At 62.8% G+C, this 57,220-nt stretch carries 54 protein-coding genes (2 of these 54 cut by a window edge); 39 read left to right on the plus strand and 15 right to left on the minus strand.

The window, feature by feature from the left end; translation table 11 throughout:
* On the minus strand, window positions 1-808 hold the beginning of the coding sequence (gspD, locus tag ABIA96_RS20665; protein WP_354138883.1) for a type II secretion system secretin GspD. It extends 1,322 nt beyond the left edge of the window; the window shows 808 of its 2,130 coding nt (coding positions 1-808); its start codon is at window positions 806-808; the stop codon falls past the left edge of the window.
* On the opposite strand from gspD, the gene ABIA96_RS20670 reads away from it, so the two are divergent.
* From ABIA96_RS20670 to gspM, 10 genes are all read left to right on the plus strand, one after another.
* Complete coding sequence (locus tag ABIA96_RS20670; RefSeq protein ID WP_354138884.1) at window positions 800-988, plus strand: hypothetical protein; 189 nt, start codon at window positions 800-802, stop codon at window positions 986-988. The two genes, gspD and ABIA96_RS20670, sit on opposite strands and share 9 nt — an antisense overlap.
* 207 nt (window positions 989-1,195) lie before the next feature.
* Window positions 1,196-2,881, plus strand: a complete 1,686-nt coding sequence (locus ABIA96_RS20675; protein WP_502918842.1) for a GspE/PulE family protein — start codon at window positions 1,196-1,198, stop codon at window positions 2,879-2,881.
* A 4-nt stretch (window positions 2,882-2,885) separates the two neighbouring features.
* Complete coding sequence (locus ABIA96_RS20680; protein ID WP_354138885.1) at window positions 2,886-4,097, plus strand: type II secretion system F family protein; 1,212 nt, start codon at window positions 2,886-2,888, stop codon at window positions 4,095-4,097.
* 24 nt (window positions 4,098-4,121) lie between these two features.
* Window positions 4,122-4,577, plus strand: a complete 456-nt coding sequence (gene gspG, locus ABIA96_RS20685) for a type II secretion system major pseudopilin GspG (protein ID WP_354138886.1) — start codon at window positions 4,122-4,124, stop codon at window positions 4,575-4,577.
* Window positions 4,540-5,079, plus strand: coding sequence for a prepilin-type N-terminal cleavage/methylation domain-containing protein (locus ABIA96_RS20690; protein ID WP_502918838.1), 540 nt, complete (start codon window positions 4,540-4,542; stop codon window positions 5,077-5,079). The genes gspG and ABIA96_RS20690 overlap by 38 nt, the downstream gene beginning before the upstream one ends.
* Window positions 5,057-5,455 carry a type IV pilus modification PilV family protein gene (locus ABIA96_RS20695; protein ID WP_354138888.1) on the plus strand — a complete coding sequence of 133 codons (399 nt, stop codon included), beginning with the start codon at window positions 5,057-5,059 and terminating at the stop codon, window positions 5,453-5,455. The genes ABIA96_RS20690 and ABIA96_RS20695 overlap by 23 nt, the downstream gene beginning before the upstream one ends.
* Window positions 5,456-5,463: 8 nt before the next feature.
* Complete coding sequence (locus ABIA96_RS20700) at window positions 5,464-6,180, plus strand: hypothetical protein (protein WP_354138889.1); 717 nt, start codon at window positions 5,464-5,466, stop codon at window positions 6,178-6,180.
* Window positions 6,177-7,091, plus strand: a complete 915-nt coding sequence (locus ABIA96_RS20705; protein WP_354138890.1) for a type II secretion system minor pseudopilin — start codon at window positions 6,177-6,179, stop codon at window positions 7,089-7,091. Before ABIA96_RS20700 ends, ABIA96_RS20705 begins: the two co-directional genes overlap by 4 nt.
* Window position 7,092: 1 nt before the next feature.
* Entirely contained in the window at window positions 7,093-8,130 is a 1,038-nt protein-coding gene (locus tag ABIA96_RS20710; protein WP_354138891.1) for a PilN domain-containing protein, read from the plus strand.
* On the plus strand, window positions 8,127-8,717 hold the full coding sequence (gene gspM, locus ABIA96_RS20715) for a type II secretion system protein GspM (protein ID WP_354138892.1): 591 nt from the start codon (window positions 8,127-8,129) through the stop codon (window positions 8,715-8,717). The genes ABIA96_RS20710 and gspM overlap by 4 nt, the downstream gene beginning before the upstream one ends.
* A gap of 7 nt (window positions 8,718-8,724) precedes the next feature.
* Here gspM and ABIA96_RS20720 read toward each other — a convergent pair whose 3' ends face one another.
* Window positions 8,725-12,333 (minus strand): autotransporter domain-containing protein, encoded by a 3,609-nt coding sequence (locus ABIA96_RS20720; protein ID WP_354138893.1) that lies wholly within the window; start codon window positions 12,331-12,333, stop codon window positions 8,725-8,727.
* Window positions 12,334-12,645: 312 nt separating this feature from the next.
* Here ABIA96_RS20720 and ABIA96_RS20725 point away from each other — a divergent pair, with 312 nt between their 5' ends.
* From ABIA96_RS20725 to ABIA96_RS20745, 5 genes are all read left to right on the plus strand, one after another.
* On the plus strand, window positions 12,646-13,344 hold the full coding sequence (locus ABIA96_RS20725) for a hypothetical protein (RefSeq protein WP_354138894.1): 699 nt from the start codon (window positions 12,646-12,648) through the stop codon (window positions 13,342-13,344).
* Window positions 13,345-13,366: 22 nt separating this feature from the next.
* Complete coding sequence (locus tag ABIA96_RS20730) at window positions 13,367-14,947, plus strand: MATE family efflux transporter (protein WP_354138895.1); 1,581 nt, start codon at window positions 13,367-13,369, stop codon at window positions 14,945-14,947.
* Between the two features lie 145 nt (window positions 14,948-15,092).
* A complete protein-coding gene (locus ABIA96_RS20735; RefSeq protein WP_354138896.1) occupies window positions 15,093-16,199 on the plus strand; it encodes a DegT/DnrJ/EryC1/StrS family aminotransferase in 1,107 nt (368 codons plus the stop codon).
* 79 nt (window positions 16,200-16,278) lie between these two features.
* Window positions 16,279-16,761 (plus strand): sugar 3,4-ketoisomerase, encoded by a 483-nt coding sequence (locus ABIA96_RS20740; RefSeq protein ID WP_354138897.1) that lies wholly within the window; start codon window positions 16,279-16,281, stop codon window positions 16,759-16,761.
* An 8-nt stretch (window positions 16,762-16,769) separates the two neighbouring features.
* Entirely contained in the window at window positions 16,770-17,777 is a 1,008-nt protein-coding gene (locus tag ABIA96_RS20745; RefSeq protein ID WP_354138898.1) for a hypothetical protein, read from the plus strand.
* 45 nt (window positions 17,778-17,822) lie between these two features.
* Here ABIA96_RS20745 and ABIA96_RS20750 read toward each other — a convergent pair whose 3' ends face one another.
* Together ABIA96_RS20750 and ABIA96_RS20755 are read right to left on the minus strand one after the other, a co-directional pair.
* Entirely contained in the window at window positions 17,823-18,611 is a 789-nt protein-coding gene (locus ABIA96_RS20750; RefSeq protein WP_354138899.1) for a class I SAM-dependent methyltransferase, read from the minus strand.
* Window positions 18,608-19,801 (minus strand): CgeB family protein, encoded by a 1,194-nt coding sequence (locus ABIA96_RS20755; protein WP_354138900.1) that lies wholly within the window; start codon window positions 19,799-19,801, stop codon window positions 18,608-18,610. The genes ABIA96_RS20750 and ABIA96_RS20755 overlap by 4 nt, the downstream gene beginning before the upstream one ends.
* 332 nt (window positions 19,802-20,133) lie before the next feature.
* On the opposite strand from ABIA96_RS20755, the gene ABIA96_RS20760 reads away from it, so the two are divergent.
* Window positions 20,134-20,796, plus strand: a complete 663-nt coding sequence (locus ABIA96_RS20760) for an N-acetyltransferase (protein ID WP_354138901.1) — start codon at window positions 20,134-20,136, stop codon at window positions 20,794-20,796.
* 47 nt (window positions 20,797-20,843) lie between these two features.
* On the opposite strand, the gene ABIA96_RS20765 is transcribed toward ABIA96_RS20760, so the two are convergent.
* Window positions 20,844-22,067, minus strand: a complete 1,224-nt coding sequence (locus tag ABIA96_RS20765; RefSeq protein ID WP_354138902.1) for a phenylacetate--CoA ligase family protein — start codon at window positions 22,065-22,067, stop codon at window positions 20,844-20,846.
* Between the two features lie 86 nt (window positions 22,068-22,153).
* Here ABIA96_RS20765 and ABIA96_RS20770 point away from each other — a divergent pair, with 86 nt between their 5' ends.
* Window positions 22,154-23,305, plus strand: coding sequence for an AGE family epimerase/isomerase (locus ABIA96_RS20770; RefSeq protein WP_354138903.1), 1,152 nt, complete (start codon window positions 22,154-22,156; stop codon window positions 23,303-23,305).
* Window positions 23,306-23,365: 60 nt separating this feature from the next.
* On the opposite strand, the gene ABIA96_RS20775 is transcribed toward ABIA96_RS20770, so the two are convergent.
* The 6 genes from ABIA96_RS20775 to ABIA96_RS20800 all read right to left on the minus strand — a co-directional run bounded on the left by ABIA96_RS20775 (window position 23,366) and on the right by ABIA96_RS20800 (window position 30,515).
* On the minus strand, window positions 23,366-24,205 hold the full coding sequence (locus ABIA96_RS20775; protein ID WP_354138904.1) for an ABC transporter ATP-binding protein: 840 nt from the start codon (window positions 24,203-24,205) through the stop codon (window positions 23,366-23,368).
* A 182-nt stretch (window positions 24,206-24,387) separates the two neighbouring features.
* On the minus strand, window positions 24,388-25,671 hold the full coding sequence (locus ABIA96_RS20780; RefSeq protein ID WP_354138905.1) for an ABC transporter substrate-binding protein: 1,284 nt from the start codon (window positions 25,669-25,671) through the stop codon (window positions 24,388-24,390).
* Window positions 25,672-25,715: 44 nt separating this feature from the next.
* The gene (locus ABIA96_RS20785) at window positions 25,716-26,789 is read right to left on the minus strand and encodes a branched-chain amino acid ABC transporter permease (protein WP_354138906.1); all 1,074 of its coding nucleotides are present in this window, start codon (window positions 26,787-26,789) and stop codon (window positions 25,716-25,718) included.
* Window positions 26,790-26,792: 3 nt separating this feature from the next.
* Complete coding sequence (locus tag ABIA96_RS20790; protein WP_354138907.1) at window positions 26,793-27,686, minus strand: branched-chain amino acid ABC transporter permease; 894 nt, start codon at window positions 27,684-27,686, stop codon at window positions 26,793-26,795.
* Window positions 27,687-27,765: 79 nt separating this feature from the next.
* Window positions 27,766-29,697, minus strand: coding sequence for a long-chain fatty acid--CoA ligase (locus tag ABIA96_RS20795; RefSeq protein ID WP_354138908.1), 1,932 nt, complete (start codon window positions 29,695-29,697; stop codon window positions 27,766-27,768).
* Window positions 29,694-30,515 (minus strand): ABC transporter ATP-binding protein, encoded by an 822-nt coding sequence (locus ABIA96_RS20800; protein ID WP_354138909.1) that lies wholly within the window; start codon window positions 30,513-30,515, stop codon window positions 29,694-29,696. The genes ABIA96_RS20795 and ABIA96_RS20800 overlap by 4 nt, the downstream gene beginning before the upstream one ends.
* A 337-nt stretch (window positions 30,516-30,852) precedes the next feature.
* Between ABIA96_RS20800 and ABIA96_RS20805 the strand changes: the two genes are divergently transcribed.
* Window positions 30,853-31,527, plus strand: a complete 675-nt coding sequence (locus ABIA96_RS20805) for a Crp/Fnr family transcriptional regulator (protein ID WP_354138910.1) — start codon at window positions 30,853-30,855, stop codon at window positions 31,525-31,527.
* Window positions 31,528-31,549: 22 nt separating this feature from the next.
* Here ABIA96_RS20805 and ABIA96_RS20810 read toward each other — a convergent pair whose 3' ends face one another.
* The gene (locus tag ABIA96_RS20810; protein WP_354138911.1) at window positions 31,550-32,812 is read right to left on the minus strand and encodes an MFS transporter; all 1,263 of its coding nucleotides are present in this window, start codon (window positions 32,810-32,812) and stop codon (window positions 31,550-31,552) included.
* A gap of 123 nt (window positions 32,813-32,935) precedes the next feature.
* Entirely contained in the window at window positions 32,936-33,778 is an 843-nt protein-coding gene (locus tag ABIA96_RS20815; protein WP_354138912.1) for a uroporphyrinogen-III synthase, read from the minus strand.
* Window positions 33,779-33,924: 146 nt separating this feature from the next.
* Here ABIA96_RS20815 and purU point away from each other — a divergent pair, with 146 nt between their 5' ends.
* The 11 genes from purU (at window position 33,925) to ABIA96_RS20870 (ending at window position 44,837) form a co-directional block, all read left to right on the plus strand.
* On the plus strand, window positions 33,925-34,788 hold the full coding sequence (gene purU / locus ABIA96_RS20820) for a formyltetrahydrofolate deformylase (protein WP_354138913.1): 864 nt from the start codon (window positions 33,925-33,927) through the stop codon (window positions 34,786-34,788).
* Window positions 34,789-34,853: 65 nt separating this feature from the next.
* Complete coding sequence (locus ABIA96_RS20825) at window positions 34,854-36,125, plus strand: hypothetical protein (protein ID WP_354138914.1); 1,272 nt, start codon at window positions 34,854-34,856, stop codon at window positions 36,123-36,125.
* 495 nt (window positions 36,126-36,620) lie between these two features.
* Window positions 36,621-36,986 (plus strand): hypothetical protein, encoded by a 366-nt coding sequence (locus ABIA96_RS20830; RefSeq protein WP_354138915.1) that lies wholly within the window; start codon window positions 36,621-36,623, stop codon window positions 36,984-36,986.
* A 58-nt stretch (window positions 36,987-37,044) separates the two neighbouring features.
* Window positions 37,045-37,815 carry a glucose-1-phosphate cytidylyltransferase gene (gene rfbF, locus ABIA96_RS20835; protein WP_354138916.1) on the plus strand — a complete coding sequence of 257 codons (771 nt, stop codon included), beginning with the start codon at window positions 37,045-37,047 and terminating at the stop codon, window positions 37,813-37,815.
* Complete coding sequence (rfbG, locus tag ABIA96_RS20840) at window positions 37,816-38,904, plus strand: CDP-glucose 4,6-dehydratase (RefSeq protein WP_354138917.1); 1,089 nt, start codon at window positions 37,816-37,818, stop codon at window positions 38,902-38,904.
* A complete protein-coding gene (gene rfbC, locus ABIA96_RS20845) occupies window positions 38,901-39,458 on the plus strand; it encodes a dTDP-4-dehydrorhamnose 3,5-epimerase (RefSeq protein ID WP_354138918.1) in 558 nt (185 codons plus the stop codon). The genes rfbG and rfbC overlap by 4 nt, the downstream gene beginning before the upstream one ends.
* Window positions 39,458-40,681: a methyltransferase domain-containing protein gene (locus ABIA96_RS20850; protein WP_354138919.1), complete on the plus strand. Its 1,224-nt coding sequence runs from the start codon at window positions 39,458-39,460 to the stop codon at window positions 40,679-40,681. The genes rfbC and ABIA96_RS20850 overlap by 1 nt, the downstream gene beginning before the upstream one ends.
* Before the next feature lie 43 nt (window positions 40,682-40,724).
* Window positions 40,725-41,552, plus strand: a complete 828-nt coding sequence (locus tag ABIA96_RS20855) for an NAD-dependent epimerase/dehydratase family protein (protein ID WP_354138920.1) — start codon at window positions 40,725-40,727, stop codon at window positions 41,550-41,552.
* A gap of 234 nt (window positions 41,553-41,786) precedes the next feature.
* On the plus strand, window positions 41,787-42,797 hold the full coding sequence (locus ABIA96_RS20860; protein WP_354138921.1) for a glycosyltransferase family 2 protein: 1,011 nt from the start codon (window positions 41,787-41,789) through the stop codon (window positions 42,795-42,797).
* 44 nt (window positions 42,798-42,841) lie between these two features.
* Window positions 42,842-43,756 (plus strand): glycosyltransferase family 2 protein, encoded by a 915-nt coding sequence (locus ABIA96_RS20865; RefSeq protein ID WP_354138922.1) that lies wholly within the window; start codon window positions 42,842-42,844, stop codon window positions 43,754-43,756.
* Between the two features lie 141 nt (window positions 43,757-43,897).
* Window positions 43,898-44,837, plus strand: a protein-coding gene (locus ABIA96_RS20870; RefSeq protein WP_502918839.1) for an IS630 family transposase whose coding sequence is annotated in 2 segments (ribosomal slippage) — window positions 43,898-44,233 and window positions 44,235-44,837 — 939 coding nt in all. Because the reading frame shifts where the segments join, the coding sequence is not laid out codon by codon here.
* A gap of 12 nt (window positions 44,838-44,849) precedes the next feature.
* Here ABIA96_RS20870 and ABIA96_RS20875 read toward each other — a convergent pair.
* Together ABIA96_RS20875 and ABIA96_RS20880 are read right to left on the minus strand one after the other, a co-directional pair.
* Window positions 44,850-45,722 (minus strand): sulfotransferase, encoded by an 873-nt coding sequence (locus ABIA96_RS20875; protein WP_354138924.1) that lies wholly within the window; start codon window positions 45,720-45,722, stop codon window positions 44,850-44,852.
* Between the two features lie 45 nt (window positions 45,723-45,767).
* On the minus strand, window positions 45,768-47,096 hold the full coding sequence (locus ABIA96_RS20880; RefSeq protein ID WP_354138925.1) for an oligosaccharide flippase family protein: 1,329 nt from the start codon (window positions 47,094-47,096) through the stop codon (window positions 45,768-45,770).
* 134 nt (window positions 47,097-47,230) lie between these two features.
* On the opposite strand from ABIA96_RS20880, the gene ABIA96_RS20885 reads away from it, so the two are divergent.
* From ABIA96_RS20885 to ABIA96_RS20930, 10 genes are all read left to right on the plus strand, one after another.
* Window positions 47,231-48,016: a glycosyltransferase gene (locus ABIA96_RS20885; protein ID WP_354138926.1), complete on the plus strand. Its 786-nt coding sequence runs from the start codon at window positions 47,231-47,233 to the stop codon at window positions 48,014-48,016.
* 230 nt (window positions 48,017-48,246) lie between these two features.
* Entirely contained in the window at window positions 48,247-49,386 is a 1,140-nt protein-coding gene (locus tag ABIA96_RS20890) for an N-acetyl sugar amidotransferase (protein ID WP_354138927.1), read from the plus strand.
* Window positions 49,383-49,997, plus strand: a complete 615-nt coding sequence (gene hisH / locus ABIA96_RS20895; RefSeq protein WP_354138928.1) for an imidazole glycerol phosphate synthase subunit HisH — start codon at window positions 49,383-49,385, stop codon at window positions 49,995-49,997. Before ABIA96_RS20890 ends, hisH begins: the two co-directional genes overlap by 4 nt.
* A 3-nt stretch (window positions 49,998-50,000) precedes the next feature.
* The gene (locus tag ABIA96_RS20900; RefSeq protein WP_354138929.1) at window positions 50,001-50,783 is read left to right on the plus strand and encodes an AglZ/HisF2 family acetamidino modification protein; all 783 of its coding nucleotides are present in this window, start codon (window positions 50,001-50,003) and stop codon (window positions 50,781-50,783) included.
* Between the two features lie 25 nt (window positions 50,784-50,808).
* On the plus strand, window positions 50,809-51,687 hold the full coding sequence (locus tag ABIA96_RS20905) for a dTDP-4-dehydrorhamnose reductase family protein (RefSeq protein WP_354138930.1): 879 nt from the start codon (window positions 50,809-50,811) through the stop codon (window positions 51,685-51,687).
* On the plus strand, window positions 51,674-52,708 hold the full coding sequence (locus tag ABIA96_RS20910) for a polysaccharide biosynthesis protein (RefSeq protein ID WP_354138931.1): 1,035 nt from the start codon (window positions 51,674-51,676) through the stop codon (window positions 52,706-52,708). Before ABIA96_RS20905 ends, ABIA96_RS20910 begins: the two co-directional genes overlap by 14 nt.
* A 106-nt stretch (window positions 52,709-52,814) precedes the next feature.
* Window positions 52,815-54,083, plus strand: coding sequence for a methyltransferase domain-containing protein (locus ABIA96_RS20915; protein ID WP_354138932.1), 1,269 nt, complete (start codon window positions 52,815-52,817; stop codon window positions 54,081-54,083).
* 49 nt (window positions 54,084-54,132) lie between these two features.
* The gene (wecB, locus tag ABIA96_RS20920; RefSeq protein ID WP_354138933.1) at window positions 54,133-55,215 is read left to right on the plus strand and encodes a non-hydrolyzing UDP-N-acetylglucosamine 2-epimerase; all 1,083 of its coding nucleotides are present in this window, start codon (window positions 54,133-54,135) and stop codon (window positions 55,213-55,215) included.
* A gap of 45 nt (window positions 55,216-55,260) precedes the next feature.
* Window positions 55,261-56,487 (plus strand): glycosyltransferase family 4 protein, encoded by a 1,227-nt coding sequence (locus ABIA96_RS20925; RefSeq protein WP_354138934.1) that lies wholly within the window; start codon window positions 55,261-55,263, stop codon window positions 56,485-56,487.
* Window positions 56,488-56,591: 104 nt separating this feature from the next.
* Window positions 56,592-57,220: the 5' portion of an NAD-dependent epimerase/dehydratase family protein gene (locus ABIA96_RS20930; RefSeq protein WP_354138935.1), read on the plus strand. It continues 319 nt past the right edge of the window; only the first 629 of its 948 coding nucleotides appear in the window; it begins with the start codon at window positions 56,592-56,594; its stop codon lies beyond the right edge, outside the window.

The raw sequence follows: 57,220 nt of genomic DNA on the forward strand, positions 1-57,220 counted from the left end.
TCAGATTCACGCCATCGGTGTCGGAACGGTCGAGCCGTGCAATCCAGGTCTGGGCGCGCTTCAGATATTCCGGCTTCTGGCTCACCACGAGGATCGAGTTGAGCCGCGCGATCGGCTGGAGCTTGATGACGTTCTGGCCCATGCCGCCTTCGCCGGAATCCATGATCTTCTCGATCTCGGCGATGACAGGCTCGGGGGAGGAATTGCGCACCGGGAAAACGCCGACCGATTGTCCGCGCATCCAGTCGGCGTCGAATGACAGAATTGTGTCGACCGCGGTCGCCCGATCCGTTCCGCTGCCGCTGACGATCAGCGTGTTGCGGGAGTTGTCGGGGCGCATGGTCGATGCTTTCACGCCGAAAGCATCGAGCAGCTTGAAGATGTTTTGCGCCGAGGTGTAGCGGAGCGGCACGACGGTGATGCCCTGGCCGGCTTCGGTGCTCGCCGAGCGGTCGATGCCGCCGGGGCCGGCCTCCGGCGCCGGCAGCAGGCGATAGCCGGTACGGTCGCGCACCAGCGCCACGCCGGACATGCGCAGCGCATTCTCCAGAACGTAGATCGCGTCCGCCTTCGGAACCGGACGCACCGAGGCGAGCGTCACGGTCCCCTGCACGCGGGGGTCGATGGTGTAGCCGACGTTGAGTACGTCACCAAGGATGACCTTTGCGACGGTCGCCACTGGGGCGTTCTCGAAGTTGAGATCGTAGCCGCTGCCGCCGCCATCGTCGCGTTCGGCAAGCGCGCCGCCTTGTGGCGTCGCACCATCGCTGAGATAGATCGCGGGTTTGGACGATTTCGCTTGACCCATGCCACTTGCCCCTGCATCCGCAGGTTGCCGCGGCTGAAGATCGAGGGCGCGGATCTTGTCAACGAGATCCTGGGCGCGCGGATCCTTGGGGTCCGCTTCGACCGATTGGTCGGCCGTAACGATGCAGGCGGTGAGCAGAAAAGCGGACGACAAAAGAACGAGCGTTCCAGTCAACGCTGAGCGCAGGCGCAAAAGCGGCTGGACCACTTCAAACAAGATACGCCTACCAACGCTACGAGAAAAAAGCATCCGATCCCCCTTGGCTCGGACGCGCAATAATTTGCCGCACGATTATGTTTTTGCTAAGTAATAAGTCAAGGGCAAAGGGCCTTCCGTGCTCCATAGAAGCTGTTGTATTCAAGTAACAAGGTCAACGCCGTGAATGCGATGCGCGACCGCTCCGCCGATAGCTTCAGGCAGCATCTCCTGGAAAAATATTCACTGCCGCAGCGAGCGCATGCCCGTGTCGAACGGTCAGCCAATCCGGCGCTGACGCGACCACTGCGCGAATTTTGGGAGGCCACTGATCTGTCGGCGGCGGAATTCGCCGACGAGCTGTCCGATTATTTTGCTCTGCCGCGGATGAGCTTTCCGCAACTGCTCACGACCACGCCCCGTCTCGAAGGTTTTTCGCGGCGATTTCTACGAGAATCCACCATCTTTCCCTTTGGCGCGCCGGATGGTGGATTTCGACTGGCCGTTGCCGATCCCTCCGACACAGCGGCCATTCGTGCCGCCGAAATCGTGTTCGGAACGCCGGTCGATGTCGTCGTAGCGTCATATGAGGACATTACGACGGTCCTGGATCAGCGAACCGATGCCGACGATGCGAATGCAGACCAAAGCGCCGGCCGCGCGGGGCAGTCCGACGACGACATCGAGAGTCTGCGCGATCTCGCCAGTGGTGCGCCTGTGGTACGCGCGCTCAACGATCTGCTGGAGCGCGCGGTCGATCTGCGTGCCAGCGACATCCATGTCGAGCCGTTCCGCGCTGGTCTTGTAGTGCGCATGCGCGTCGACGGCTTGCTGCGTCCGCTACCGTCACCGCACGGCATCCCGCCACAGGCGCTGATCTCGCGCATCAAGATTCTCGCCAGCCTCAATATCGCCGAACGGCGCTTGCCGCAGGACGGCGCGGCGCGTGTCCGCGTCGGACGCAGCGAGCTCGACGTCCGTGTCGCCACCATGCCAACCCAGCATGGCGAGAGTGCAGTGATCCGCCTGTTGCCACGAGACCGCGGCTTGTTGGAGATGAGCAAGCTCGGGCTCGGCGCGCGCGATGAGGAGGTGATGACGCGACTGCTCGCGATGCCGCATGGCATGATCGTGGTCACGGGCCCGACCGGCAGCGGCAAGACCACGACGCTTGCTACCATGCTGTCGATTCTCAACGAGCCGACGCGCAAGATCCTCACCATCGAGGATCCCGTCGAGTACGAGATCCCCGGCATCAACCAGTCCCAGGTCAGGCCGTCTATCGGCCTGACCTTCGCATCCGCCATGCGCTCTTTCGTGCGCCAGGACCCCGACGTGATCATGGTCGGCGAGGTCCGCGACGCCGAGACCGCGCATATCGCGATCCATGCCGCGCTCACCGGCCATCTCGTGCTGACGACGCTGCATACCGAGACCGCGGCTGCGGCGGTGCCGCGCCTGATCGATCTCGGCATCGAGGGTTTCCTGCTCAAGTCGACGCTGCGCGCGGTGGTGGCGCAGCGGCTGGTTCGCATGCTGTGTGACCGTTGCAAGATGCCGCACGCACTCACCGAGGCCGATCTCGCCGAGGACCCGCGCTTTGCCGTGATTGGCTTCAAGTGCGGCGAGGTCGTGCACGAGGCCGGCGGCTGCGAACGCTGCGGGGGCACCGGCTATCGCGGCCGCAACGGCGTGTTCGAGATCCTCGAAATGTCCGACGAGGTCCGCACGCTGATTGGACCGCAGACCGACTCCCACACCATCGACGCCGCCGCGATGCGGGGCGGCATGACGACGATGCTCGAGGATGCTGTCGCCAAATGCCGGGCCGGGTTGACGACGGTGCCCGAGGTCTTCCGCGTCACGACAGTGCGGTAGAACCATGCCGAACTATCGCTATCGCGCGCTCAATGCCAACGGCGAGCTGGTCTCGGGGGCCATCGCCGCGTCTGCGCCTGGCGACGTGGCGCAGCGAATCGAGCGGCTCGGCCTGGTGCTGGTCGACAACGTCACGCCGGAAGAGGGCAGCGCGGCTCGCAGCGCGCTCAGCCTCTTCAACAGGCCGAAGGCCGAGGACGTCACCATCTTCACCCGTGACCTCGCGCTGCTGCTGCGGGCCGGCGCCCGCATCAATGACGGGTTGGAACTGCTCGCCGCCGATCCCGATTTTGGAAGATTGCGGCCGGTCGTCGCCGACGTCCGCGCGCGCGTCGTTTCCGGCGAGAGTTTTGCCGAGGCGCTGGTGCGGCATGAGGGGCTGTTCCCGCCGATGTATATCGCGCTGGTGCGGGTTGGCGAGGCGTCCGGATCGCTGGATCAGGTGCTTGAAGTGCTGGCCGGTGAACGCGCACGCGGCGAGGCGCTGAAGCGCCGGCTGACGGATGCGATCCGCTATCCCCTCTTCGTGCTTGGCGCAGCCGGCTGCGTGCTGCTGTTCTTCCTGACATTTGTGCTGCCGCAATTTGCCAGCGTGTTGCAGGATTTCGGCGCCAAGGTCGACCCGATCGTCGGCGTGTTCCTGAACATCTCGACTTTCTTGCGTGGCAATTCCGACGCTGTGCTGGCCGGGCTTGCTGCCACGATCGTCGCCGCGTGGTTGCTGTTGCGCCAGGAGCGCGTCCGCAGCGGCATGACCAATGCGATCACGCGGCTGCCGGCGATCCGCAACGTGATGCGCTCGTACCGCACGGCGCTGTTCTGCCGCAATCTCGGCCTGCTGCTCGGTAGCGGCGTCAACCTCACCACCACGCTGCGCATCCTGATCGACATGATGGCAACGACGGGCCCATCCGCGGTCTGGAGCGATGCTGCCGACCGCGTCCGCCATGGCTCGAAGCTCTCCGACGCGCTTGCCGAAACGGACGCGCTGCCGGCGATGGCGGTGCGCATGCTGAGACTCGGCGACGAGACGGGGCAGTTGCCGATGCTGTCCGGCCGGGTCGCCGAGTTCTATGAGGTCAAGCTGCAGCGCACGCTCGACCGCGCTGTCGGCATTGCGGGGCCTGCGGCGATCATCGCGATCTCCCTGGTCGTCGGCGGCCTGATTACGTCGGTGATGACGGCGCTGATGTCGGTGAGCCAGATTGTCGGTTAGGGTAAAGTACGGGAGGGGTTCGAGGTGACCAAACACGTATCGTCAAGGCGCAGCCGGCGCTGCGCAGACCGGGGGGAGGCCGGCTTCACCCTGGTCGAGATGCTCGTTGTCATCACCATCATCGGGATGATCATGGCGCTGGTCGGCCCCCGGGTGCTGAACTATCTTAGCGAGTCCAAGGCCAAGGCCGCGAAAATCCAGATCGAGAGCTTCTCCAGCGCGCTCGATCTCTACTATCTCGATCTTGGCCGCTATCCGACGGCGAATGAAGGTCTCACCGGGCTGACGCGCAGCAGCAACCAGGCCGGCTGGAACGGGCCATACTTGCGTGGCGGCGTGGTGCCAAACGATCCCTGGGGCCACGTCTATGTCTATCGGTCGCCGGGCGCGAGCGCTCCCTATGACATCATCTCACTCGGATCAGACGGTCAGGAAGGCGGCAGTGGAACGGCAGCCGACATTGTCAGCGGCGCGCGCTAGGCCGCTTGGTGACGCGCAAGCCTTGGATATACGAACCTTGGATGCACAAGTCTTGGATGCACAAGGCTTCGCGCTGATCGAGATCCTGTGCGTGCTCGCAATCATCGGTCTGCTTGCGGCGATCATCCTGCCAGCGATCCCGCGCTCGACGACGCGGGCAAAGCTCGAGAGCTACGCGGTCGAGACTGCGGCGCTGTTGAAATCCGATCGCAACAGCGCGCTGCGCCGCCAGGTCAGGGTCGCAACCCAGGTCGACGCGGAGGCGCGTGCGATCCGCTCGGGCGTCACAGGGCAAATCATCCGCCTGCCGCGCGACGTGATCGTGCAGACGACGCTGGCCGCGCGCTGCGCTGATCGCGCCACCGGGCGGTCGATCGATTTCTTCCCGTCGGGCATGTCGTGCGGCGGGACGATCGCATTGGCGCGACCTGGCATGGGGTACGAGGTGCGCGTCAACTGGCTGACCGGAGGCGTCGAGATTGTCCCGCAGAAGCTGCTCTGACGGCACAGCCGGCTTCACCTTGATCGAGGCGCTGGTCGCGCTTGCGATCATCGCCATCGTGCTCGGAACCATCGGCTCGGTCATCGCCGTCACGACCAAGGGCACGCGTTCGATCGACCAGCGTCTGGCGCTGGCGGGCACGGCCGAGACCTTGCTTGCGGATTTGCCGGCGCGCGGACTGCTGAAGCCCGGGCGGCAGAGCGGGCAGCTCGCTGGCAGTCGCTGGCGCGTCGATATCGCGCCGATGAACGTTGCTGGCGGCAATCCTGCCACCGATCGCTTCGTGCCGCTGGCGGTCAATCTGCGCCTTCAGCGCGCCGACGGCAGCGCGATCCAGGTCACGACAGTGAAGCTGGTACCAAGGCCCACGCAATGATCGGCGCCATGACCCGTGCCATGAAACGCCTGCATCTTGCGCTCGCTTCCGAGGCGGGATTCACCCTGCTCGAAGTGCTGCTGGCGACGCTACTGATGACCGTGATCCTGGCCGCGCTCGCGACCGTGACGGCGCAGTGGCTGCCGAACTGGAATCGCGGCATTGCGCGGGTGCAGCGCGCGGAGCGTCTCTCCACCGGGCTCGACCGCATCGTTGCCGACCTCACCGTCGCCGAGCAGATGACAGTGAACGGCGACGCCAGGACACCGCTGTTCGATGGCGCCGAATTGTCGGTGACGTTCCTGCGCACCGCGCTCGGCCCGAGCGCGCGCCCGGGCCTGGAATTCATCCGCCTGATCGAGAAGGCCGACGCGCAGGGGTTGGCGCTGGTGCGCGAGCGCGCGCCGTTCCAGCCGATGCCGACGGACGGGCAGATTCGTTTCGTCGACCAGGTGGTGCTGATCCGCGCGCCGTTCCGTGTGAGCTTCGCCTATGCCGGGCCTGACAGGCAGTGGCGACCGACCTGGCACGGTCAAGCGCAATTGCCGGAGCGCATCCGCGTCACCGTACGCGACGGCGCCACCGGGCAGGTGCTGGCAGTTTCGGCCGCCGTGTTGCCGCACATCACGGCGCCCGCCGAATGCGCGCGGGCCAAGAATCCGACGACCTGCGTGACGGCGGGTACCAGGCCGCAACAGGCGCAGAAAGAGGAGCAGCAGTTGTGAGCGGTGCCGCCCACGATCAGGAAGCGCTGCGCGATGACCGCGGCTTCATTGTCATCGTGGTGCTCTGGATGCTGGCTGCGCTCGCCACGCTCGCACTGATCTACCTGAGCTATGTCACCAATACGGCGGTCACGGTCGCCGTCAACACCGACCGCTTGCAGGCTGATGCATTGATGAACGCGGGCCTCGAGCTCGCCGCCTATCGGCTGACCGCGCAAAGCGAGGCGACGCGCCCGACCAGCGGCACTTTCAACGCCCGCGTCGGGGCGGGTCGGGTGGCCGTGACGTTCCGCTCGGAGGCCGCGCGCATCGATCTCAACATGGCGCCGAAAGCCGTTCTCGCCGGCCTGATGATCGGGCTCGGCGTCTCCGCGTCGGATGCGCCTGATTACGCCGACCGGATCCTGGCGTGGCGTTCGTCGACGGAGACAGGCCAGGACAATCCGGAAGATTCCTACTACCGCACGCTCGGCGCGACCTATCTGCCGCGCCACGCGCCGTTTCCGCACAGCGACGAACTGTGGCTGGTGCGCGGCATCCCGCCGGCGGTGATCGAGCGCGTGCTGCCCTTCGTCACCGTGTTCAGCAATATGCGCACCGTGAACGTGCTGGATGCCGCGCCGCAGGTCGTGGCGGCGCTGCCTGACATGACGCCGGAGACCCTGCAACGCCTGCTGCGCGACCGTGCCGATCCCAACGTGGACCCGCGGTCCCTGATTGGGCTCGCCGGCAGCGCCAGCGCGACGATCGAGGGATCGAAGGCTTACCGCGTGACGGTCGCTGCCGAGGCACCGTCGCACCGGCAGAGCTCGGCGGAGATCGTCATCCTGCTTCTCGAAAGCGGCGATGAGCCCTATCGTGTATTGTCGTGGCACAACGCCTTCGACGGCTCGGCCGGAAAGCCTCTTTGAGATGAGTTCGCTCAGTTCCCTTCGCGCGATCTTTGATGCCTGGACCGGCACGGTGGCCGGTGCCGCCGTAGCCGGACTGGAGCGGATGGTCTCGCCGCGCCTGGTGCGGCTGGTCGAGGGCGAGACCGGCGCGTTCACGCTGGGGGCTGCGAAGCCGGAGAACGCGCCAAAGGAGATCGCATTCGAGGACGGCAAATTCACGGGCGCCAATCTCGCGCCGATCGTCCGCGGCTGCCGTGTCGAAATCGTGCTGCGGCCGGCGCGCTTCCTGTTCCGTCCGCTGGAGCTGCCGGCGCGTGCGGCCGATTTCCTCGATGGCATCGTGCGGGCGCAGATCGACCGGCTGACGCCGTGGAGCGCGGGCGACGCCGTGTTCGGTTGCAGCGCGCCGGTGGCGCAGGGCAGCGAGGGGATGACCACGATGATCGCGGCCGCACCGCGCCGGCTCGCGATGGGCTATGTCGAGGCGGTGTCCGGATTTCATCCGTCCGCGATCGCGGTTCTGACCGAGCCGGTCGAGGGCGGGCGCATCAAGGTGTTCGAGCAGAAATCGCGCGGCGCGATCGACCCGGTGCGGTTGAGCCGGACGCTGCAGGCGGTGCTGGCCGCAGCTGTGGTTGCCGCCGTTTTCGGCTCGATCGTCGCGGGCTATCTGGCCGACAGTTTGAGCGCGCATGAGAGCGAGCTCGAGCAACAGATCACCCAGCGCCGTGCCGCGATCCGCGGTGCCGACGGCGGCGAGCGATCGCCGCTGGCGCTGCTGGAGCGGCGCAAATACGACACGCCTGCGAGCGTGATCGTGCTGGAATCGCTGAGCCGTCTTTTGCCTGATCACACCTATGTCACCGAGATGCATCTGGCCGGAAATAAGCTCCAGATCGTCGGCATCACCCGCGATGCACCCTCGCTGATCCCGCTGATCGAGCAGTCCCGGCATTTTACGCGCGCAACCTTCTACGCCCCGACCACGCGCAGCTCCACTGATCCCGGTGAGCGTTTTCACATCGAGGCGCAGATCGAACCGAGGAACGCGCCGTGAACAGCAGCATCAGCAGCGGGCTGGCAGGCGGAAACGCGGTGGCGCGGTGGCTGAGCGGCTCGCCGCTGATCGCGGTGACGCTCTATCTCGCGGTGACGGCCGGGCTGTTGCTGATGGCGGGCCTGTCGATCGCCGACGTCATCGCCCATCGCCAGGCCCTGGCCCAGACCTCCGACCTGCTCGACCAGCTGCGCGGCCGCAAGGGCGCCGCCAAGAATGCCGCGGCGATCTCGGCCGAACATCCCGGCACGCCGTTCCTGGAGGGACCGACGGTGACGGTCGCAGGCGCCAATCTGCTGCAGCGGGTTGCGGCTGCGGTCGGCAATGTCGGCGGCTCGGTGCAGTCCTCGCAGGTCGACGTCTCGGGCGCGCAAGTGAAGGACGGTTTCGTCGGTCTCGTTGTCAGCTGCGAGCTGGAGCAGCCCGCGCTGCAGAAGGTGCTCTACGATCTCGAGGCGGGCATGCCGTTCCTGTTTGTCGACCAGCTCGACGTCCAGGTGCCGCAAAGCACGGGGCTGAACGAGGTCAGCACCGGCCGCGTCAGGGTGATCCTTGGCATCTCCGGCCAGTGGCAGGCGGGGAAGTAGGGCCAGCTCACCAGCTGTATTTGAACACGCCCTTGCCGGAATAGCTGGTGACGTTGCCGGAGAATTCGCCGTCGAAGGTGCCGGCGATCGAGAAGCCGTTCAGCCATTTCATCTCGGCGCTGGTGCTGACAAGCGCGGAATCGGCGTCGACCCTGGTGCCGTTGACGACGAAGCTCGCGCCCGGCAAGGTCTGGAACAGCGCGGTGACGGCGCGGCTCGGATTGTAGTCGTGCGCCCAGGCCGCGCGGCCGCGCAGGGTCAGCACGCCGTTCTGCATCGCGTAGGATTTGTCGGTGCGCAGGCCGAGCTCGGAGCGGGTGTCGGTCACCGACTGCGCGGCATAGTTCAGCGCGAACAGGCCGCCGCCATTGAGGCTGACTTCGGAATAGTTCGGCAGGTTGAAGTCCGTCACCTGCGCGGCGGCGTAGGGCGTGATGCCGATCAGCGGCGTCGTGAACCGATAGCCGCCCTCGAAGCGGGCCGAGAAGGTGTCGGCCTTGAAGCGGCCCTGGAGCTGGTCGGCGCCGGCCAGCGCCACGGTGCGATTGGTGGTGACGTCGTGCCAGCCATAGGCCAGCGCGGCGGCGATATAGGCCGGGCCGAAATTGTGCCGGCCATAGACGCCGGCCTGGAACAGGTCGGCGGAGCCCGCGCCCATGGCGTTGGCAACCGAGTAGTTCAGCCCGCCGCCGCCGAGCGAAAAGCCCACGAGCGTGTCCAGGGAAACCCTGTAGTCGGCGCCGGCCGCGCCGCCCCAGACCCGCGCGGTGAGGTCTTGCGAACCGGCCGCAGCATTGCCGCCGACCTGCGCCGAGCCGCCATAGCCGGCCGTCCAGACGCTCCAGCGATTGATCGGCTGCGACGACAGCAGCGGCGCCTTGGTCGCCATTGCGTAAGCCTCGCGCTCGCGCGTGGTGGCCGGGCGCATCGATGCATAGGCGGCCGCGTCATCGCTGTCGGCGAATTGCGCGACGCTGCCGGCCTTCGTGAAGCCGCTCGAGCGTCCGACGACGGTTGGATCAAGCATCAGGCTGAGGAACTGGCCGTCGGCGTTGATCGCGGACTGGATGATGCCGGTGCCGAGCTCGCCCGAAGCGGTGGTCAGTCCCGCAGGCGTCAGCGCAGCGAAGGCCGCCGGAATGCTGCCGGTCGAATTGAAGAAATTGGTCAGCGTGTTGGCGACGTTCTGCTGATTGACGTTGAGGCCGCCGCCGCTTGGCGTGAAGTTGACGCCGATATTGAGGAACACGTTGTTGATGTCGTAGCTCAGCGTCGCGTTGATCGACGGCATGTTGGAGACGACCGCCGAATTGAAGCGGGTACCGCCGAGGCCCGTGGCCGCGGTCAGGATCGTGTACTGCTTCTTGACGGTGCCGGAGCCGAAGATCGCGCTCACCGTCGCGTTGCCGAGCGCGGCTGCGCCCGTGATGTTGGCGAGGCTGGCGTTGGTGGAGGAGACCTGGACCATATAGGTCGAGGCCGCGGTGAAGCTCAGGGAGCCGTTGATCGTCAACGTCCCGGTCGGGCTCGCTGTGCTTCCCGGCGCGAGCGTGCCGCCATTGACCGCGACGCTGCCGACGGTGCCGGAGCCTGCGAGCGTGCCGCCGGCATTGACGGTGGACGCGCTGACGATCGAGCCGTTCACCTCCAGCCTGCCCCCGTTCACGGTGGTCGCGCCACTATAGGTGTTGGCGCCGGAGAGGATTTCCGTGCCGCCGGCATTGGTGAGGCCGCCGCCGGCGGCGCCGTCGGCGATGATTCCGGCGAAGGTGCCGTTGCCGTTGGTGACGGTCAGGGTGTTGGCGCCGAGATTGACGTTGCCCGAACCCGACAACGACTTGATCGAGGTGCCGGCGGTCAGGCCCGAGATGTCGAAGACGCCGTTGGCGATGACGCTGCTGGAGGTCGCGATGCTGCCGTCGTGGGCTAAGCCGTTGCCGAGATCGAGCTCGCCGCCGCTCGCGATGGTCGTCGTGCCGGTGTAGGTGTTGGTGCCGTAGAATGCCTGCTGGACGCCGCTCGCGATCATGACGCTGCCACCGGTGCCGCCGCCGATGCCGCCGTCCTGGATCACGCCGCCGAAGAAAGTGCCGCTGGCCAACGTGATCGTCAGCGTCTTAGATCCCAGCGCGACGACGCCGGTGTTGCCGAAGGAGAAGAGCGCGCCAACCGAAGCGCCGGAGTTGGTCTGGGAGATATCGAGCGTGGCGCCTGCCCCGCCGAACCCGACGTACAGAGAATTCGCGATTGATCCGTTGCCCTTGAGCGCCAGCGTCGCGCCGGGATCGATCTGGGTTGCATTGGTGTAGGTGTTCACGCCCGAGAGCGTCTGCACGCCGCCGCCAATCTCGAGGCCGGCATTCCCTGTGGTCCTGATGCTGCCTGCGAACTCGGTCGAGCCGTTGGAAATGAACAGCCCGTAAGTTGGGCCCATCTGCACGGTGCCGTTGCCGGCCAGCGTCGTGATCCCGGTTTGCGACGAGGCCGCTGTCGTATCGAGCGTTCCATTCACCGTGACAACGCTGGATGAGAAAATGCTGCCGAAGCCGGAGAGCGCGAGTGTTCCGGCCGAGACCGTCGTCGCGCCGGTGTAGGTGTTGATGTTCGTCAGCGTCAGCGTGCCGGTGCCGACCTTGGTCAGTCCGCCGCCGGTGCCGGAGATCACGCCGTCGACCTGGGTCGAGGTGTTGAGGCTTCCGGTGGTGAGCGTGTTGGCGCCGAGCACGTAATTGCCGGCGCCTTCGATCGACCCGGACGTCATGCCGCCGCTGGTCAGGCCGGAGATGTCGACGATGCCGCCGGCGTTGGTGATGAAGCGGGCGCTGCCACCGCTGCTCGTGCCGGTGAAGCTCGTGGTGCCGCCATTCTGGGTGGTGATGGCGGAGGAGCCTGCGGTGGTGAAATTGCTGAAGTTCAGTGTGCCGCTGTTGTCGATCGTCGCCGTGCCGGCGGTGGACGAGGTGTTGAAGGTCAGGAAGCCGGCGGCGTTGTTCGTAATGTTGGACCCGTTTGCCGAGGCCGAATCGTTGAAGTTCATCACCACGTTGTTGACGATCGTCGCGGTTCCGGCATTGGCGCTGTCGTTGAATTCGACGTCGCCGTTGTTGGTGATGTGCGCCGTGCCCGCAGTGCTCGTGTTGGTGAAGGCCATCGCGCCGCCGCTGACGCTGTAGGTCACGAAATTGCTGCCGCCGCTCGCGCTGCTCGCATGGGTGAACACCATGCTGGCGCCAACATTGAAGGTCTGGACGTTGGTCGAATTATTGGAGATGCCGGCGCCGTTGACCACGAAGATGTCATTGGTGTTGACGGTATAGGCCTGGGCATTGGGTGCAGCCGTGAACAACACGGCGCCGACGTTGACGAGACCGTTGCTGTCGACGGTGTTCGGGCCCGTATTGGTGAAAGTGGCCGTGCCGTCCGGCACCGTCGGATTGGATGTCCAGTTTGTGCCGTCCGTCCATTCGGTGGACGAGGCGCCGGTCCAAGTGCCATCGACGGCATGCGCGGCAACGACGCCGAGCGCCGTGGTCGCGAGCAAGGTCGCCAGCGAGTGACGGACCACAATGCGCAGCCGGCTATCGATCCTTGCGCGCACCACTGTCGGTCCAGCCATTGGGTCTTCTCAAATCGACAAAGAAAATCAGCAGTTTGTGCGCATAGCGCAGCCGCACGCGGATGCCATAATCCATAGCGTCGCGGAGGCCTGCAATGAATGGAGGTCCATTTGCGTTGAGTTCCACTCTGTTTCGTTTGCAATTTCGACGATCGTGGCCGTTGGGCAACATTTCCATGCGCCGCAACAGGGCGGAAAGCCCAGTTTCTCCAATCCGGTAGAACAGGTTGGACGCGGGTTGATCGTGAGGCCTATCGGAACTAGTTTGCTGCCTCTGGCTTGCCGCGCGCTGGCCGATCGCAGGGGAGTTCGATGTCGGTGTGGCTGAGATCGGTCGGAGTGGCTGTGTTGTGCGCGGTCCTCGGCATCACCGAAAGCGTAGCCGCCACCTCGTCGCGCATGGACATCCTGTCTGACGATACCGCCGGCAGCCCGGCCGGGAGCGTCGATGTCGGTGCGGTCAGACCGATTGCGCGGCCCGCGCCGGCTGCGAACAAGCCCACGCCTCGCGGCAATCCGCTCTGGTCGGTGCCGCTGTCGGCGCTGACCGTGACCCAGGAGCGCCCGATTTTCTCGGCGACCCGGCGGCCGCCGCCGCGCGCGGTTGCAGCCGCCCCGGCCGAAGAGGCCCAGGCGCCGCCGCCGAAGCCGGTTGAGGCGCCGCCGCCGCTGATGCTGGTCGGAGCCGTGGTGGGCGAGAGTGATGCGATCGCGATCCTCGTCAACCGCACCAACCAGAAGATCCTTCGGCTGCGACAAGGTGAATCGCTCGACGGCTGGTCGCTGACCTCGGTCCAGCCGCGCGAGGTAACGCTCAGGCAGGGCGATCGCAGCGAAGTGCTGGTGCTGCAGCGGCCGGAGGTCGCGTCCGCTCCCGCAAGCTCGCCGGGCATGGCGGGTGCTTCCGCGGATGGCAGCGGCCAGTTGACCATGCCGACCGCGGGCGGCCCATCGTTCGCGCCCTTCGTGCCGCGGTCCACGCCCAAGAACGGCCAGCCGGACGGGCTCTGAGCGCTGCCGGGAAGGATGCGGTTTGACCGACACGCAGACTGACGCGCCCGGCAAGGCCGAGGGTGCGGGTGGACCCGGCGGTACCGGGCGGGCCCGCCGGCTCGTTCGCGGCTGGTCGGCGAATCTGGTCCAGATGCTGTTGGGCCTGACCCAGCAGTTGCTGCTGATCCCCGCATTCCTGCACGTCTGGAGCGGCGACGTGCTCGCGGGGTGGCTTGCGATCTATGCCGCCGGAAGCCTCGTCATCGTGGCGGATGCCGGATTGCAGCTTCGCGCCGTCAATCGGTTTCTCGCCTTCAAGTCCTGCGCCGATTGCGACGGGCGCACGGCGAGCGTCTACCACGGGATGCTGCGGATCTATTTCGCCATCGTCGCCGGGCTTGGTGTCCTGCTCTGCGCAGCCGAGTATCTTGCTCCGCCGTCGGCCGTGTTCGGTTTTCGCGGGATGCCGACATTCGACGCGGCGATGCTGGTGATGACGCTGGGAATACTCCTGAGTTTGCCCACCAACCTCTGCTCCGGCCTCTATCGCGCCCGCGGCCTGTATGGCAGGGCCGTATGGCTGCAAAACGCAGCACTGCTGCTCGGCCAGATCGCGCAGCTTGTCGCGCTCGCGATGTTCGGAAGTCTGCTTGCGGTGGCGATCGCCTTCGTGTCGACGCAGATCCTCTTCACGATCTTCATCGTCGGCTTCGACGCGCCGCGCCGGTTTCCGTTCCTGCGCCGTGGCGCAAGGCCGCCGTTCATCTCGCCATCCTGGCGCTGGAGCATCGGCCAGTTCGGCCGCGCGCTGCCCTTCGCGATCGCCAACATCACCGAGCTTGCGCTCGTCAACGTTCCGGTCCTGCTCGTCTCCGCGTTCGTCACCGATCGCGTCGCAGTGGTGCAATGGGGGCTGACGCGCGTGATCGCGGGTCTGGTGCGTGGGCTATGTCTCCAAACCGCCTTGCCGCTCGGCGCCGAACTCGGGCACGATCATGCAATCGGCGACAAAGAGCGGCTCCGGCGTCTTTACGCTCACGGATCGGTGTTCGTCACCGGGCTTGCGTGCCTGACCGTCGCCGGCTTTCTGCCGTTCTGGCCCGATTTCTTCGCATTGTGGACCCATGGCAGCATACCCTATGACGAGCTGCTTGCGGTGACGCTGCTGCTCGGCTCGGCCGCAGGCGCGCCCTCGCTGATGGCGCTGGTCTTTGCCAATCACAGCGATCGCGGTGCGCTTCTGATCCGGACCAAGGGGCTCCAGTTCGTCGTATTCCTGCTGCTGGCCTTCGTCCTGATACCGAGGCTCGGACCGCTCGGCGCGGCGCTTGCGGTGGTCGCGAGCGACATTCTCGTTCAGTTCGGGCTGCTTACGCTGGTGATCATATGGCAGACCCTGCGCCATCCGCTCAGGCACGTCGCGTTCCTGATGCTCACGGCCGCGGGGATCGTGGCGCCGGGCTGGCTGATCGGGCTCGCAATCACCACGCTCCTGCCGGGAAGCGGGCTCGTGCATTTCGTCCTGGAATGCGCAATCTGGCTGGCGGTGATCGGCGGGCTGGCAAGTCCGCTGTTGAACTCAGCGCTGCGCGAACGCCTGCGGGCGCTGGTTCCGGCCTAGCCGATGATCGCATCATGCCGTCAGCGCAAGCCGGCGCGCTCGTTGCCGATCGCGCGCTCGTTGTCCCGGGCTGGCGAGCCTTGCTTTTGGTCTGATTGAGTGGCATTGCCAGCGATCCTTTCCAGCGTATCAAAAGGCCGAGCCGATGGTGCCACGTGTTCCGCTGAACGATCTCGTGCGGCAGAATCTTACGATCCGTGATGATCTCGTCGCCTCGGCCAGCCGAGTGATCGATCGCGGCTGGTTTGTGCTGGGATCGGAAGGGTCGCAGTTCGAAACAGCGTTCGCCGGCTATTGTGGCGCGGCCCACGCCATCGGGCTCGCGAACGGGACCGATGCGATCGAAATTGCGTTGCGCGCTGTCGGCGTGAAGGCGGGCGATGCCGTCGTGACGGTCGCAAATGCGGGCTTCTATAGCAGCACGGCAATACATGCGATCGGAGCGCTGCCGGTCTATGTCGACGTCGACGCGACCACACACCTCATGGAAGTCGAAGCGCTGCGGCGCGCCCTTGCGACGCAGTCGATATCAGCAGTGGTCGTGACCCATCTCTACGGCCGACTCGCGGACGTCGAAGCCATTGTTGCTCTCTGCGATCCCAAGGGTATTGCGGTTATCGAGGATTGCGCTCAGGCACATGGGGCTCAACGCAATGGCAGGCGTGCAGGCAGCTTTGCCAAGGCCGGCTGCTTCAGCTTCTATCCAACCAAGAACCTTGGCGCCCTCGGCGACGGCGGCGCGATAACGACGAACGATGCCGCCATTGCCGCTGATCTGCGCGAACTGCGGCAGTATGGCTGGGATCGGAAATACCGTGTAAATCGGGCAGGTGGACGCAACAGCCGACTTGATGAGATACAGGCGGCGCTATTGTTGACCAAGCTTCCCCGTCTCGACGCCTGGAACGAAGAGCGTCGAAGCATTGCCCGTCGATATGCGAGCGGCATCACTCATCCTGCGATCCAGTGTCCGCGGGACTTCGGCCTCGACGACGTGGTTCATCTCTTTGTTGTACGCTGCAAGGACCGGGATCGTTTTCGACAGCACCTGGATGTGAATGGAATTGCTTCCGACATTCACTATCCGATACCGGACCATCGCCAGCCCGCCTATGCCGAGCGGACCAATGGTGTGAGTGAGATGCTGACGGAAACGGAACGTCTGGCCGGTGAAATCGTGACAATACCCTGCTTCAATGGTATGGACGAACGGGAGATCGAGCGGGTCATCGCCGTTGCAAATAGCTGGTGACGCGACGTTAAAGCGCAGAATTCGGGATGGATTGCTTGTATTGCCGAATAGCAGTTTGGGCGCGCGGTTGGGACCAGGAATGTCAGAGCAGAAATTGATCAGGTTCGACGCACAGGCAGGCAAGACGTCAGTCCAAGTCACGCCGACGGATCTGCGCGGGGTGAACGTATTTCACTTTCCCTGGGTGAGCGACCCGCGCGGTGACCTCACCGTGGGCGAATTTGGCAAGGACTTTCCGTTCGTGCCCAAGCGCTATTTCATCGTATTCGGCGTATCGCCAGAGACGCTCCGAGGCGAGCACGCCCACAAGCAATGCCACCAGTTCCTGATCTGCGCTCAGGGAAGCTGCAACGCGATCGTTGACGATGGTGTTGTTCGTCGTGAATTCGTTTTGGACAATCCAAGCGTCGGCATCTACATCCCACCGATGATATGGGGCACGCAGTACAAGTACAGCAAGGACGGTGCCTTGCTGGTCTTTGCCTCCGACTATTACGATCCGGGCGACTACATTCGCGACTACGGCGAATTTCTGGACGCCACGCGAGCGCGCGACCGGTAACGGCCATCGTGACAGAGCGCGTTTACTGTACCTACTTCGACCACAATTATTTGTCGCGCGGGGTGGCGCTGTATCATTCGATGCAGCGTCATGCTCCGGGATCCCGGCTGTGGGTGCTGTGCCTGAGCGACGAGGCTTGCAAAATTCTGGTAGCTCTCAACCTGCCTGGCATTGTTGCGGTGTCATTGGGTGACTTCGAAGCTGCGGATCCAGAACTTGCCGCGACGCGATCCAGCCGGAGCATCGTCGAGTATTACTTCACGTGCACGGCAGCGTGGATGCTGTACGTTCTTAAAAAGGAACCGAACGCTGAATGGATCACCTATCTCGACGGCGATCTGTATTTCTATCAGTCGCCGGAGGTTGTCTTCGATGAACTGAAGGACGCCTCAGTTGCGATTATCGCTCACCGCTACGCTCCGAATCTCAAGCAGCGGCGAAGCTTCGGGACCTACAATGTCGGGTGGGTCGGAATGCGCAACGATCCGGATGGAAGAGCTGTCGTGCAATGGTGGCGGACGAAATGCATCGAGTGGTGCTACGATCATGTCGATGGTAGCCGTTATGCGGATCAAGGCTACCTCGACTCGTTCTCTGCGCTGTCGCCGCGTGTCAAGAGCGTCGACAATATTGGCGCGAATCTGGCGCCATGGAATATAGCCAATTACCGGATCGATTTTCGTGGCGGGCGGGTCATGGTCGATCAAACGCCGCTGGTATTTTTCCATTTTCAGGGGCTGCGAACTGCAGGCCGCTGGTTCATATTCAACAGCCACCGTGTTTTTGGCGCGCCATTATCCCGCGTGACGCGCAACCACATTTACCGACTCTATGTGAACGATTTGATCGCGGTGGAAGAAACCGTTCGCCCAATATTGAGCTTGGATGAAGTGAGACCCCAGGCTCGTTCTCACACACTGAAGGGATGGCTGCGAAGCGTAGGTCTGCTTGGATACCGGTTGCTCGATGTCGTGACCGGACGTGCCTTCTTTGTGATCAGGGGCAAGGTACTCTGAGGCCGTCGCCCGACGCGCGACGAGAAAGCCGCCGCACATTTCCGATCAAGTGACTGATAACAGATAGGTTTCGGTCCACGACGGATCTCCTGTCACTGCAGAGACGTCATAGGGAATGCTGCGCCATTGCTGATCCAGGCGCAATCCTGCAGTCTCGCAGAGCGAGATCAGTTCGTCTCTATTAAAGACGATCTCGACGACCGGTGAGCCGTATGCGTATTTTTGCAGGCATGTGGTCTCACGCTTGCCGAATACCGGCACGCTATGCAGGATGCAATAGCGCTTGGCAACGCGCGCCGCTTCGCGGATCGCACGTTCGTAGTCGACGATATGCATGAGAGACACGCCGTTGAAGACGATGTCGAAGGCGTCATCGTCATAAGGCAGCCGCGTCGCGTCCGCGATCTCGAACGAGCCGGACGGGTACCGCTTCCTTGCACGGGCAATCATAGCCTCGGAATAGTCGATACCGGTATATCGTAGCCCTACGGGCGCCAGGTCGGCAAACACGTCGGAATAGTATCCGCTGCCGCAGCCGACCTCGATCAGGCTCGGATTGTCCAGTTGTGTCGCAACGACCGCTTCGGCTGCAATCCTGAGATCCAGCCGCGGCTCCCCCCGCTTCATGGCGCCGAGCAGGCTGAGATAGGCCCGCTCCTGCCGACTGACGGTTCTGCTGGCGAGCCATCCCGATGATGCGGCCTGAAGTCGGCGTGCTTCATCGATCCCGCTCAGAACACGATAATCGGTTGAAACCAGGATCTGGCGGCGCAAGACCGGAATCGCGCGGATGATGCGAGCAGCAATTCGTCTGGCAAGCGGGCGGGTCGTCATCGGTGCGAAGGCATCTCTGCGGCCAGTTGCAGAAGAGACTGTACGCGTTGGCGATAGGTATGCTGGGCGAGAGTTCGAGCCTGGCCGGCCTGTGCGATGGCTTGCCGCCGGTCTTCATCGTCGAGCGCGCGCTTGATCTCGGATAGGCACTCGTCAACGGACTTCCACACCGAGACTTCGCGGCCACGCTCGAACAGGCTGGGCATGTTGTCCTTATCGTCAGTCAACAGGAACGAGCCCGCGCCGGTTGCCTCGAACAGCCGCATGTTGCCTGCTTCGCGCCCTGCCATGTCAATGTGCGAGTTCAGGGTGACCCGAGAGGTTCTGAATACCTGATACATCTCCGCGCCCCACACCTCGCTCTGGTAGCAGCGGTGGAGCGGCGAGGACGCGGGCAGGGTATGCAGGCCGCTGCCGTACAGCTTCAAATCATAGTGACGGGCCACCGATTCGAGCTGCGCGACCCGCTGCTGGTGATCCACCGACACGGCGCCAACGAACGAGACGTCAATGCTGCGCTCGGGCACGGGCGGGAGAACGTCGAGAATATCAGGCTCGAAGGCGAGATGGAGCACTTCCGCGCGGGCGCCTTTGGCCCGGAAGAAGTTCACGATGTGAGCCAGCTGCGAAATGATCAAATCATAAACGGTCCAGTCCTCGCTGCGTGGTGGAGAGACGCCGATCTGGCCGATCATGATTGGCCTGCCTATCTGTTTGATCCGGCGCGCCAGGCTCGTGTCGACATGAAACAAATCCTGATTGAGTACGAGATCCGGTTTGAACTCCTCGATCTGTGCAAGGAGGATCCTCTCCGATTGCTCGTCAAGTCGCGGGCTCAGTCCGACTTTGCGTGCCAGGGGCCTCAGAACCGGCTTGAACGGCGCGACCGCGCGGTGCAGCCATCCCGGCACAGCATCGCGTGCGATTGAACCAGATCGAGACGGCGGCTCGACAGCGATGCCGTGTTCACGCGCCCAGGCCGTTTGCATCCAGGCGTTGTTGACGTGGATGTCGGCGGCGACGTGTCCAAGCTTGGCAAAATTTCGGGAATAGAAATCGGCAACGCCGAACAGGCTGGCGTTGCGGGCGGCCATCTGCGTCGCATAGTCAGCGTCCGCAAGGCCTGGCTGGCGCCCGTATTGCCAGGCCAGGAAGCGCGCATAGTCGGCATTGAGGACGAGGACGCGCACGAAAATCCGTTGCCGTTCCAAAGCAAGCCCAAATCATCGGCTTGGAAGTTTCGAAGACCTGCGGCATCGGCGCCGCCTCCGGCCTCGATATCACCGGCATGGGCGACTTCAAAGCGGAAATTCCGCTGTCCAGGATCGAAGCATCTGGATATCACCGATGGGCCTCCGCTTGAAAGCGGAACATCGTCTCGACGGCGCCATTTATTGCACATTGCGCGCCTTGATCTGTGCGACCTTTTCTTAATATAGGACGAGACCGAAAGGAGCGCGTGGCCAACCGGGACCGGGTGCATTTTGTGTCGGCGCGGCCACGAGAGAGGGAAAGTATCCACATGACGACGCTGCAAGCTGATGGTCCGGCCCCTTTCATTCATTCGACGGCGGTCGTCGAGGATGGCGCGCAGGTCGGCGCCTTCACCAAGGTTTGGTACTTCTCGCACGTTGCGCTTGGCGCGCGCATCGGAGAGAACTCCAGCCTTGGGCAGAACACCTATGTCGAGCGCAACGCCATTGTCGGCAACGCGTGCCGGCTGGGTAACTCGGTTTCGATCTTCTCGCATGTCGAACTTGAGGATTTCGTGTTCTGTGCGCCCTACATGGTGTTCACTCACATCTCGTTTCCGCGCGCCGCGGTCAATCGCCACGCGGTGTTCAAGAAGACGTTGGTGAAGACCGGGACGACGCTTGGCGCGAACTCGACCGTTGTTCCCGACGTTACCTGCGGTGTGGGCACTTTCCTCGCAGCCGGCGCGACGCTGACCAAGAGCTCGAAGGACTGGTCCATGATGGTCGGCACGCCGGCACGCCAGGTGGGTTGGGTGAGTGCCTTCGGAGAGAAGATCGACTTGCCGCTTTCCGGCCACGGCGAATGGCGCTGCAAGCAGACCGACGATCTCTATGTGCTGGACGGAACCGAGATGACGCGGCATGCCGGTCCGAAGGATATTCTCAAATACGAGCCCGGCCAGCGGCTGATCCGGATGGAAGTCCTTTAGCCAGCCTGACAGGGTCAGCGCTCGCAGCGCGAGGAGTGATCTGCGGGCTACCGTTCGTCCGCGATTACCTTGCCGTCGTTCGGCAGCGCGCCGGGGCTGACCAGCTCGACGGAGCCGCCGAGCTTCGTCACGGCCCGCAGGCTGGCCGCGATTTCCTCGCGCAGTGCATCGCCCGATGTGCCGGCCTCGGCCTTCAGCGTCATCGCATCGGCCTCGCCCTGGCGGGTGACGACGAGGCGCAGCCGTCCGAGCGCGGGATGGCGCTTGCCGATCTCGGCGACCTGCTCGGGGCGGACGAACATGCCCTTGACCTTGGTGGTCTGGTCGGCGCGGCCCATCCAGCCGTTGATGCGCGTGTTGGTGCGACCGCATTTACCTGGGCCCGGCAACGCCGTGGTGAGGTCGCCGAGCGCGAGCCGGATCCAGGGATGGTGCGGATCGAGCGAGGTCACCACGATCTCGCCGACATCGCCCGGCGCCACGGGATCACCGGTGCCGGGCTTGACGATCTCCATGATCAGATCCTCGTTCACGACCATACCGTCGCGCCCCGCGGTTTCGAACGCGATGAGGCCGAGATCGGCGGTGCCGAACGCCTGGTAGGCGTCGATGCCTCGCGCCTTGATCTCGGCCTGGAGCGAGGGAGGGAAGGCGGCGCCTGAGACCAGCGCGCGTTTGATCGAGGAGACGTCGCGGCCTGCGGTCACTGCGGCATCGAGCAGGATCTTCAGGAAGTCCGGGGTGCCGCTGTAGCCGACGGGACGGTAGGCCTCGATCAGCTCGAACTGCTGCTCGGTATTGCCGGGGCCGGCCGGGATCACCGCGCAGCCCAGCGCGCGCGCCGAGGCGTCGAAAATGAAGCCGCCGGGGGTGAGGTGGTAGCTGAAGGTGTTGAGCACGATGTCGCCGGGCCGAAACCCCGCGGCAAAGAGCGCCCGCGCGCCGCGCCAGGGATCGGCATGGGTGCCCTCCGGCTCGAAGATCGGGCCCGGGGAGGTAAAGAGGCGGGCGAACGACCCCGGGGCCCCCGCCACGAAGCCGCCGAAGGGCCGGGAGGCCTGATGCAGGGCGGGCAGTTCCGACTTGCGCAGCACGGGAAGGCCCGCCAGCGCCGTCCTGGAGGTCACCGAGGCGGGATCGGTGCCCTTCAGCCGCTCGGCATAGGCCGGCGCGCTCATCGCGCTGCGCAGGACGCCCGGCAGGCGGGCGAACAGATCGGCCTCGCGCGCCGCTGGCTCGCGCGTCTCGAGGGCGTCGTAATGGGCGGTCATGGCAGGTCTTTCCGGGTTGGCATCCGTTGCGCGCCGCCGCCCGCATGGGTATCAGACGGCCATTGGCGGAGCCGGGAGACGACGCGATGGCGGACGAGAGCATCATTCCGGCGGACGAGGCGGCTGACGTCGTCGCTCGCCTGAAGCGCCGCATGATCGAGCATGCGATCCCGCTGTGGTCCACCGTCGGCTGGGACGATGCGACGGGCGGTTTCATCGACCGGCTCCACCGCGACGGCACGGCGGATATGGCCGCGCCGCGGCGGGTGATGGTGCAGGCCCGCCAGATCTATTGCTACGCCAAGGCGGCGCAGATGGGCTGGTATCCCGAGGGACGCGCCATCGCGCTGAAGGGACTCGAGCACCTGCTGGCGAAGGCCAAGGCGCCCGACGGCCGCCCCGGCTACGTGCACCGGCTGACGCCTGATGGAGCGGTGCTGGACGGCCGGCGCGATGCCTATGACCACGCCTTCATCCTGTTTGCGCTGGCGACCGTCTATGCGCTCGACAAGGATGCGCAAATCCGCGCCGAGATCGACGCGCTGCTCGCCTTCCTCGACGGCCATCTGCGCTCGCCGCATGGCGGCGTGCATGAGAGCCTGCCGGTGTCGCTGCCGCGCCGGCAGAACCCGCACATGCATCTGTTCGAGGCGATGATCGCGTGCTTCGACGCGACCCACGATCTGTCGTTCCAGAATCGCGCTGGCGAATTCTTCGCGCTGTTCCTCGCCAATCTCTACGACAAGCAGAAGCGCATCCTCACGGAGTACTTCGAGGAGGACTGGTCGAAGATCGAGCCGGTCAGCGTCGAGCCGGGCCATCAGGCTGAATGGGTCTGGCTGCTGAAAGGTTTTGAGCGCATCACGGGTTGCCCGACCGGACAGCGCCGCGCCGAGTTGCTGGCGACAGCGCTGCGCTATCGCGACGCGGCCACCGGCTGCCTCGTCGACGAGGGCGACGATACCGGCAACATCCGCCGCTCGACGCGCCGGCTGTGGCCGCAGACCGAGATGGCGAAGGCGTGGATTGCGCAGGCCGAGTCCGGCGAGGCGGGCGCGGCGGAGGAAGCGCGCGCGGCGCTGGTGCGGCTCGAACGGCATTACCTCATCCATCCCGTGCAGGGGGGCTGGTACGACCAGTTCGACAGCGACGGCAAATCGCTGATCGACACCATTCCTGCGTCGTCGTTCTATCATGTTCTCTGCGCGGTCATTGAAGCGGAGCAGGTGCTGGGCTAGAGCTCTTTTGTTTTGACGCGTTTTCTTCACGCGAACCGGTTCCCACTTCGCTTGAAAACGCTATAGCCAGCGCTTGCGCCGCTTGAAGCTCTTGAGGTTCTTGAAGCTCTTGCGCTGGTCGCCGGCGCCGCCGAGGTAGAACTCCTTGACGTCCTCGTTGTCGCGCAATTCATCCGCGGTGCCGTCGAGCACGACCTTGCCCTGCTCCATGATGTAGCCGTGGCTTGCCACCGACAGCGCGGCGCGCGCGTTCTGCTCGACCAGCAGGATGGTGACGCCGAGGTCGCGGTTGATCTTCTGGATGATCGAGAACACCTCTTTCACCAACAGCGGCGACAGGCCCATCGACGGCTCGTCCATCAAAATCATCTTCGGGCGCGCCATCAGCGCACGGCCGATCGCGAGCATCTGCTGCTCGCCGCCGGAGAGATAACCGGCGAGGCCCGTGCGCTCCTTCAGGCGCGGGAAATAGTTGAAGACCATGTCGAGGTCGGCATCGACCTCGCGATCCCTGCGGGTGAAGGCACCGAGCTTGAGGTTTTCCAGCGACGTCATGTCGGCGATGATGCGCCGGCCCTCCATCACCTGGAAGATGCCGCGGCGGACGATCTTGTCGGGATCGATGCCGTTGATCCGTTCGCCCTCGAACAGGATCTCGCCGCGCGTGACCTCGCCATCCTCGGTCTTGAGCAGCCCCGAGATCGCCTTCAGCGTAGTCGACTTGCCGGCACCGTTGGCGCCGAGCAGCGCCACGATTGCACCCTTGGGCACGTCGAGGCTGAGGCCGCGCAGCACCAGGATGACGTCGTCATAGACGACCTCGATGTTGCGCACGGCGAGGAGGGGCGGTGCGGGTACGACGCTAGGTGAGGGACGCTCGATTTGAGCCGTTTCACTCATGGTTCAATACTCTCGATGCCGTCGCCCGCCTTGTGCGCATTTGCGCACCGGGGCGGGTGACCCAGTATTCCAGAGACGCCTGAGATTCACGGGAGAAGCCGCGGCGTACAGGATCCCCCGCTCCAGTGCGCAATTGCGCACAAGGCGGGGGATGACAGTTGTGTGCGTTGTCAGAGCCGGGCTCACCAGCCCAGCAGTTCCGGCTTGCGTGGCAGCTCGACGGTCTTGACCTTCTCGAGCTTGATCGTGCCCTTGGCCATGAGGTCGTTGAGATCGCCGTCGGTCGCGCCCGAGATCTTGGTGCGATAGAGCTCGACCTTCAGCGTGCCGCGATGGTCCTTGTCGGTCCAGGTCGAAGGCGCGCAGACGCCTTCCATACCGGCCGGCACCCAATCCTTCTTCTGGTAAAAACCCTTCACGACGTTGTCGCCGGTGGCGCCGCCGTTCTTGGCGGCCCAGTCGAGTGCTTCCTTCATGTAGAGCGCCGAGCAAACCGCGGCGATGTAGTGCACCGGGCGATAGACCTTGCCGGTGGGGTCGGACATCTTGGAGATCTCCATCACCGTCTTCATGCCGGGCGCATCGCCGCCCCAGCTCACCGCGGTGCGCAGCGGGAAGATGACGCCATTGGCCGCATCGCCCGCAGTCTTGGCGGCGTTCTCGTCCATGCCCCAGACGTTGCCGAGGAACTGGATGTCGACGCCGGCGGTCTTGCAGGCCTTCATCACCGAGATGTTGGAGGCCGCGGTGTTGCCGAGATAAGCGTAGTTGGCGCCCGAGGATTTCAGGCTCAGGCACTGCGCGCTGTAGTCACCCGGCGCGAGCGCGAACACCAACGGGGGGAGCACCTCGAAGCCGAGTTCCAGCGCCATGGCCTCGCCGGCGGCCTTCGGCGCGTTCGGGTAGGGATGGTTGGCGCCCATGTGCACGAATTTCGGCTTGCCGGGCTTGCCCTTGGCCTTCCAGTCCTCAGCCGCCCAGATCAGCATCGCGCGGAGCGAATCCGAATAGCTCGGGCCGTAGAAGAAATTGTAGGGCGCGGGCTTCGCCTTACCGCTGGTGCCTTCGGGATCGGTCAGGGCTGCGGCGTAAGAGCCGGAGAGATCGGGGATCTTGTCCTGGGCGAGAAAGCCGGTCAGCGCCTCGGTGTCGGCGGTGCCCCAGCCCATGATGGCCGCGACCTTGTTGTCGGGCGCCGACCATTTCTTGTAGAGCGCGATCGCCTTCGGCACCTGGTAGCCGTAGTCGTTGGTGTCGACGTTGAGCTGCTTGCCGCCGACGCCGCCGTTCTTGTTGACCCAGGCAAATGTGTCGGCGACAGCCTGGCCGTAGGGCGTGCCGACATCCGAGGTGCCGCCGGAATAATCGGCAAGATGGCCGATCGCGATCTGCGCCTGCGCACTCGCCGAGAATGCGGCGATCGCGATCGCGAGCGATGCGGTGCTCAAAAGGGACTTCATCTTCATGGGTCGGTTCCTCCGGTTTATTGTTTAAGTGAAGCAGCCCGCGCTCAATGCGAGAACGGGTAGAGTTTCCAGTACGCCTTGATCTGCCGCCAGCGATGCGCGAGCCCATCCGGCTCGAACATCAAGAACACGATGATGATCACCCCGATCGCGATCTCGCGCAGGAAGGTGATGTTGTTGTTGAGCGACAGAGCCCTGTCGACCGCGCCGCCCTTCAGGTACAGGCTGAGCAATTCCATCGATTCCGGCAGCAGCACCACGAAGGCCGTGCCCATCAGCGTGCCCATGATCGAGCCGGTGCCGCCAATGATGATCATGGCGAGGAACAGGATCGAGCGTTCGATTCCGAAACCTTCTTGCGAGACGACGAGCTGATAGTGCGCATAGAGCGCACCGGCGATGCCGGCGAAGAATGCGGCAAGGCCAAACGACAGCGTGCGGTATTTGGTGAGGTTGATGCCCATGATCTCCGCCGAGAGATAATGGTCGCGGATCGCCACCAGCGCGCGGCCGTCGCGCGTGCGCATCAAATTGGTGACGAGGATGTAGCTCGCGAGCACATAGGCCAGTACGACGTAGAAATATTGCCTGTCGCCGCGCAGCGCGTAGCCGAAGAGGGAGAACGGTTCGGCACTGGCCGGCACGGAGCCGCCGGAAAACCATTCGGCGCGGGAGAAGAAGTCGAGCAGGATGTATTGCGCGGCCAGCGTCGCGATGACGAGATAGAGACCTTTGAGCCGCGCCGCCGGAATGCCGAAGATCAGCCCGACCAGCGCGGTGACGACACCCGCGAGCGGAATCGCGAAGAACACCGGGATCGGCGCGTTGTTGGAGATGTAGGCCGACGTGAAGGCGCCGAGCAGGAAGAAGGCGGCGTGTCCGATCGAGATCTGGCCGGTGAAGCCGACCAGGATGTTCAGCCCCAGCGCGGCAATCGAGAAGATGCCGATCTGGATCATGATGCTGAGCCAGTAGCCGCCGAGGACTTGCGGCACGAGGCAGAGCAGCAGCACGCCTGTTATCGCGAAGTTGCGGCTGGTCGTGGTCGGGAAGATCGTGGTGTCGGCCGCGTAGGAGGTGCGGAAATCACCAGCAGGGATGAGGGCAGGGCCGGCCATGGATCAGATCCGCTCGATGTCGTGAGTGCCGAACAGGCCGTAAGGCTTGATCATCAGCACGATGATGAGGACGTAGAACGGCGCGATCTCGTAGAGATTGCCCCAATGCAGATACTCGCTGTCGACATATTGCGCGATGTTCTCGAGCAGTCCGATGATGATGCCGCCGAGCACCGCGCCGCCGATGGAATCAAGTCCGCCGAGGATCGCCGCCGGGAATACTTTGATGCCGTAGGCGGCAAGGCCAGAAGATACGCCGTTGACCACGGCGACAACCACGCCCGCGACCGCCGAGACGGTGGCCGAGATCGCCCAGGCCATCGCAAACACGCTCTTTACGGAAATGCCGAGCGACTGCGCCACTTGCTGGTTGAACGCGGTGGCGCGCATCGCGAGGCCGTATTTCGAGGCGCGGAAGAACCAGGCCATGCCGATCATCATCGCGACGGAGACCACGAGGCTCATCAGATAGACGGTCTGAATCTGGAGCCCGAACAGGCCGACGGACTGGCTCTCGAACACGCGCGGGAACGGCTGCGGGTTGACGCCGAACATCCATTTCAAGGTGGCCTGCAGCACGGTGGAGAGGCCGATCGTCACCATGATCACCGAGATGATGGGCTCGCCGATCATCGGCCGCAGGATCAGAACCTGGATCGCGATTCCGAATACGAACATGAACACCAGCGTCATCGGCATGCCGATCCAGAACGGCACCTGGTATTTCGCAAGCAGGGTCCAGCACACCCAGGCGCCGACCAACAGCAATTCACCCTGCGCGAAATTGACGACCTGGGTCGCCTTGTAGATCAGCACGAACGACATCGCGACCACGCCATAGAGCGTGCCGACCACGAGGCCGTTGACCAGAAGCTGGATGAGGAAGGCGGTATTCATGTGATGCTATCCTTCGCCTCTCCCCGCCGCGCGGGAAGCGGTGGATCGATTGGTGGTGCGCTCTGGATCGGACGCGAATTCACTCCGCGGCCTCCGCCAGGGGACCATGTCCACCAAGATCCACCACGCGCAGGGTCGTCCGCACCCTCTGCGTGGTGCCGTCCTGAAATCGGATCACGGTGTCGACGGGGATGTCGGCGATGCCGCGATAGATGGCGTCGATGATGCCTTCGTATTTCTCGTTGATGACACCACGGCGCACCTTCCTCGTGCGGGTGAGCTCGCCGTCGTCGGCGTCGAGCTCCTTGTAGAGCAGCAAAAAGCGCGAGATGCGCTGTGCGGGCGGCAGCGTGGCGTTGACGGTCTCGACCTCCTTCTGAAGCAGCGCATAGACCTCGGGGCGCGAGGCGAGATCGCTGTAGGTCGTGAAGGAGAGCCGGTTCTTCTCCGCCCATTTCGAGATGATGGAGTAGCGGATGCAGATCATCGCCGCGAGCGCGTCGCGGCCGGCCCCTAACACCACGGTCTCGGCGATATAGGGCGAGAACTTCAGCTTGTTCTCGATGAACTGCGGCGAGAAGCGCTCGCCGCGCGAGGTCTCGGCGAGATCCTTGATGCGGTCGATGACGACGAGTTGCTTATTGTCGTTGAAGTAGCCGGCGTCGCCCGACAGCATCCAGCCGTCCCTGATGTCGGCGACGCTGGCCTCCGGGTTCTTGTAATAGCCGAGGAACATGTTGGGGTGCCGCACCACGATCTCGCCGACGCCATGGACGTCGGCATTGTCGATGCGGATCTCGACGCTGTCGGCCATCGGGATGCCCGTGGTGTCAGGGTCGACCTTGCCCTCGGGATGCAGCGTGTAGGCTCCCAGCAGCTCGGTCTGGCCGTAGAGCGTGCGCAGCGGCACGCCCATGGCCTGGAAGAACTTGAAGGTATCGGGACCGAGCGCCGCGCCGCCGGTGGCGGCCGAGCGCAGGCGGGTGAAACCGAGCCGGTCGCGCAGCGCGCGGAACAGGATGGCGTCGGCGTAGCCCGAGCGCTTGCCTTGCTCGAGCGCGGCGAGACCGGTCTTCATGCCGACGTCGAACAGGCGCTGCTTGAACGGCGTCGCGTCCATCACCTTGGCACGGACGTCGGCGGCGATGGATTCCCAGACGCGGGGTGCGAACAGGACGAACGTCGGCGCAATCTCGCGCAGATCATTCATCATCGTATCCGGCTCTTCGACGAAGTTGATCTTCATCCGGCACAAGAGGCCTTTGCCGAGCACATAGACCTGCTCCATGATCCACGGCAGCGGCAACACCGAGACATATTCGTCGTCGGGTCCCTTCGGATCGAAGGCGAGGTAGGTCGCGCAATGGCCGAGCACGCGGCCGGCGGCCAGCATCGCCAGCTTTGGATGCGAGGTGGTGCCCGACGTGGTGCAGAGGATGGCGACGTCTTCGCCCTTGGTGGCATCTACGAGGCGGTCGTAGAGCTCCGGCTCGCGGATAGCGCGGGCACGCCCGAGCCCGGCGAATTTCTCCGCCGACATCAGCCTGGGATCGTCATATTTTCGCATGCCGCGCGGATCGGAGTAAATGATGTGCTTCAGCCGCGGTACGCGCTCGGCCAGCGCCAGCAGCTTGTCGACCTGCTCCTCGTCCTCGGCGAAGACGAGCTGCGCCTCGCCGTAGTTCAGGAGATAGGAGGCTTCTTCGTCGAGCACATCGCGATAGAGCCCGAGGCTCAATCCACCGATCGCATGCGCCGCGACTTCAGCCGCGACCCAGTCCGGCCGGTTGTCGCCGATGATGCCGATGACGTCGCCACGGCCCAAGCCGAGTTCGATCAAGCCGAGCGCGAAGTCGCGCACCCGCGTATTGTAGTCATTCCAGCTGAACGGTCGCCAAAGCCCGAGATCTTTTTCGCGCAGCGCGATCTCGTTGCCGTGCTCCCTGGCATTGAGCCGGAGCATCTTCGGATGGGTGTCGGCTTGGGCGACGCGGCCTGCATAATCCATCATGCCGCGCTCTCCTGCGCGGGCAACGCATCGTCGGGATCGGCCAGAGTCTCGTCTTCTTCACCCAAATAGGCGCGCCTGACGTGGGGATCGGCGAGGACCGCGGCTGGATCGCCCTCGGCGATCTTGCGGCCGAAATCCAGCACCATGACGCGGTGGGAGATGTCCATCACCACGCCCATGTCGTGCTCGATCATCACCACCGTCATCCCGAACTCCTCGTTGAGGTCGACGATGTAGCGGGCCATGTCCTCCTTCTCCTCGAAATTCATGCCGGCCATCGGCTCGTCGAGGAGGATGAGGCGCGGCTCCAGCGCCATGGCACGGGCGAGCTCGACGCGCTTGCGCAGGCCGTAGGAGAGGGTGCCGGCTTGCGCTTTTCGCACAGACTGGAGGTCGAGGAAGTCGATGATCTCCTCGACCTTGCGGCGGTGCTCGAGCTCTTCCTTGCGCGCGCCGGTGAGCCAGTACAGCGAGCCCGTGAGGAAATTGTTCTTCAGGAGGTGATGGCGCCCGACCATGATGTTGTCGAGCACGCTCATGTGGTGGAACAGCGCGAGGTTCTGGAAGGTGCGCCCGATGCCGAGCATGGGACGCGCATTCGGCGTCAGGCCCGTGATGTCGCGGCCCTGGTAGAACAGCTGGCCTTCGGTCGGCTTATAGCGGCCGGAAATACAATTCACGATCGAGGTCTTGCCGGCCCCGTTGGGGCCGATGATCGAGAACAGCTCGCCCTCCCTGATGGCGAAGCTGACATCGGTCAGCGCGCGAACGCCGCCGAACCGCAAGGACACGCCGCGCACTTCGAGACTGGTAGCCACCAAACAAATCCCTCCCGGTGATGGCGCGTTCAGTGGCGCTCTTCGTCCGTTCCTCTCGGGCAATCCTAGTACGGTCGTGCCGGTGAGGCCATGCAGCACATGGTCCCGACCGCAGCCGCGGCGCTTTCGTACCCGTTTGGGATCAAAAGCCGCACCGCCCAAGGTGGCTCTCAATAGGGGAAAGCGCTATTTTGAAATGTCTCCCGCCTGACAATTCTGCGACAAAGTTTTTGGGACGGCAGCGGTTTACATCTTTCGTCGGATGGTGGCCGGAACGATCGTGCTGCAGTGCAACAGAAGGATGGAGTGACGAAACGGTGCGGCTGGCCTCTCGATCATGATTTCAGAGGATCAACTGAAGCGCATCGCCGCCTGGTCGCGCGAGCTCACGCGCGCGGAGATCGAGGTCGCCCGTGCCGGGATCAATGAGCGATCCTACGGCACCGGCGAGACAGTCTTCATGCGCGGCGACAAGTTTGACTATTGGGCCGGCATGGTGAGCGGCCTTGCCCGCATGGGCGGGGTCTCGCGCGACGGCAAGGAGACCAGCCTTGCGGGCCTCACGGCGGGCGCCTGGTTCGGCGAGGGCAGCGTGCTCAAGAACGAGCCGCGCCGTTACGACGTGGTCGCGCTGCGCGACAGCCGCGTCGCGTTGATGGAGTGCTCCGCCTTCATGTGGCTGTTCGAGAACAGCGTCGGCTTCAACCGCTTCCTGGTGCGCCAGCTCAACGAGCGGCTTGCCCAATTCATCGGCATGCTCGAGGTCAATCGCACGCTTGATGCCACCTCTCGGCTTGCCCGAAGCATTGCCTCGCTGTTCAACCCGATCCTCTACCCGGAATCGACTGCGCATCTGGAGATCACACAGGAGGAGATCGGCGCGCTCTCCGGCATGTCGCGCCAGAACGCCAACCGCGCGCTGAACCGGCTGGAGAAGGAGGGGCTGCTGCGTCTGGAGTACGGCGGCGTCACCATCCTCGATATCGATCGGCTACGCGGATATGGCGATTAAGGCGCGACGGGCGCCGGTCCCGTCAGCCCGCATTGGCCGGGGCGTGCGCCGGCCACAGATCGTCGCGCCAGCGCACCGCGATGGCCAGCATCGCGATGATCCCCGCGATCGCATAGACCGAGCCCATTGCGGAAAAGCCGATCAGGTCGATCAGGCTGCCCGCCGCAAGCAAGCCGATCGGCAGGCCATAGATCACCATCATGCGCACGCCCATGACACGGCCGCGCAGATGTGCGCTTGCCGTGCGCATCAGGATCACGGCCGCTGAAATCATCGACATGCTCTGGGCGATGCCGGCGAGCACGAGGCAGGCCATGGCGACTGGCATGGTCCTGATCTCAACGAACACCAGCAGCATAGCGTACCAGGCTAGCGTCGCGCCGATCAGGAGTCGTGCGATGCGGACCCCGCTGACGAGGCTCAGTGTGATGGAGCCCATCAGCGAGCCCACGGCAAAGCTCGCAGAGAGATAGCCGAGACCGGTCTGGTCGGTGTGGAAGATGTCGCGCGCGACAAAAGGCAGCAATCCGTTGGTGATTGGAAAGGCGGTGAGGTTGGCCAGGAAAGCGACGCAAAGCGCGGCGCGCATGCCCGGGCCCTTCCAGGCGTAGACGATGCCTTCCTTCAGATCGCCCAGCAGTCGCGAGACCGCGTGGCTGTCTGCGGGGAGGTCCGTCGTCGTGACCGACTTTTCCGGCCGGCTCAGGCAGAACATCAGAATCGCTGCGAAGAGATAGAAGCTGGCGATCGCGGCATAGACGAGACCGATGCCGAGGAGGGCGAACAAGCCTGCACCGGTCAACGCACCGGCAATGCGCGCGCTATCCTGCGTCGTGCGCGCGAGGCTGATGGCGCCGACCAACTGTCCGGCCGGCATGATGTCGGCAAGCAGTGCCCCCCGGACGCCGAGATCGGACGGGCGGATCAGGCCCATGATTGCAACGATGATCATGACGTTGAGCGGCGCGAGATGGTGGGTTAGCGCCAGCACCATGATGGTCGAGGCGAGCACGGTGTAGGTGAGGCGCATTACGACCAGGAGGTCGCGGTGACCGATGCGGTCCCCGACCATCCCGAGCACGGGCGCAATCAATGTCCCGACATATTGCAGCGAGGCCATGACGGTCAGCAGCAGCACCGAGCCGGTTTCGACCATGATGTACCAGCCGAGCACAAGCGTCTCGACTTCGAACGCCCATGAGGTGAGAAGGTCGGACGGCCACTGGAAGCGGTAGTTGCGGATGCGGAATGGCGCGAGCGCCGAAGGCCGCGCGGCTGCGCTCACGACGCGATGACGCGTGTCACGGCGATTCCCTGTCCTTGTTGTTTCTTCTTGCTGTTCGGCAACGTAGCGCTGATGATCCGCGTGTCAATCACAGCTGCCGCGGGCCGCCCCTGCGCCGGGCTCTTACCTCGCTGCTGCTCTCGGCTTCCGCTCTGCGAGCGCTGCAGCCATCGCCGAGATCAGCGGCCGCATGAAATAGGCTTCGTCGGCCGGTGATACGTCGGTGCGCAGGCCGTGTGTGGCGAGCTCACCTGAGACCGCAGGTCCCACCGAGGCGATCAACGTGCGCTCGAATCCTGCGCGCAGCTTCGCCTCACTGCCATGGGCCTTGGCGGCCTCGATCAGCCGGCGGACCTGGCCGAGATTGGTGAACGCGATGGAATCGATCCGTCCCTCCGCCATGTCGTCGATGGCGGTGACGATATGGGCGTCCGCCGCCTTGGAATCGTAGACGTAAGGCAACACCGTATCGACCTCGGCACCTTGCGCGGCCAACGCACCGGTCAGCGCGCTGTGATCCTTATCCGGATAAAGCTGCAGCCCCAGGCGGCGTCCCCTGAGGTCGAGCTTGCCCAGCAACGCGATCACACCCTCGGTGGTCGGCTTCTCCGTGGTCTGCTGGGCCTCGAGCCCGCTCTCGCGTAACGCCCTGCCGGGCTTCGGGCCGCGCGTGAACTTTCGCGATTTGGCGAGTGCCGCGACAAAGGCCTGGTCGAGGCCGCGTGCGCGCGCGAGCTTCATGATCCGTCGCAGGCCTTCACCGGTCATCAGCACGAGGTCGTCAAACGGCTTGTCGATGGCGCGGCGGATCCAGGCCTCGACCGGGGCGGGGTCCGGCGCGTCCTGGATGGTGAACATCGGGCACTGCACGACCTCGGCGCCCTGCTCGGTGAGCAGCTTGGAAAATTGCGCTTCCTCGCGCGTCTCCAGGATCAGGATGCGGGTGCCGTTTAAACGGTCGGCCATGGGCGTGCTCCAGTGAGCTTCGTTTATTTTGACACCGTCGTCGGGGTTGGCGCAAGGGTCGCGTCGGTGCTAGAGCAGGATGCAAATTGCAGGTCGTTCCGCGGCCGTCGCACAAACCTTCATCAAGAGCCATCTCATCAAGAGCCATGCCCGATCATCAATATGTTCTGACCTTGTCCTGTCCGGATCGCCCCGGTATCGTCTCGGCGGTCTCGACCTTCCTGGCCCATAACGGACAGAACATTCTCGACGCTCAGCAGTTCGACGACGTCGAGACCAAGAAATTCTTCATGCGCGTCGTGTTCACTGCGGCCGATCTTGCCGTGGAGCTGTCTGCGCTCCAGACTGGCTTCGCCGCGATCGCGGAGCGTTTCGGCATGGAGTGGCAGATGCGCGACCGCGCCGCGCATCGCAAGGTGATGCTGCTGGTGTCGAAGTCCGACCATTGCCTGGTCGACATCCTCTATCGCTGGCGCACCGGCGAATTGCCGATGACGTTGGTCGCGATCGTCTCCAACCATCCGCGCGAGGCCTATGCCGGGCTCGATTTCGGCGGCATCCCGTTCTGCTATTTGCCGGTCACCAGGGAAACCAAGAGCGAGCAGGAGGCACAGATCCTTGATCTCGTCGCCAAGACCGGGACCGATCTCGTGGTGCTCGCCCGCTACATGCAGATCCTATCGGATAACCTATCGGCCAAGCTCTCCGGCCGATGCATCAACATCCATCACTCGTTCCTGCCGGGCTTCAAGGGCGCAAAGCCCTATCACCAGGCTTATGAGCGCGGTGTGAAGCTGATCGGCGCGACCGCCCATTACGTTACTCGCGACCTCGACGAGGGTCCCATCATCGATCAGGACGTCGAGCGCATCAGCCATCGCGACACGCCGGAAGATCTCGTCCGCAAGGGTCGCGACATTGAGCGCCGCGTGCTGGCGCGGGCGATCCGTTATCATCTGGACGACCGTGTAATCCTCAACGGCCGCAAGACGGTCGTGTTCGTGGACTGAAGATCTTGCAGCAGAAACATGCCAACGCCTTGCCGGCTTCCAGCTCCGTGAACGGAGCTTGGTCGATGCGTCCGATCCTGACGGTCCTGATCGCGCTTTCGATTGCCGTTTTCTGCGCCTCCGCCGTAAGCGTCTCGAAGCTTTATCCCGGATATCACATCGCCTACGACGCCCATGCGCTAACACCGGCGTTAGTGACGGTCGCGCTGTTTGCGCCCGTCTTTCTAGTTTTCGTTGTCGCCGAGTTTAGTCTTGGCTACTTCGTAGGTTTCTATTTCTGCTCTATGGTGCTCGGCTATCTGTGGCTGACATTCTTCTCGCTTCGCACTTATGACCACGAGACCGCGCGGCTTTCCGCCGTCATATCGATGATTGTCTTTCTCCTGCCTGCGCTGTTCGTGCGCTCGCCTCTGCCGGAGATGGGAAAGCTGTCGGTCAAAACGTTCGATCGCCTGCTTCTGGTCGTCTTCCTGGTTTGCGCGGCGACCGTCGCCGTCGGGGCAGCCTACAATTTCAGGTTCGTGTCGCCTGACGACGCGTCTACGCTGCGGACCGACGCGCTTCCGACATACGTCAATTATCTGGTCGGCATCACCTCGGGCTCGCTGCTGCCGTTCCTGTTCGCGTACTGCGTGGCGCGGAAGGCGTTCTGGCGGGCTGGTGCGGTCGTGCTGCTGATGCTTCTCTATTATCCGGTCGCTGTCAGCAAGATGGCTTTTTTTGCGCCCGCCTGGTTAATCGTCCTGGCCGTGCTCGCAAGGTTTCTCGAAACGAGGGTGGTGGTTGTACTGTCGTTGTTGTTGCCAATCATGGCTGGAGTGCTGCTGTTCACCTTCTTTGATGGCAATGGTCCAGTCATTCGCTTTGCAGCGGCCTACCACGTCATCGTGAACTTCCGCTTGCTTGCGGTCCCATCGCTCGCGCTCGACCTCTACAACGAGTTTTTCGCCAGCCACGAGCTCACCCATTTCTGTCAGATCAAAGTGCTGAAGTTGTTGATCGGCTGCTCTTATCAAGATCAGTTGGGTGTCGTGATGCTGAAATACTTCCCTGGAGGCGGTACCTACAACGCCTCTCTGTTCGCGACCGAAGGAATTGCCTCGGTGGGCGTGCTATATGCGCCGATCACGGTCTTCTTTTGCGGCGTGGTGATTGCTTTCGGAAATCGGGCTTCTGCCGGTCTGCCGCCGTCTCTCGTCCTGGTATCTGGAGCAATGCTCTTGCAGAATCTGCTGAACGTTCCGCTCTCGACGGCCCTGCTGACGCATGGAGGAGCTTTGCTCTTCCTGCTTTGGTACCTGACGCCACGGGAGACGCCTTCGGCGGGCGCTGGGTAGTTCAACGCGGTAGGCTGGCGATCAGACCTGCTCCTTCGTGAGAGGGCTTGCCTTCAACCGGTGAAGCTCTGTTGGCGTCGAGTGCTGAATGCCTATGCTCGTCGTGGCAATCATGTTGTCGAACAGATTGTAGACCACGAATGTGTTGAGTAGCGCCAACATGGAACAGCCAGCGACGATGTGCGGACCATGCCCGATACAGGCATATAGAATGGAGATGAAGACTGCGAACGTCGTCAGGAACTGAGTCCATCCAAAGAATAACCATGATCGGCTGAAGAGGCTCGAAAAATTCTTCGAGACCTCCGGGATGCCCCGGTCCCGGCTTGCACCGTGCCTGGGTAGAAGCCGATGCGAGAACAACTGGTAGAATATTTCGACCGGGTGTTGGACCGCGCCCCGAAGCCGGTGTGGTCGATGCGATGGGCTTCTTGGCCGCGAATACCGCGGGCCCAGAGGCGACGATGGGTTTTCCTGATGAGCGGGCGCCGCTCGATGACGAAGCAGATCCTGGCACAGGGCTTACAGTCGTTGTCATTGATCGGCACGGCAGGGCGCATCGCGTCCGGGAATGAAAATCATCGTCCACGTTCCGGGCCGAGCGAGCACGAGAATCTTATCGTTGCGGACAATCGCAAGGTGAACTTCGGCAAGGCTGGCCCTGTCCACGGTCAATATCTGGAGAAATTCAGCTGGCTTCACCCCTGGAACTGGGACAATGACAGGCCCCCGCCGCCCAGATTCAGCATCAAAGCGCCAGGGTCATCCGCGCCCGCCAGAAGATTGAGGCCGGCCGTGACCAAAAAGTGGCTGGCGGGCGTGTGCATTGACGAGAACAATCGAATAATGCTCCGGTATTGACAATCCGCGCCGATTTGAATCACTACCAGCCCGATAGCGGAAGAACGGGATACCACTTGTGAAAGCCGTTATTCTAGCAGGCGGCCTTGGGACCAGAATTTCCGAGGAGACTTCCGTCAAACCGAAACCAATGGTCGAGATCGGCGGCCGCCCGATCCTGTGGCACATCCTGAAGCTGTATTCCGCCCATGGCGTGAACGATTTCGTGATCTGCTGCGGCTACAAGGGCTACGTGATCAAGGAGTATTTCGCGAATTACTTCCTTCATATGTCCGACGTCACGTTCGACATGACGCAGAACCAGATGGAAGTTCATCAGCGTAAAGCCGAGCCTTGGCGCGTCACGCTGATCGACACTGGCGAAGACACCATGACCGGAGGCCGGTTGAAGCGCGTCGCCGACCATCTCAGGGACGAAAATGCGTTTTGCTTTACCTATGGCGATGGTCTTAGCGACATCGATATCCGTCGCTCGATCGACTTCCATTTCCAGCACGGCAAGCTCGCGACGATTACCGCCGTCACTCCGCCTGGACGATACGGCGCGCTGCAGCGGTCGGGAGATCGTGTGACGGCTTTTGTAGAAAAGCCCCGCGGCGACGGCGGCGTGATCAATGGCGGCTTCTTCGTGCTGTCGCCCGCCTGTATCGATCTGGTGGCGAACGATCAGGTGTCCTGGGAGAACGAGCCTTTGACCGAACTCGCGACGCGCGGCGAGTTGATGGCTTATCAGCACCAGGGCTTCTGGCAGCCGATGGACACGCTTCGGGAAAAGAACATGCTGGAAGAGCTGTGGGCGAGCGGCAAGGCGCCGTGGAAGATCTGGTAGATGACCGGGCAGATTAATCCCGATCCTTCATTTTGGGCCGGCCGGCGCGTCCTGCTCACGGGACATACCGGGTTCAAAGGGGCTTGGCTCGCGCTTTGGCTGCACCGGCTCGGCGCCCGTGTGGTCGGCATCAGCTTGCCGCCGTCTACGACGCCGAGTCTCGCCGCACTCGCCGGTATCGAGGAGCTGATCGAAGGTCATTCAATCGACATCCGCGACGCCGAGCTGCTCGCGGAGCGAGTTCGTGCCGCCAAGCCCGAGGTGGTGTTGCACCTTGCGGCACAGGCGCTGGTCCGGACGAGCTATCGCGAGCCGTTGCAGACGTTTGCAACCAACGTTCAGGGCACCGCGAACCTGTTGGACGCCGTTCGTGCGACGAGTTCCGTTCGTGTGGTGGTCGCAATCACCACCGACAAGGTTTATCGCAACATCGAACACGTCTATCCCTATCGGGAGACGGATGTGCTGGGCGGGCACGATCCGTACAGCGCCAGCAAGGCTGCCGCCGAGATCGTTATCGCCAGTTATCGCGATGCCTATCTTGCCGGCGCAGGCGTGGCGCTGGCGTCGACCCGCGCAGGCAATGTGATCGGTGGTGGCGATTGGTCGGAGGACCGTCTGATCCCCGATGCGGTGCGCGCCTGGAGCACGAACAAGTCGCTGATCGTGCGGCGGCCGGATGCGTTCCGGCCTTGGCAGCACGTGCTGGAGCCTCTGGCGGGATATCTGCGGCTGGCCGAGCGCCTTTGGCTGAACCCAGAACTCGCGGGTCCCTATAATTTTGGTCCTGACACGTCCGAAGCGGCCAGCGTCCGCGACGTGGTGGAACTCGCGCGGCAAACCTACGGCAAGGGTGAGATGACGTGGGGAGGGGGCCAGGAAGGTCCTCATGAAGCCGGCTGGCTTGCGCTGGAGACGGCGAAGGTCAGGCATACGCTCGGCATTGCGCCGCGCTGGCAGCTTGGAACGTCGGTCGAACGAACGTTGACCTGGTATCGGCGCTGCGAGGAGGGGCAGGATGTGCGGAGCCTCTGCCTGCAGGACATCGCTGATTTTGCGGCTGTCGCTGTGCAAGGACCGTCCGCATGAGCCGCTTCGCCATCCTCGACACGCCGATAGTCGGTCTGAAGGTTGTCGAGCGCGGCCGACTTTCGGATGCGCGCGGCTTCCTGAGCCGGCTGTTCTGCGCCGAGGAGCTCCAAGCGGCGGGCTGGAGCCAAGCCATTGCCCAGATCAATCAGACCCTGACCCGCGCGCGCGGGGCGGTGCGCGGCCTGCACTTTCAGCACCCCCCGCACGCGGAAATGAAGCTCGTCAACTGCATCCGCGGCAAGGTATTCGACGTGGCGGTAGATTTGCGCCGAGGCTCGCCAACATTCCTCAAATGGCACGGTGTGGAATTGTCCGAGGACAATGGCCGTGCCCTGCTGATCCCGGAAGGGTTCGCGCACGGATTCCAGACGTTGATGCCGGACAGCGAACTGCTCTATTTTCACAATTGCGCCTATGCTCCGGCGAGCGAGGGCGCGATTCAGGTTGAGGACCCGCGCATCGGCATACCGTGGCCGCTGCCGTTGGCCGAGTTGTCAGAGCGTGATCGTCGGCATCCCTTGCTGCCGCTGTCGTTTGATGGAATAGCATGATGAATTGTCGGCACTGCGCTGCCAGGCTCAAGCTTGAACTAATCGACCTCGGCAGCTCGCCACCGTCGAATGCCTATCTCTCCGCCGAAGGCTTGCACGGGCCTGAAAAGACCTATCCCCTCAAGGTGATGATCTGCGAGCGATGCTGGCTTGCGCAGACGCTGGACTTCGCGCAGGCTGAAGAGTTGTTCTCGGCCGAATACGCCTATTTCAGCAGCTTCTCGACGACCTGGCTGCAGCATGCTGAGCGTTATGTCGCCGACATGGTCGAGCGATTCCATCTCGATCGCGACAGCCGCGTCGTGGAAGTGGCGTCGAATGACGGTTACCTGCTGCAATATGTCAAGGCGAGCGGGATTTCGTGCTTCGGTATTGAGCCGACAGCCTCGACTGCGCGCGCCGCGCGCGAAAAAGGAATCGAAACGCTGGAAACCTTTTTCGGTGCCGAGCTCGGTGTCAGTCTGGCCGTCGCCGGCAAGCAAGCTGACCTGATGGCTGCGAACAATGTTCTGGCCCACGTGCCTGACATCAACGACTTCCTGTCGGGCTTCACCAATCTGCTCAAGCCGGACGGCGTCGCGACGTTCGAGTTTCCGCATTTGCTTCGGCTGCTCGAGCAGAACCAGTTCGATACCATCTATCACGAGCACTTCTCCTATCTCTCGCTGACTGCGCTGGAGACGATCTTTCGCCACAACGGGCTCTCCGTGTTCGATGCCGAGGAGATATCGACCCATGGCGGGAGCCTTCGTGTCTTCACGCAGCGGGTAGCGTCGGGCGGACGTGTCGTGACCGATCATGTCGGTCGTCTCCTGGAGCGCGAGACCGCTGCCGGCCTGGCCTCGGCTGCGGGCTACGGCGGCTTCCAGTCGCGCTCGGAAAGGGTGAAGGATGATTTGCTCGCCTTCCTGATCGAGGCAAAGCGTCAGGGCAAACGCGTGGCCGCCTACGGCGCTGCGGCGAAGGGCAACACGCTTTTGAATTTCGCCGGCATTCGCCGCGACCTCATCGCCTACGTCGTTGATCTCAATCCGGCCAAGCAGGACAAATATATGCCTGGCAGCCGCATCCCAATCGTGGATGAGGCGCGACTGCTGGCCGACCGGCCCGAGTACGTGGTGATTCTGCCGTGGAACTTGAAATCTGAGGTGATGAGCCAGTTGCGGCAAGCGGGGTTCGTCGGTCGGTTCGTCACCGCGATTCCAGCGATCGAGATTGTTTGATCCGGCGCGCGGTGACCAGGCAGATCCTGCGAGAGGTGGGTCGATGAAGATTGCGGTTACCGGTGCGCGGGGATTTGTAGGCCGTCACGTACTGGCTGAGCTCGCGCATAGAGACGTTGATGTCGTGGCGAGCTACCGGCCCACCGGCGCCCCCAATGGTCCGGCAATGGCGAGACTGCAATGGGTGTCGCTCGATCTCGCCAATCCCCCGGAGGACTGTTTCACGGCCCTGCATCGTCCGGACGTCCTGTTGTATCTCGCCTGGGGCGGTTTGCCCAACTATCGGTCGGCGCATCATGTCGACGTCGAGATGCCGCGTCATTTCGCCTTTCTCGAGAACGCCGTGCGCAACGGGCTTCCGGCGCTCGTGGTCGCAGGAACCTGCCTCGAATACGGATTGCAGTCGGGAGCTCTTGCTCCGGGTGCCGATACCCGTCCGACCACGCCCTACGGAATCGCCAAGGACGCACTACGCCGAAGGCTGCAGGCTCTCCAGGCGGAGTGTTGCTTCAGTCTGACCTGGGCCCGGCTGTTCTACATGTACGGAGACGACCAGCCCGCAACGTCGCTGTGGCCGTCCCTGAAGGCCGCCGCGCTTGCGGGCCGCAGCGAGTTCCCGATGTCGGGCGGCGAGCAGCTGCGCGATTATCTCGCCGTCGAGGAGGTCGCGAGTCGCCTGGCGCGGCTTGCGCTCGCACCGGCCGATCGCGGTCCGGTCAATGTCTGTTCCGGGCAGCCCGTCTCGGTGCGAGAGTTCGTCGAGGGCAAAATAAGGCAGAACGGCTGGAGCATTAGGCCCAGCTATGGCGAACTGCCTTACACGGACTACGAGCCCATGGCGTTTTGGGGAGAGCAGTCAAGTTCCTGCTGATACACAAATTCCGGCGTTGTGCGAGGTGGCGTTGGCGGGACACGCTCTGATATGGTCAGCGCACTAACAGGATTCTGGCGGGCTCGCAAACTGCATGGCTGACCTTGTTGTACGGAAATCAGGCTGCCTGAGGGACGGCATAAGCCATAGCTGCGGAGGATTGCCGATCCATTCAGTGGCGTTCGGTCGTCTTGCCGCCGATCGTGATCTTGGGCAGCAGCCGCGGTGCCCGCCTTGATCAGATTCAGCGTTCTCTTGCCGGTCCGGAACGGGTGGCCATATGTCAAGGAATGCGTCGAAAGCATCCTGACGCAAACCTATCCGCATTTCGATCTGATCGTTCTGGACAACCAGAGCAATGACAACACGGTTGAATGGCTAAAGAGCCTGGATGACAAACGAATCCAGATTTTCACCTCATCCTCGTCGCTGCCGATCGTGGAGAGCTGGGCCAGGGCGAAGGATGTCTCAAAGCAGGAATTCATGACCCTCATCGGTCACGACGATCGGTTCGATCCGGACTTTCTGGGCAGGATCAAGGCGCTGATCGAGCGTCATCCGCGGAGCGCGCTGTACCAAACCGGCGCTCGGCTGATCAATTCGGAAGGCGATAAGATTCGCAGCTGCATCGCTGTGCCCGAGGTCGAGACGGCGGCTGAATATCTCGAGGCCCGCTTTACGTTCAACCGTGACACCTTCGGCACCGGTTTCGTGATGCGATCGGCGGACTACGATCGCGTCGGAGGCATACCGGGGTTCGAGAAGCTGTTCTTTGCGGATGATGCGTTGTGGCTGTCGCTGATCGGCGCGTCCAGCAAGGCGTGCGATCCAGGCGAGCTGTTTTCGGTCAGAGTCCATCCGAAGAGCGAGTCGGCCTCAATGCCGTCCGTATGGACCTCGATCGTCACCGGGCTCGGCCAGTTCTCGAATTTCCTTACAACCTTCGTGCAGACGAATGCGGCGGCCCGCAAGGTCTATCTGGTGCATGGGGCGGACTTCATGCTGACCTACCATCGCAATGCCTGCATCTTCGCCTTAGTCGAGGCTTCCGAGGCCGGACGGCGAATCGATAGTACGACGGTCGAGCGCATCGAGGCTGCTCTCGCGCAAACGGCGCCGTCGCGGGCCGGTCAGCTGTTCAAGTCGCCGAGGGTAGCCGCGGTCGCTGCGCTCAACGCGTCGCCGCTGCGCTTTGCGGTGCCGATGCTCTGGCATCTTTACACCCGTCGCAAGACGCGTTCTTAAATCCGTTGGCGAGCGAACCGGCCTACGGTCAGTCGACGAAAGCCATGATGTTTCCCCATTTCCGGAGCTGTAGGAAGTCCGTGGCGACAAGCTACTGCATAGTTGTGAGTTATCGGCCCAACGTGCTGCGGCTCTTGGATCTGTGCGGCAAGCTCGTCGCTGGGGGCGCCAAGGTCGTCCTCGTCGACAACACCGACGCGCCCGCTCTCGGCCGCGATGACCTGCCGGACGGCTGCACGCTCATCCCGCTTGGCTACAATTCCGGCATAGCGCACGCGCAGAATGTGGGCGTGCGCGCCGCGCTTGACCAGGGTGCTGGCGTCCTCCTGTTCTTCGACCAGGATTCCGAGATCGAGGCGGGATTGGTGGGCGGCTTGACGGCGGCCCTGGACGTCGGCGTTGCCGAGATCGTGTCACCACTCTGCATCGACGAGGCAACCGGAATACCGCTGCCGGCCGAGGACATCGGGCGGTACGGTTGGTCGACGCAGGTTCATTGCCCCGATGCGATCGACCGCTATCCCGTCGACATCGTGATTTCGTCGGGGATGGCGGCGACGCGGCTCGCATTTGAGAAGGTCGGCGCTTTCGACGAAGAATTCTTCATCGATTACGTCGACAGCGAGTGGTGCCTGCGCTGCCGCGCGAAGGGGGTATCAATCTACGTGGTGCCGAAGGTGGTGATGCGGCACAGCATCGGCAGTCGCCATGTCCAGATCGGTGTTCTCGGGATTTCCGTTCACGGACCGGAGCGCTGCTACTACCAGATCAGAAACTGCTTTCTTTTGTTTCGAAAGCCGCACGTTCCGTTCATGTTCTCGCTGAAGCAATTGTTGATCACGGTCGTTAGCAAGACGCTCCTGTTGCCCTTCGTTGAAGGCCGGCTGTCGTATGCGAAGGCGTATCTGCTGGCGGTCAGGGACGGACTCGCGGGGCGCACCGGGCCCGGGCCGGCCTGAGGGCAGCTAATTTCGCCAGCATGCCTTCGACCCGGCGCGGCAAGGCGCTAAAGCGGGATGGGGTTAGGTTGAATCGATTTAGGATTCCCAAATCAGTGTGTTTCTGATTCACCATGCTGGCTGGATTGGAGGCCAGCATGGATGGGCAAGCCTTATTCTCTAGATCTCCGTAAGCGTGTCGTGTCCGCGATCGAGGGCGGGATGTCGCGCAATCGGGCCGCCAAGCAGTTTGGGGTGGCGATCAGCACGGCCATCGGCTGGATGCAGCGGGTCGAGGAGACCGGCAGTGTTGAGCCTGGTCAGATGGGCGGTCACAAGCCGAAGGCGGTTTCGGGAGATCACGCAGTCTGGCTGTCGCAGCGGATCAAGGACGGCGATTTCACCATACGCGGTCTCGTTGCCGAGCTTGCCGGTCGTGGTCTGAAGGTCGACTACCACTCGGTGTGGGATTTCGTGCATGCCGAGAAGCTCAGCTTCAAAAAAAAGCGTGGCGGCTGGCGAACGCGATCGTCCCGACGTGGCGCGGCGGCGAGCCCAGTGGACAAAGTATCAAGGTCGCGTCGAAGCTGAGCGACTGGTCTTCATCGACGAGACCTGGACCAGGACCGACATGGCCCCGTTGCGGGGATGGGCCCCGCGCGGGAGCAGACTTCCCGCCAAGGTTCCGCACGGCCGCTGGAAGACCATGACCTTCCTGGCTGCCTTGCGCCATGATCGGATCGACGCGCCATGGTTCATCGAGGGGCCGATCGATGGCGTGAGCTTTCGCACTTATGTCGAGCAGGTTCTTCTGCCTGTCCTTCGACCCGGCGGTATCGTCGTCTTGGATAACCTCGGCAGCCACAAGAGCAAAGCAGTTCGCCAGCTCATCCGTTCGGTCGGCGCAAAGCTCTTCTTCCTGCCAAAATACTCGCCCGACCTGAACCCGATCGAACAGGTCTTTGCCAAGCTCAAGCATCTACTGCGAAAGGCAGCCGCGCGAACCGTCGATGCGGTCTGCGCCGCTATCGGCCTCGCACTCGATGCATTCACCTCCGAGGAATGCGCCAACTACCTCAAAAATTCAGGCTATCGAACTTAATGCCATCACGCTTTAGGTCGAGGCGCCCGGAATCGAATAGCCGCGCGCCGCCAGCGCTTCGGCGTGTGTCGCGGCGAATTTCTTGAGCTCCGCGTTTGACTCGTAGGCTTGTGCGCGGTCCACCCGGATACTTTTGACCGTCTCTTCAATCCGGGCTTTCGAGGCATTCAGATCGCAAAATGCCGCCGCCTCAGCGAGCCATTTGACGGGATCGCTCAACATCTCCTCATAACGCAGCGCGAGCACGCGCTCGCGCGGCAGGCCGGCGATCACGGCATCGGCCGCCTTCGTGTATTCCTTCCATAGCGAGAATGCATCCTCCAGCGAGAGGCAGCGCGGCGAATGCGCAAAGCCGGCGCGGCGGGGATGGAGGAAGAAGATCGCGCGATAGCGCTGGTAGAACCGCGGCGCATCTTCGAGAATCTTGAGCTCCCGGGCGAACAGCGATTGTGCGACATCGACGCCATTCCGCTCGATCGACACCACCTTCGCGTTCGGAAAGATCTTCAGCCACATCGGAAGCGTGAAGGTGTTGCGCGGGTCTTTCCAGCCCCAGGGCTCGTTAAGGCCGCTGATCTGGCCCGCTGCAAACCGCCGCAGCCCGAGAAACCGGATGGAGCGCGGACTGGCCAGGAGGTTGCGAAGATAGAGGTCGGTCCATTTGACCGCCTCGTCGTTGCGCCAGAAGAATTGGTTGAACGGGGCCGGGTTGTCCCAGCGTCCGCCGCACTGGCTCAGCAGCCACTCGTTCAAGTCCTGGAAGAACAGGGCTTCGTTGTTTTCGTCCTTCCGGGTGCCGAAGAACATCCCGAGGTCTTCCAGCAGGCGCCCAAGCATGCTGGTCCCGGAACGGTGCATTCCGATGAAGATCACAGGATTTCGCATGATGTGTCTCTGTCTGCCTGTGACCGCCGCACAGGACCGCCGGCGTCACTTCGATGAATGGAGATTCAGATAGCCGAGTGTGTTGATCCGAAGCTTGTACCGCACAATCCACCAGGAGATGATCTTCATCACCGATATCGAGAATGCCGTGCTGATCGCCGCGCCAAGTGCGCCGAGCAGGGGGACCAGCACGAGATTGCCCGCCAGGTTCAAGATCGCCGAGAAGATCATGTTGTTCCGCAGGAGCTTCTCGTGGCCGGTCATAATCAACAAGGAAGTGAGCTGTCCAGTCGAAACATTGACGAGCTGCGCCAGGGCAAGCAAGCGGAGCGGCCAGATCCCGCCCACGAATTGCTGGCCGAAGAGGCCGAGGATTTGCGCGGGAAATAGCAGGAAGGTCAGGATCAGGGGCGACGCGATGACTAGGCTCCAGAAGGAGCTTCGGCGGGCCAGCGCTTCCAGTTCCGCATGTTTTCCGCTGGCATGGAGTGCGGCGAATTGCGGCGCGACGACGCTGCCGATCGCGATCAGCACGAACGCGCTCGTTGTCGAAATGCGGAGTGCCACGCCATAGACGCCGACCTGCTCGGGGGTCGACAGAATTCCAAGCACAAGCGTGTCCGTCCAGGCCATTACCAGGTACAGGTTCGTTACGATGAGGATGGGCAGGCTGGTGCGCAGCAATACTGCGGTGGAGAAGTTCGCTTTCCGCCAGACCTCCTTGACGACACTCTTCCAGCGCAGGAGCGCGAGGAGCATAGCGATGAGAAATGCGCAGGCGTAGGAGGCGAGGATGGTGGCGGGCGTTGCCAGGCCTTGCCAGGCCAGGACCACCGACAGGAGCAGCAGCGTCGATTGGGGAAGGACGGTTTGGGTGAAGACGGCGATCCCCGGACGCCCGAGGGCCTTGAAGGCCTCCGTCTGTACGGGCAGAACGGTCACCGGGATCAGTGCAATCAACAGGAATGGCACGAGCGACGCGAATTCAGCGTGTTTGCTCGCGCCGATCGGCGCCCAGGTTAGGATCAGCCAGGTTGGAAGGAGCATTACGGCGGCCGAAAGCGCTGCGATCCCGACGCATTTGCGATACACCGTCGCGACGGTTCCGCGCTCGGCGGAGGCGTTCGCGATCGAGATAAATTTCAGTGCCGAAGTCTCCAGCCCCAGCCGCGAAATTGTCGAAAATATCTCGGTACTTGTCACACTCAGGAAGTAGAGGCCGAGGCCCGCGGCCCCGATCAATTTGGCGAGCAGCAAGCTCACCAGGAGAGACAGCCCGGCGCCGGCGATCTGCATCGACAGGGCTGTGGCGGCCCCGATCGCGTTGCGGTTCGCCAGCTTTCGCAAGTTCGAGGTCAGGAGGCTTGAATTCATTCGCTAATTTACGTTGGAACGATCGGCGGACGGCTTAACGGAACTGGCGACGTTCAACAATCGGTATTTGGTTTTGCAGGCCAAGCTGGTAGGGCATTGTGACGCGCTGGTGATGATGATGTGCATTTGGACGATTGGGGCTGGTCCCGACATGGCTTGGTTCTGGACAAGGCCGCCAAATGACGGTTAGCGTCTGCATCGCGACCTATCAGGGCCAGGATTACGTCGAGCGGCAGCTCCGCTCGATTCTCGAACAGATCGGCCCCGGCGACGAAGTCATTGTTGTCGACGATTGCTCCCGCGACCGGACGGTCGAGATTATTGAAAGCATCGGGGATGCTCGCATCGCCGTTCACCGGAATCCGGTCAACCGGCGCGAGGTCTTCTCGTTCGGTCAGGCCATCGAGCTTGCACGAGGCGATATCATTTTTCTGTCCGACCAGGATGACGTCTGGCTGCCGGGCCGGGTCGAGCGGATGACGGAGAGCTTGCGGACATCGGGTGCGGCCCTGGTGTCGAGCAGTTTCGAATGGATGGACGCGGAGGAGCGGCCGCTGAATGTCGCCTTCGATGGCGTATCGTCGCAGACGTCCAACCGGCATCTGAGCAATATCGTCGACATCTTCCTTGGCAAGACCAATTATTTCGGCTGTGCCATGGCCTTCCAGCGCAGGCTGGTGCCGCTGATCACGCCGATCCCAGCTTATGTGGAGTCCCATGACCTCTGGATTGCCCTTGCGGCCAACCAGATCGGTTCCAACCTCCACATCGACGACAAGACGCTCCGCAAGCGTCGGCACGGTAGCAACACCACCAGCACGGTATCGAATCGTTCGCTGCCCCTCAAGGTCTGGGCCCGCTGGATATTCCTTCGCAGCATGGCCGATCTGGCAGCCCGCTGGCGGCGCCTGTCCGTGTGACGGCTCGCATGTTGGCGGCCGCTCTCGCCCGGAAAATGTTGGTCCCGGCCTGCATCGTGATGGTCCCGACCGGCATAATCCTGCGGGCGCAAAAAAATAGGCGCGCGGGCCGCCTGCAATAAGTATTTATCTACTGCGCCAGACCGACTAAAGGGAGACGACCTCCTCCCCCGGCGGTACCGAAATCGCGTATGCGGTCCGGAACATGTGTTTTTAAAGAGTTTTCCCGAATGGCGGCCCGTCCCTACCAGATCTGCGCAAACTGCGTCATGGACACCAGCGATTCGACGCTCCAATTCGATGGGCGCGGCTGGTGCCAGTATTGCTGCAACTTTGATGAGAATATCAGGCCGAACTGGCATCCCGATGAACGCGGCATCAAGGAGATCATGCCGCTCATCGAGAAGATCAAGGAAGAGGGCAAGGGCCGCGACCACGACTGCGTCATCGGCATCAGCGGCGGCCTCGACAGCTCCTACGTGACCTACATCGCCAAGGAAAAGTTCGGCCTGCGGCCTCTGATGTTCCATTGCGACACCGGTTGGAACTCTGATCTCGGCGTCAGCAACATCCAGAAGATCATTGAAGGCCTGCACCTCGACCTCGTGACCGAAGTGGTCAATTGGGAGGAGATGAAGGACCTGCAGCGCGCTTTCTTCTTGTCCCAAGTCGCCTTCCAGGACCAGCCGCAGGATCTGGCGCTGTTTTCGGCGATGTACAATTTCGCCGCCAAGAACGGCTTCAAATACGTCATCACGGGCGGCAACAACTCGACCGAGTGCGTGCGCGAATCGATCGAGTGGACTTATTTTTCGACCGACATGGTGCACGTGCACGACATCCACAAGAAGTTCGGTGCGCGCGAGCTCAAGACGTTTCCGACCTGCGATATCCTGAAGTACCGGCTTTATTATCGCCTGGTGAAGGGCATGCGGGTCATCAAGCTGCTGGACAGCGTTCCCTTCATCAAGAAGGACGCGATCCGCGAGCTGAACGAGAGGTTCGGCTGGCAGCCTTATCCACAGAAGCACTACGAGTCTCGCTTTACCCGCTTCTATGAGGCCTATTGGACGCCGCGGAAGTTCGGCTATGACAAGCGCCGCGCCTATTTCTCGAGCGAGATCCTCACCGCGCAGATGACGCGCGACCAGGCGCTCAAGCGGCTGGAGAAGCCCGATCTCGACGAGGAGACGCTGCGTCACGAATTCGAATATGTGGCCACCAAGCTCGGCTGGACGGTTGCCGAGTTCGAGGAGATCTTCCACGGCAAGAACAAGTCGTTCCACGACTACAAAAACAATCTGTTCATGATCACACTCGGCGCCAGGATCTCGAACTTGCTCGGGCTGGATAACCGGATATTCCGATGATCACGATCATCAACTACGGGCTCGGTAACGTTCAGGCCTTTGCCAATCTCTACAAGCGGATGAACGTCCCGGCGAAGATCGCGATCAGCGCCGCCGACCTCGAGGGCGCGACCAAACTGATCCTGCCGGGTGTCGGCGCCTTCGATCATGCCATCGAGCTGTTTGACGCCTCGGGCATGCGGGAAGCGGTCGATGATCTCGTGATGGCCCGGAAGGTGCCGGTGCTCGGCGTTTGCGTCGGCATGCAGATCCTTGCCGGCTCGAGCGATGAGGGGAAGCTGTCGGGTCTCGGCTGGATCGAGGGACGGGTCAGACGCTTCGACGAGAGCCGGTTGCCACGTCCGGCGCGGCTCCCGCACATGGGCTGGAACGACGTGGTGCCGAAGAACGGTGCGCGGTTGTTTGCCGGTCTCGAGCAGGATGCTCGCTTTTACTTCCTGCATTCCTACTATTTCGATTGCGCTTCGAACGACAATGTCCTGGCGACGTCCGAATACGGTTCGGCTTTCAGTTGCGCCGTCGGCTCGGGCAATATCCATGGCGTCCAGTTCCATCCGGAAAAGAGCCACAATTACGGCATGCGGCTCCTCAAGAACTTCGCCGAGCTTTGACGCGTGCTACGCCCCCGCATCATCCCCTCGCTGCTCGTCCAGGACAAAGGCCTCGTCAAGACGGTCGGGTTCTCCAGTCCGAAATATGTCGGCGATCCCATCAACGTCGTCCGCATCTTCAACGAGAAATTGGTCGACGAGCTTGCTGTCTACGACATCGACGCGACCGTGCGCGGCCATGAGCCCGACTATCGCATGCTCGAGAATCTCGCCGTCGAATCTCGAATGCCGCTCTGCTACGGCGGTGGCGTGAAGACGGTGGAGCAGGTCAAGACCATCATCGGTCTCGGCATCGAGAAGGTGGCGATCAGTTCGGCCGCGGTCGCCAATCCGCGTCTGATCGCTGACGCCGCTGAAGCGGTCGGCAGCCAGAGCGTCGTCGTCGTCCTCGACGTCAAGCCGCGTTCGCGCAGCAGCGTCTACGACGTCTGGACGCATAACGCCAAGGTCAACACTGGGCGGACCATGCTCGATGTCGCTGCCGAAGCCGAGAAGCTTGGAGCCGGAGAGATCGTAGTCAACGCGATCGAGAGAGATGGCCAGATGAAGGGCTTCGATCTCGAGTTGGCGCGGCAGATCAGTTCGGCCTCGAAGGTGCCGGTCACCATCCTGGGCGGCGCCGGCTCGCTCGCCCATATCGAGGAGTTGATCCGAAATTTCGGCGTCATCGGCATCGCGGCTGGCAGCCTCTTCGTCTTCAAGGGCGTTTACCGTGCGGTGCTTGTGAACTACCCGACCATCAAGGAACGGGACCAGTTGCTCCAGAGCCTGGTCCAGGTTGCGTGATGCCGGGGGCGCGATGGAGCATCCCGTGAAGGTGCTCGTGCTAGGAGCGACCGGCCTGCTGGGCAATGCGGCGTTCCGCAGCCTGTCGAAGATGCCGGGCGCCGAAGTTACCGGGACCGTTCGGCAGGAGACGGCGCGTGCGCTGTTCGACCCCGCGCTTGGCGCGCGTCTCACCGTGGTCGGAAATATCGAGGATCCGGCACAGCAGGCGGCGCTGTTCGACGCGCTTCGCCCGGATGTCGTTGTCAACTGCGTCGCTGTCGGCCGGCCCGCGCCCGCCGACCCGATGCGATCGGTCGCAGTCTACGCGGTGCTGCCGCAGCGCTTGTCGCAACTGTGCAGTCGCACCGGCGCGCGCTTCATCCAGATCAGCTCGGATGGTGTGTTCGCGGGCCACCGCGGCGCCTATACCGAGGCCGACGTGCCTGATGCCGATGACGTCTATGGGACGTCGAAGCTCCTCGGCGAAGTCGACGCGCCGCACACCGTCACCCTGCGGACCTCCATCATCGGCCACGAACTGCAAGGCGGCAGCGGATTGCTGGAGTGGTTCCTGTCGCAACAGGGCGAATGTCGCTGCTTCACGCGGGCGATCTTCTCCGGCTTCCCGACCATCGTGCTGGCGGATATGATCCGGGATATCGTGATCCCGCGGCCGGACCTTTGCGGCATCTACCACGTCGCAACGCGGCCAATCTCGAAGTTCGATCTCCTCTTGCTGGTTGCCGGGCGTTACGGCAAAAGCATCAATCTGATAGCTGACGACCGGCCGGCACCGGATCGCTCACTGGTTGCGGACCGTTTCGCGCGGGCGACCGGTTACAAGCCGCCGGACTGGCCGGCGCTGGTCGATGCAATGTACCGCGACAAATTCAGCTCGGTGAGACACGATGTTCAAGGATAAGGTTGTAGTCATCACAGGCGGCACCGGCTCGTTCGGTCAGCACATCCTGCGGGGGTTTCTCGCGACCGACGTCGCCGAGATTCGCATCTTCAGCCGTGACGAGAAGAAGCAGGAGGAGATGCGCACGGCGTTCAACAACGGCCGCCTGAAATTCTACATCGGCGACGTGCGCGCCTATGACTCCATTCATCAGGCGCTGAAGGGCGCACACTACGTGTTTCACGCCGCCGCACTGAAGCAGGTGCCATCCTGCGAATTCTATCCGCTGGAGGCGGTCCGCACCAACGTTCTCGGCACCGAGAACGTCATGAGCGCGGCGATCGCCAATCATGTCGAGAAGGTGGTCGTGCTCTCGACCGACAAGGCCGTCTACCCGATCAACGCCATGGGACAGACCAAGGCGCTGATGGAGAAGGTGATGGTCGCGAAATCGCGCAACCAGTCGCCGTCCGAGACCCTGTTGTGCGCGACCCGTTACGGCAATGTCATGGTATCCCGCGGCTCGGTGATTCCGCTGTTCGTCCAGCAGATCAAGGCCGGCAAGCCGCTGACCGTGACTGATCCGAACATGACGCGGTTTCTGATGTCGCTCGACGATTCCGTCGAGCTGGTACTGCATGCCTACGAGCATGGCCGCCAGGGCGACATTTTCGTGCAGAAGGCGCCGGCGGCGACGATCGGCGACCTCGTCCAGGCTCTTAAGGAGCTCTTCAACGCCGACAATCCCGTGCAGATCGTCGGCACACGGCACGGCGAGAAGCTCTACGAATCGCTGGTCTCGCGCGAGGAGATGGCCCGCGTCCAGGACATGGACCGGTACTACCGGATTCCGGCCGACAATCGCGATCTCAACTACGCGATGTATTTTACCGATGGTCAGAGGGAGATTTCCACCCTCGACGACTATACCTCGCATAACACCGAACGCCTGACGGTCGCGGGCGTCAAGACGCTGTTGCTCAAGCTGGATTTCATCCAGCGGCATCTGCGGGGAGAAAGCGGCGAGATCGCGGAGATCTAGTTTTCCCCGAGCCATCGACCTGACAGAATGATTATGCTACCTCGCACCCCCGTTACCGACGGTTGTGGTCGAACCGTAACCGAGGTGGGAACAGAGGACTTTTGCGATGGAACCAGGTGGCCCGAATCAGCCTTGCTGCGCGTTTTGCGACAGCAAGCGACTCGGCCTGGTAATGGATTTCGGAAAAGTCGGGCTAGCGGGTGCTTTTCTCAAGCCAGAACAGTTTGCGGCCGAGCAGACGTTTCCGATGCGCCTGCACTTCTGCGAAGATTGCTATGCCGTGCAGGTGACCGACAAGGTGCCGGCCGATGTGATGTTCAGGGACTATTTCTATTTCTCGTCATCGATCGGGACCTTGCGCGATCATTTCCGCGACTACGCCGGCGAGGTCACCAGGCGCTTTCTCGATCCGGCCAACGCGACGGTTCTCGAATTCGGCTGCAACGACGGCGTGCTACTGCGCCCACTCGCGGACCAGGGCATTCGCACCGTGATCGGTGTCGATCCGGCCTCCAACGTGGTCGCAACCATCAACGACTCGCGCATCAAAGTGGTCAACGACTACTTCACGGAGAAGGTGGCGCGCAGCGTCGTTGCCGAGCATGGCAACGTCGATCTGATCATGGCCAACAACGTCTACGCGCACATCCCCGATATCCAGGGCACGACACGCGCGGTTGCCGCAGCGCTCGGTGCGGACGGTGTGTTCGCCTTCGAGGTGCACTACCTCGGCAAGGTGATCGACGAACTTCAATACGACATGGTCTATCACGAGCACCTCTATTATTACTCTCTGCTGTCCGTGATGAACCATTTCGCTCGCTACGACATGATGGTGTTCGACATCAAGCCGATCCCGATCCACGCCGGCTCGATCCGCTTCTACACCTGCAAGAAAGGCAGCAAGCACAGCGCGTCCGTTTCGCCCGCGGTCAAGGCGCTCGAGGCGGAGGAGCGCGCGCGTGGGTTTGATCGCTTCGAGACCTTCTTGGCGTTTTCCGCCACGGTCGCCGCTCACCGCGATGAACTGATCGACCTGTTGAACCGTCTGCGGGCCGAGGGAAACCGTATCGCCGGCTACGGCGCGTCGGGTCGCGCCAACACCATGATCCAGTGGTGCGGCATCAGCCACGATCACCTCGATTACATGATCGACGATGCGCCGGCGAAAGCCGGATTCTACACGCCGAAATCGCACTTCCAGATTCATCCGAGCACAATTCTCGGCAGCGACAATCCGCCGGATTATCTTCTGGTCTTCGCCTGGAGTTTCTTCGATGAGATCAGGAAAAGAAACGCGGCCTATCTCGAGAAGGGCGGCCGGATGATCCTGCCGCTGCCCAAGGTCTCGATCTTTCCGCCGTCCGACGCCTAAGATCTCGCTCTCAAGTCCCCGCTTAACGAATGCCATACGGAACACGCAAATGAAGGTGATGTCGATTTTCGGTACGCGGCCGGAAATGATCAAGATGTGGGCGACGCTGAAGAAGCTCGACGACTACAACTTCGATCACGTGATGGTTCACACCGGCCAGAACTTCACGCCGGAGCTGCGTGACTTCTTCTTCAAGGATCTCAAGCTCAGGAAGCCGGACTACGAGCTGGATATCGACACGTCGGGTTACGGCCCGGAAGTCGCGGATGTGATCCGCAAGTCCGACGCACTGATGGAGAAGGTGAAGCCGGATGCCTTGCTGATCCTCGGCGATACCTATAGCGGGTTGAGCGTGCTGCCAGCCTCGCACCGGGGCGTCAAGATCTTCCATATGGAAGCGGGGCTTCGCGCGTGGGATCGGCGCATGCCCGAGCAGCGCAACCGCATCCTGATCGACCACATCAGCAACGTTCTCTTGCCCTACAACCATTATCACCGCGAAAACCTGCTGCGGGAAGGCATCCACCCCTCCAAGATCATTGTCACCGGCAACACGACGTTCGAGGCGATGCGCGCCTTTGCGCCTGAGATCGAGAACAGCGACATCCTCAAGCGCCTGGGGCTCGAGCCAAAGAACTACATCCTGGTGACGGCGCACCGCAGCGAGAACGTCGACGATCCGCAGAATCTGGCGAGCATCTTCAAGGCCCTCGGCGTCCTCAATCAGCGGCTCAAGCGCGAGATCATCTTCCCGATGCATCCGCGCACGACCAGCAAGCTGAAGAACATCGACGTGCCGCGGAACATCCGGATCATGGCGCCGCTCGGCTTCTACGACTTCAACCAGTTGCTCAAGCAGGCCTATGTCGTGCTGTCGGACTCCGGCACGGCGGCCGAGGAGGGGCTGTTTTACAAGGTGCCCAACGTCAGCCTTCGCATGGCCACCGAGCGCATGGAGACGCTCGAGAGCGGCGCCACCATCGTCTCGGGCATGGAGGCTGAGAATATCGTCGAGGCAGTGACGCTGGCGGTCGGTCTGCCCTGGAGCGCGCGCTATGAGTTCGAGGAGGATTATTCGCCCTCGTCCGTGGTGGTGAACGCGATCCGCACGAAAATCACGAACTTCTTCTAGCCTCGCGGCGGCGATGAGCTGCCGCTGATCTGTTGAAGCATTGACATGAACCGTGGCCTGCTGATTGCCCTGATCTCGACGGATTATCCGCCGCTGCGGACGTCCGCGGCGGTGCAGTTGCGGGATCTTTCACGGGAGTTTGCCGCGCAGGGACATCGGCCGGTTGTCATCGTTCCGTCGCCGATGTCGGATAAGCCGTGGGTGGTGGAGCAACTCGACGGGGTCGAGGTGTTGCGCGTGGCCGCGCCGCCGACGCGTTCGCCGTCCTTTGTCCGGCGGGCCATTGCCGAGATGTGGCTGCCGTTCGCCATGTATTTCAACATCCGGCGCAGCCCGTTCGCCTCGGCGAACTGGGATCTCCTGGTGTGGTATTCGCCGCCGATTTTCTTCGGCCCGCTGATCGCGAAATTGCGGCGCAAGTCGAAGGGCGAGAACAAGGCGAGGACCTATCTCATCCTGCGCGACATTTTTCCGGAATGGGCGGTCGACCTCGGCCTGGTCCGGCGCGGGCCGGTTTACCTCGTCTTCAAGGCCATTGCGGCATTCCAGTACAGCGTCGCCCAGGTGATCGGCGTGCAGACCGAGTCCAATCTCCACTACCTGGAAAAGTGGGCACGCCCCCCACGCCGCATCGAGGTGCTTCGCAACTGGCTGGCGGTGACGCCTGACGTCGGCAGCAGCATCGTGGTGAGGAATACGCCGCTGGCCGGCCGCAAGATCTTCGTCTACATCGGTAATATGGGCGTGGCCCAGGGCATGGATATCTTCATCGATCTGATTCTCAGCCTGCGCGACCGCACGGATATCGGGTTCCTGTTCGTCGGGCGCGGGACCGAGTTTGCCCGGCTCGAGGCTGAGAAAGCATCACGCGATCTTAGCAATGCGCTGTTCTTCGGCGAGATCGATTCGAGTGAGATTCCTGGCCTTCTTGCGCAGTGCCATGTCGGTATGGTCGCGCTGCATCCCGACCATAAGACGCACAATATTCCAGGCAAGTTCGTCTCCTACGTGCAATATGGGGTGCCAGTTCTCGCGCGTGTGAACCCGAACACCGACCTGATGAAGTTGATCGAGACCGAGCAGGTGGGGAAGGTATATGTCGGGAACTCCGTCATCGAGTTGAAAAAGCTTGCAGAGCAACTTATGGATGACGAGGAATTGCGGCGTTCCATGTCGGAGCGCGGGCGGGAACTGGGACGCTCGATGTTCTCGCCGGCTGCCGCGATGCAACAAATTATAGCGTCCGCGATTGTGCCGGCAGCAGGAGGGTGATGGAGTGTCGAGAATCAGCTTTCGAGGCATCACGCGTGGAGCTAGTGGAACATTCTAGCCTAGAAGAGTTTTCTGTCCTTTTGACCACTGGGGCGAGTGAGCGGATGTCATTGCGGATATTGGTGACGGGCGCCTCCGGCTTCATAGGGTCTGCCCTAACCGGTGCGCTGGCAAACGACGGCCACTTCGTTCGCGCGGCATCCCGCAAGCCACCGGTGCTAACCAATGTCTTGGGAAGCGAATGGGCGGCGCTGCCCGATCTTGAGCGCGAGGTGGATTGGGCCCCGCTTCTTAATGGCATCGATATTGTCATTCACCTCGCAGCCATTGCTCATCGGACTCACATTGACAGTGGCCAGTACGCCCGGGCAAATCGGGTGGCGACGGCGCACCTGCTGCGCGCCTGTGCGCAACGCGGGATCAAGCGCCTTATCTTCATGTCGTCGATTGGTGCGCAGACGGGCTCCGCCGCCGACCATGTTGTCACCGAGAAGGACGAACCGTGGCCCATCACGGCCTATGACCGGGCCAAGCTCGCAGCGGAAGAGGAAGTTCGTCATTCTGGCGTACCTTTCACAATTCTGCGACCGGTCATCGTCTATGGCCCGGGGGCCAAGGCCAATATCGCCATGATGATGCGGATCGCGGCGCTACCCTTGCCGCTCCCCTTTGGCGCCTTCAAAAATCGCCGTTCGCTGCTGTCGATCGACAACCTCGTGCAGGCGGTGATGTT

Origin of the sequence: Bradyrhizobium sp. LB11.1 (assembly GCF_040549385.1) — a bacterium.
Classification (GTDB): Bacteria; Pseudomonadota; Alphaproteobacteria; order Rhizobiales; family Xanthobacteraceae; genus Bradyrhizobium.

What these genes read in the sequence shown, in the direction of transcription:
- ABIA96_RS20675 (WP_502918842.1), top strand. Translation starts at nt 1,196, where the DNA reads ATGCGCGACCGCTCCGCCGATAGCTTCAGGCAGCATCTCCTGGAAAAA.
- ABIA96_RS20680 (WP_354138885.1), top strand. Translation starts at nt 2,886, where the DNA reads ATGCCGAACTATCGCTATCGCGCGCTCAATGCCAACGGCGAGCTGGTC.
- ABIA96_RS20700 (WP_354138889.1), top strand. Translation starts at nt 5,464, where the DNA reads ATGACCCGTGCCATGAAACGCCTGCATCTTGCGCTCGCTTCCGAGGCG.
- ABIA96_RS20710 (WP_354138891.1), top strand. Translation starts at nt 7,093, where the DNA reads ATGAGTTCGCTCAGTTCCCTTCGCGCGATCTTTGATGCCTGGACCGGC.
- ABIA96_RS20720 (WP_354138893.1), bottom strand. Translation starts at nt 12,333, where the DNA reads ATGGCTGGACCGACAGTGGTGCGCGCAAGGATCGATAGCCGGCTGCGC.
- ABIA96_RS20725 (WP_354138894.1), top strand. Translation starts at nt 12,646, where the DNA reads ATGTCGGTGTGGCTGAGATCGGTCGGAGTGGCTGTGTTGTGCGCGGTC.
- ABIA96_RS20735 (WP_354138896.1), top strand. Translation starts at nt 15,093, where the DNA reads ATGGTGCCACGTGTTCCGCTGAACGATCTCGTGCGGCAGAATCTTACG.
- ABIA96_RS20740 (WP_354138897.1), top strand. Translation starts at nt 16,279, where the DNA reads ATGTCAGAGCAGAAATTGATCAGGTTCGACGCACAGGCAGGCAAGACG.
- ABIA96_RS20750 (WP_354138899.1), bottom strand. Translation starts at nt 18,611, where the DNA reads ATGACGACCCGCCCGCTTGCCAGACGAATTGCTGCTCGCATCATCCGC.
- ABIA96_RS20760 (WP_354138901.1), top strand. Translation starts at nt 20,134, where the DNA reads ATGACGACGCTGCAAGCTGATGGTCCGGCCCCTTTCATTCATTCGACG.
- ABIA96_RS20765 (WP_354138902.1), bottom strand. Translation starts at nt 22,067, where the DNA reads ATGACCGCCCATTACGACGCCCTCGAGACGCGCGAGCCAGCGGCGCGC.
- ABIA96_RS20770 (WP_354138903.1), top strand. Translation starts at nt 22,154, where the DNA reads ATGGCGGACGAGAGCATCATTCCGGCGGACGAGGCGGCTGACGTCGTC.
- ABIA96_RS20775 (WP_354138904.1), bottom strand. Translation starts at nt 24,205, where the DNA reads ATGAGTGAAACGGCTCAAATCGAGCGTCCCTCACCTAGCGTCGTACCC.
- ABIA96_RS20780 (WP_354138905.1), bottom strand. Translation starts at nt 25,671, where the DNA reads ATGAAGATGAAGTCCCTTTTGAGCACCGCATCGCTCGCGATCGCGATC.
- ABIA96_RS20785 (WP_354138906.1), bottom strand. Translation starts at nt 26,789, where the DNA reads ATGGCCGGCCCTGCCCTCATCCCTGCTGGTGATTTCCGCACCTCCTAC.
- ABIA96_RS20790 (WP_354138907.1), bottom strand. Translation starts at nt 27,686, where the DNA reads ATGAATACCGCCTTCCTCATCCAGCTTCTGGTCAACGGCCTCGTGGTC.
- ABIA96_RS20795 (WP_354138908.1), bottom strand. Translation starts at nt 29,697, where the DNA reads ATGATGGATTATGCAGGCCGCGTCGCCCAAGCCGACACCCATCCGAAG.
- ABIA96_RS20805 (WP_354138910.1), top strand. Translation starts at nt 30,853, where the DNA reads ATGATTTCAGAGGATCAACTGAAGCGCATCGCCGCCTGGTCGCGCGAG.
- ABIA96_RS20815 (WP_354138912.1), bottom strand. Translation starts at nt 33,778, where the DNA reads ATGGCCGACCGTTTAAACGGCACCCGCATCCTGATCCTGGAGACGCGC.
- purU (WP_354138913.1), top strand. Translation starts at nt 33,925, where the DNA reads ATGCCCGATCATCAATATGTTCTGACCTTGTCCTGTCCGGATCGCCCC.
- ABIA96_RS20825 (WP_354138914.1), top strand. Translation starts at nt 34,854, where the DNA reads ATGCGTCCGATCCTGACGGTCCTGATCGCGCTTTCGATTGCCGTTTTC.
- ABIA96_RS20830 (WP_354138915.1), top strand. Translation starts at nt 36,621, where the DNA reads ATGACGAAGCAGATCCTGGCACAGGGCTTACAGTCGTTGTCATTGATC.
- rfbG (WP_354138917.1), top strand. Translation starts at nt 37,816, where the DNA reads ATGACCGGGCAGATTAATCCCGATCCTTCATTTTGGGCCGGCCGGCGC.
- rfbC (WP_354138918.1), top strand. Translation starts at nt 38,901, where the DNA reads ATGAGCCGCTTCGCCATCCTCGACACGCCGATAGTCGGTCTGAAGGTT.
- ABIA96_RS20850 (WP_354138919.1), top strand. Translation starts at nt 39,458, where the DNA reads ATGAATTGTCGGCACTGCGCTGCCAGGCTCAAGCTTGAACTAATCGAC.
- ABIA96_RS20855 (WP_354138920.1), top strand. Translation starts at nt 40,725, where the DNA reads ATGAAGATTGCGGTTACCGGTGCGCGGGGATTTGTAGGCCGTCACGTA.
- ABIA96_RS20865 (WP_354138922.1), top strand. Translation starts at nt 42,842, where the DNA reads ATGATGTTTCCCCATTTCCGGAGCTGTAGGAAGTCCGTGGCGACAAGC.
- ABIA96_RS20875 (WP_354138924.1), bottom strand. Translation starts at nt 45,722, where the DNA reads ATGCGAAATCCTGTGATCTTCATCGGAATGCACCGTTCCGGGACCAGC.
- ABIA96_RS20880 (WP_354138925.1), bottom strand. Translation starts at nt 47,096, where the DNA reads ATGAATTCAAGCCTCCTGACCTCGAACTTGCGAAAGCTGGCGAACCGC.
- ABIA96_RS20890 (WP_354138927.1), top strand. Translation starts at nt 48,247, where the DNA reads ATGGCGGCCCGTCCCTACCAGATCTGCGCAAACTGCGTCATGGACACC.
- hisH (WP_354138928.1), top strand. Translation starts at nt 49,383, where the DNA reads ATGATCACGATCATCAACTACGGGCTCGGTAACGTTCAGGCCTTTGCC.
- ABIA96_RS20910 (WP_354138931.1), top strand. Translation starts at nt 51,674, where the DNA reads ATGTTCAAGGATAAGGTTGTAGTCATCACAGGCGGCACCGGCTCGTTC.
- ABIA96_RS20915 (WP_354138932.1), top strand. Translation starts at nt 52,815, where the DNA reads ATGGAACCAGGTGGCCCGAATCAGCCTTGCTGCGCGTTTTGCGACAGC.
- wecB (WP_354138933.1), top strand. Translation starts at nt 54,133, where the DNA reads ATGAAGGTGATGTCGATTTTCGGTACGCGGCCGGAAATGATCAAGATG.
- ABIA96_RS20925 (WP_354138934.1), top strand. Translation starts at nt 55,261, where the DNA reads ATGAACCGTGGCCTGCTGATTGCCCTGATCTCGACGGATTATCCGCCG.